This is a genomic window from Pseudomonas frederiksbergensis (genome assembly GCF_003732665.1).
Taxonomy (GTDB): domain Bacteria; phylum Pseudomonadota; class Gammaproteobacteria; order Pseudomonadales; family Pseudomonadaceae; genus Aquipseudomonas; species Aquipseudomonas frederiksbergensis_G.
The window spans coordinates 56,389-112,336 of the sequence record NZ_MOBP01000015.1 but is presented as its reverse complement, the minus strand read 5'-3'; the positions used below and the strand labels follow the sequence as shown (position 1 = coordinate 112,336).

53 protein-coding genes, 3 pseudogenes and 1 riboswitch (2 of these 57 running past the window's edge) are annotated in these 55,948 nt (G+C 59.9%); of the genes and pseudogenes, 40 read left to right on the top strand and 16 right to left on the bottom strand.

Features of this window, described 5'->3' with window-relative positions; translation table 11 throughout:
• On the bottom strand, positions 1–1,026 hold the 5' portion of the coding sequence (gltA, locus tag BK665_RS24190) for a citrate synthase (RefSeq protein WP_003222994.1). Its footprint begins 264 nt before the window's first position; only the first 1,026 of its 1,290 coding nucleotides appear in the window; the start codon lies at positions 1,024–1,026; its stop codon lies off the left edge, out of view.
• Positions 1,027–1,375: 349 nt separating this feature from the next.
• Here gltA and sdhC point away from each other — a divergent pair, with 349 nt between their 5' ends.
• The 12 genes from sdhC (at position 1,376) to BK665_RS24130 (ending at position 15,894) form a co-directional block, all read left to right on the top strand.
• On the top strand, positions 1,376–1,762 hold the full coding sequence (gene sdhC, locus BK665_RS24185) for a succinate dehydrogenase, cytochrome b556 subunit (protein ID WP_178076575.1): 387 nt from the start codon (positions 1,376–1,378) through the stop codon (positions 1,760–1,762).
• Positions 1,756–2,124: a succinate dehydrogenase, hydrophobic membrane anchor protein gene (gene sdhD, locus BK665_RS24180; protein ID WP_123409102.1), complete on the top strand. Its 369-nt coding sequence runs from the start codon at positions 1,756–1,758 to the stop codon at positions 2,122–2,124. The genes sdhC and sdhD overlap by 7 nt, the downstream gene beginning before the upstream one ends.
• Before the next feature lie 3 nt (positions 2,125–2,127).
• Positions 2,128–3,903: a succinate dehydrogenase flavoprotein subunit gene (gene sdhA / locus BK665_RS24175; protein WP_054049455.1), complete on the top strand. Its 1,776-nt coding sequence runs from the start codon at positions 2,128–2,130 to the stop codon at positions 3,901–3,903.
• A gap of 11 nt (positions 3,904–3,914) precedes the next feature.
• Entirely contained in the window at positions 3,915–4,619 is a 705-nt protein-coding gene (locus tag BK665_RS24170; protein WP_123409101.1) for a succinate dehydrogenase iron-sulfur subunit, read from the top strand.
• A gap of 260 nt (positions 4,620–4,879) precedes the next feature.
• Positions 4,880–7,711 (top strand): 2-oxoglutarate dehydrogenase E1 component, encoded by a 2,832-nt coding sequence (locus BK665_RS24165; protein WP_123409100.1) that lies wholly within the window; start codon positions 4,880–4,882, stop codon positions 7,709–7,711.
• Positions 7,712–7,753: 42 nt separating this feature from the next.
• Positions 7,754–8,977 (top strand): 2-oxoglutarate dehydrogenase complex dihydrolipoyllysine-residue succinyltransferase, encoded by a 1,224-nt coding sequence (gene odhB, locus BK665_RS24160; protein ID WP_054049461.1) that lies wholly within the window; start codon positions 7,754–7,756, stop codon positions 8,975–8,977.
• 98 nt (positions 8,978–9,075) lie between these two features.
• Complete coding sequence (gene lpdA / locus BK665_RS24155) at positions 9,076–10,512, top strand: dihydrolipoyl dehydrogenase (protein ID WP_123409099.1); 1,437 nt, start codon at positions 9,076–9,078, stop codon at positions 10,510–10,512.
• A 200-nt stretch (positions 10,513–10,712) separates the two neighbouring features.
• Positions 10,713–11,879, top strand: coding sequence for an ADP-forming succinate--CoA ligase subunit beta (gene sucC / locus BK665_RS24150; protein ID WP_008148602.1), 1,167 nt, complete (start codon positions 10,713–10,715; stop codon positions 11,877–11,879).
• A complete protein-coding gene (sucD, locus tag BK665_RS24145; protein WP_008148605.1) occupies positions 11,879–12,760 on the top strand; it encodes a succinate--CoA ligase subunit alpha in 882 nt (293 codons plus the stop codon). Before sucC ends, sucD begins: the two co-directional genes overlap by 1 nt.
• A 430-nt stretch (positions 12,761–13,190) precedes the next feature.
• On the top strand, positions 13,191–14,504 hold the full coding sequence (gene brnQ, locus BK665_RS24140) for a branched-chain amino acid transport system II carrier protein (RefSeq protein ID WP_123409098.1): 1,314 nt from the start codon (positions 13,191–13,193) through the stop codon (positions 14,502–14,504).
• Between the two features lie 251 nt (positions 14,505–14,755).
• Positions 14,756–15,493: a DUF599 domain-containing protein gene (locus BK665_RS24135; protein ID WP_123409097.1), complete on the top strand. Its 738-nt coding sequence runs from the start codon at positions 14,756–14,758 to the stop codon at positions 15,491–15,493.
• Positions 15,493–15,894 carry an MAPEG family protein gene (locus BK665_RS24130; RefSeq protein ID WP_123409096.1) on the top strand — a complete coding sequence of 134 codons (402 nt, stop codon included), beginning with the start codon at positions 15,493–15,495 and terminating at the stop codon, positions 15,892–15,894. Before BK665_RS24135 ends, BK665_RS24130 begins: the two co-directional genes overlap by 1 nt.
• Positions 15,895–15,961: 67 nt before the next feature.
• On the opposite strand, the gene BK665_RS24125 is transcribed toward BK665_RS24130, so the two are convergent.
• Positions 15,962–16,219, bottom strand: a complete 258-nt coding sequence (locus BK665_RS24125; RefSeq protein WP_123409095.1) for a hypothetical protein — start codon at positions 16,217–16,219, stop codon at positions 15,962–15,964.
• A 158-nt stretch (positions 16,220–16,377) separates the two neighbouring features.
• On the opposite strand from BK665_RS24125, the gene BK665_RS24120 reads away from it, so the two are divergent.
• The 4 genes from BK665_RS24120 to BK665_RS24105 all read left to right on the top strand — a co-directional run bounded on the left by BK665_RS24120 (position 16,378) and on the right by BK665_RS24105 (position 20,079).
• Positions 16,378–16,854 carry a PaaI family thioesterase gene (locus tag BK665_RS24120; protein ID WP_123409094.1) on the top strand — a complete coding sequence of 159 codons (477 nt, stop codon included), beginning with the start codon at positions 16,378–16,380 and terminating at the stop codon, positions 16,852–16,854.
• A complete protein-coding gene (locus BK665_RS24115; RefSeq protein WP_123409093.1) occupies positions 16,851–17,303 on the top strand; it encodes a PaaI family thioesterase in 453 nt (150 codons plus the stop codon). The genes BK665_RS24120 and BK665_RS24115 overlap by 4 nt, the downstream gene beginning before the upstream one ends.
• A gap of 81 nt (positions 17,304–17,384) precedes the next feature.
• Positions 17,385–19,289, top strand: coding sequence for a molecular chaperone HtpG (htpG, locus tag BK665_RS24110; RefSeq protein ID WP_123409242.1), 1,905 nt, complete (start codon positions 17,385–17,387; stop codon positions 19,287–19,289).
• Between the two features lie 61 nt (positions 19,290–19,350).
• Positions 19,351–20,079 (top strand): dienelactone hydrolase family protein, encoded by a 729-nt coding sequence (locus tag BK665_RS24105; RefSeq protein WP_123409092.1) that lies wholly within the window; start codon positions 19,351–19,353, stop codon positions 20,077–20,079.
• A gap of 142 nt (positions 20,080–20,221) precedes the next feature.
• Here BK665_RS24105 and BK665_RS24100 read toward each other — a convergent pair whose 3' ends face one another.
• Together BK665_RS24100 and BK665_RS24095 are read right to left on the bottom strand one after the other, a co-directional pair.
• Positions 20,222–21,082: a pirin family protein gene (locus tag BK665_RS24100; protein WP_123409091.1), complete on the bottom strand. Its 861-nt coding sequence runs from the start codon at positions 21,080–21,082 to the stop codon at positions 20,222–20,224.
• Between the two features lie 61 nt (positions 21,083–21,143).
• Positions 21,144–21,560 carry an OsmC family protein gene (locus BK665_RS24095; RefSeq protein WP_123409090.1) on the bottom strand — a complete coding sequence of 139 codons (417 nt, stop codon included), beginning with the start codon at positions 21,558–21,560 and terminating at the stop codon, positions 21,144–21,146.
• Positions 21,561–21,823: 263 nt separating this feature from the next.
• On the opposite strand from BK665_RS24095, the gene BK665_RS24090 reads away from it, so the two are divergent.
• Positions 21,824–23,449, top strand: coding sequence for a methyl-accepting chemotaxis protein (locus tag BK665_RS24090; protein ID WP_123409089.1), 1,626 nt, complete (start codon positions 21,824–21,826; stop codon positions 23,447–23,449).
• 290 nt (positions 23,450–23,739) lie between these two features.
• Here BK665_RS24090 and BK665_RS24080 read toward each other — a convergent pair whose 3' ends face one another.
• The 3 genes from BK665_RS24080 to purM are packed head-to-tail and all read right to left on the bottom strand — an operon-like array spanning position 23,740 to position 26,170.
• A complete protein-coding gene (locus tag BK665_RS24080; RefSeq protein ID WP_123409088.1) occupies positions 23,740–24,453 on the bottom strand; it encodes a DUF3108 domain-containing protein in 714 nt (237 codons plus the stop codon).
• 8 nt (positions 24,454–24,461) lie between these two features.
• Complete coding sequence (purN, locus tag BK665_RS24075) at positions 24,462–25,112, bottom strand: phosphoribosylglycinamide formyltransferase (RefSeq protein WP_123409087.1); 651 nt, start codon at positions 25,110–25,112, stop codon at positions 24,462–24,464.
• Complete coding sequence (purM, locus tag BK665_RS24070) at positions 25,112–26,170, bottom strand: phosphoribosylformylglycinamidine cyclo-ligase (RefSeq protein ID WP_008148639.1); 1,059 nt, start codon at positions 26,168–26,170, stop codon at positions 25,112–25,114. The genes purN and purM overlap by 1 nt, the downstream gene beginning before the upstream one ends.
• Before the next feature lie 382 nt (positions 26,171–26,552).
• Here purM and BK665_RS24065 point away from each other — a divergent pair, with 382 nt between their 5' ends.
• From BK665_RS24065 to BK665_RS24040, 6 genes are all read left to right on the top strand, one after another.
• Complete coding sequence (locus tag BK665_RS24065; RefSeq protein ID WP_123409086.1) at positions 26,553–27,611, top strand: DUF2066 domain-containing protein; 1,059 nt, start codon at positions 26,553–26,555, stop codon at positions 27,609–27,611.
• Between the two features lie 38 nt (positions 27,612–27,649).
• The gene (locus BK665_RS24060; RefSeq protein ID WP_123409085.1) at positions 27,650–28,723 is read left to right on the top strand and encodes an AI-2E family transporter; all 1,074 of its coding nucleotides are present in this window, start codon (positions 27,650–27,652) and stop codon (positions 28,721–28,723) included.
• Between the two features lie 230 nt (positions 28,724–28,953).
• Positions 28,954–29,658, top strand: coding sequence for a DnaA regulatory inactivator Hda (gene hda, locus BK665_RS24055; RefSeq protein WP_054049492.1), 705 nt, complete (start codon positions 28,954–28,956; stop codon positions 29,656–29,658).
• Between the two features lie 226 nt (positions 29,659–29,884).
• Positions 29,885–30,508: a C40 family peptidase gene (locus BK665_RS24050; protein ID WP_123409084.1), complete on the top strand. Its 624-nt coding sequence runs from the start codon at positions 29,885–29,887 to the stop codon at positions 30,506–30,508.
• A gap of 166 nt (positions 30,509–30,674) precedes the next feature.
• The gene (locus BK665_RS24045; protein ID WP_123409083.1) at positions 30,675–31,214 is read left to right on the top strand and encodes a C40 family peptidase; all 540 of its coding nucleotides are present in this window, start codon (positions 30,675–30,677) and stop codon (positions 31,212–31,214) included.
• Between the two features lie 20 nt (positions 31,215–31,234).
• Entirely contained in the window at positions 31,235–31,882 is a 648-nt protein-coding gene (locus BK665_RS24040) for an O-methyltransferase (RefSeq protein WP_123409082.1), read from the top strand.
• Between the two features lie 7 nt (positions 31,883–31,889).
• On the opposite strand, the gene BK665_RS24035 is transcribed toward BK665_RS24040, so the two are convergent.
• From BK665_RS24035 to BK665_RS34965, 3 genes and pseudogenes are all read right to left on the bottom strand, one after another.
• Positions 31,890–32,030 carry a DUF2256 domain-containing protein gene (locus tag BK665_RS24035; RefSeq protein ID WP_123409081.1) on the bottom strand — a complete coding sequence of 47 codons (141 nt, stop codon included), beginning with the start codon at positions 32,028–32,030 and terminating at the stop codon, positions 31,890–31,892.
• Positions 32,027–33,564, bottom strand: a pseudogene (locus BK665_RS24030) (cryptochrome/photolyase family protein). Before BK665_RS24030 ends, BK665_RS24035 begins: the two are co-directional and overlap by 4 nt.
• Positions 33,565–33,611: 47 nt before the next feature.
• A pseudogene (locus tag BK665_RS34965) lies at positions 33,612–33,755 on the bottom strand (DUF393 domain-containing protein); the annotation flags it as partial.
• A gap of 201 nt (positions 33,756–33,956) precedes the next feature.
• Between BK665_RS34965 and BK665_RS24020 the strand changes: the two are divergent.
• Positions 33,957–34,058, top strand: a pseudogene (locus tag BK665_RS24020) (metallophosphoesterase family protein); the annotation flags it as partial.
• A gap of 54 nt (positions 34,059–34,112) precedes the next feature.
• Here BK665_RS24020 and BK665_RS24015 read toward each other — a convergent pair.
• Positions 34,113–35,426 (bottom strand): PQQ-dependent sugar dehydrogenase, encoded by a 1,314-nt coding sequence (locus BK665_RS24015; RefSeq protein ID WP_123409080.1) that lies wholly within the window; start codon positions 35,424–35,426, stop codon positions 34,113–34,115.
• Between the two features lie 66 nt (positions 35,427–35,492).
• Entirely contained in the window at positions 35,493–36,077 is a 585-nt protein-coding gene (locus tag BK665_RS24010; protein WP_123409079.1) for a hypothetical protein, read from the bottom strand.
• Positions 36,078–36,230: 153 nt separating this feature from the next.
• Positions 36,231–36,463, top strand: a riboswitch (cobalamin riboswitch).
• Between the two features lie 81 nt (positions 36,464–36,544).
• Here BK665_RS24010 and cobO point away from each other — a divergent pair.
• The 14 genes from cobO to BK665_RS23945 all read left to right on the top strand — a co-directional run bounded on the left by cobO (position 36,545) and on the right by BK665_RS23945 (position 48,116).
• A complete protein-coding gene (cobO, locus tag BK665_RS24005) occupies positions 36,545–37,156 on the top strand; it encodes a cob(I)yrinic acid a,c-diamide adenosyltransferase (protein ID WP_054615716.1) in 612 nt (203 codons plus the stop codon).
• Positions 37,157–37,166: 10 nt separating this feature from the next.
• Positions 37,167–38,549, top strand: a complete 1,383-nt coding sequence (locus tag BK665_RS24000; RefSeq protein WP_123409078.1) for a cobyrinic acid a,c-diamide synthase CobB — start codon at positions 37,167–37,169, stop codon at positions 38,547–38,549.
• Positions 38,546–39,196 carry a 5,6-dimethylbenzimidazole synthase gene (gene bluB / locus BK665_RS23995; RefSeq protein WP_123409077.1) on the top strand — a complete coding sequence of 217 codons (651 nt, stop codon included), beginning with the start codon at positions 38,546–38,548 and terminating at the stop codon, positions 39,194–39,196. The genes BK665_RS24000 and bluB overlap by 4 nt, the downstream gene beginning before the upstream one ends.
• Complete coding sequence (cbiB, locus tag BK665_RS23990; RefSeq protein ID WP_123409076.1) at positions 39,193–40,101, top strand: adenosylcobinamide-phosphate synthase CbiB; 909 nt, start codon at positions 39,193–39,195, stop codon at positions 40,099–40,101. The genes bluB and cbiB overlap by 4 nt, the downstream gene beginning before the upstream one ends.
• Entirely contained in the window at positions 40,094–41,086 is a 993-nt protein-coding gene (gene cobD, locus BK665_RS23985) for a threonine-phosphate decarboxylase CobD (protein ID WP_123409075.1), read from the top strand. Before cbiB ends, cobD begins: the two co-directional genes overlap by 8 nt.
• Positions 41,083–42,534, top strand: coding sequence for a cobyric acid synthase (locus BK665_RS23980; protein WP_123409074.1), 1,452 nt, complete (start codon positions 41,083–41,085; stop codon positions 42,532–42,534). The genes cobD and BK665_RS23980 overlap by 4 nt, the downstream gene beginning before the upstream one ends.
• A 130-nt stretch (positions 42,535–42,664) precedes the next feature.
• Positions 42,665–43,186 carry a bifunctional adenosylcobinamide kinase/adenosylcobinamide-phosphate guanylyltransferase gene (cobU, locus tag BK665_RS23975; RefSeq protein ID WP_123409073.1) on the top strand — a complete coding sequence of 174 codons (522 nt, stop codon included), beginning with the start codon at positions 42,665–42,667 and terminating at the stop codon, positions 43,184–43,186.
• Complete coding sequence (cobT, locus tag BK665_RS23970; protein WP_123409072.1) at positions 43,183–44,238, top strand: nicotinate-nucleotide--dimethylbenzimidazole phosphoribosyltransferase; 1,056 nt, start codon at positions 43,183–43,185, stop codon at positions 44,236–44,238. The genes cobU and cobT overlap by 4 nt, the downstream gene beginning before the upstream one ends.
• Positions 44,235–44,810: an alpha-ribazole phosphatase family protein gene (gene cobC / locus BK665_RS23965; RefSeq protein ID WP_123409071.1), complete on the top strand. Its 576-nt coding sequence runs from the start codon at positions 44,235–44,237 to the stop codon at positions 44,808–44,810. Before cobT ends, cobC begins: the two co-directional genes overlap by 4 nt.
• Positions 44,811–44,812: 2 nt before the next feature.
• Positions 44,813–45,547 carry an adenosylcobinamide-GDP ribazoletransferase gene (locus BK665_RS23960; protein WP_123409070.1) on the top strand — a complete coding sequence of 245 codons (735 nt, stop codon included), beginning with the start codon at positions 44,813–44,815 and terminating at the stop codon, positions 45,545–45,547.
• A 176-nt stretch (positions 45,548–45,723) separates the two neighbouring features.
• Positions 45,724–46,128 (top strand): MarR family winged helix-turn-helix transcriptional regulator, encoded by a 405-nt coding sequence (locus BK665_RS23955; RefSeq protein ID WP_123409069.1) that lies wholly within the window; start codon positions 45,724–45,726, stop codon positions 46,126–46,128.
• 52 nt (positions 46,129–46,180) lie between these two features.
• Complete coding sequence (locus BK665_RS23950; protein ID WP_123409068.1) at positions 46,181–47,389, top strand: MFS transporter; 1,209 nt, start codon at positions 46,181–46,183, stop codon at positions 47,387–47,389.
• The gene (locus BK665_RS34960; protein WP_256672180.1) at positions 47,386–47,508 is read left to right on the top strand and encodes a hypothetical protein; all 123 of its coding nucleotides are present in this window, start codon (positions 47,386–47,388) and stop codon (positions 47,506–47,508) included. The genes BK665_RS23950 and BK665_RS34960 overlap by 4 nt, the downstream gene beginning before the upstream one ends.
• 56 nt (positions 47,509–47,564) lie before the next feature.
• Complete coding sequence (locus BK665_RS23945) at positions 47,565–48,116, top strand: glutathione peroxidase (RefSeq protein WP_123409067.1); 552 nt, start codon at positions 47,565–47,567, stop codon at positions 48,114–48,116.
• A 90-nt stretch (positions 48,117–48,206) separates the two neighbouring features.
• On the opposite strand, the gene BK665_RS23940 is transcribed toward BK665_RS23945, so the two are convergent.
• The 3 genes from BK665_RS23940 to BK665_RS23930 all read right to left on the bottom strand — a co-directional run bounded on the left by BK665_RS23940 (position 48,207) and on the right by BK665_RS23930 (position 50,607).
• Positions 48,207–49,478, bottom strand: coding sequence for an OmpP1/FadL family transporter (locus BK665_RS23940; RefSeq protein ID WP_123409066.1), 1,272 nt, complete (start codon positions 49,476–49,478; stop codon positions 48,207–48,209).
• A 146-nt stretch (positions 49,479–49,624) separates the two neighbouring features.
• Positions 49,625–50,107, bottom strand: a complete 483-nt coding sequence (locus tag BK665_RS23935) for a hypothetical protein (RefSeq protein WP_123409065.1) — start codon at positions 50,105–50,107, stop codon at positions 49,625–49,627.
• Positions 50,108–50,382: 275 nt separating this feature from the next.
• Positions 50,383–50,607: a hypothetical protein gene (locus BK665_RS23930; RefSeq protein WP_003214941.1), complete on the bottom strand. Its 225-nt coding sequence runs from the start codon at positions 50,605–50,607 to the stop codon at positions 50,383–50,385.
• A gap of 996 nt (positions 50,608–51,603) precedes the next feature.
• Between BK665_RS23930 and BK665_RS23920 the strand changes: the two genes are divergently transcribed.
• Together BK665_RS23920 and BK665_RS23915 are read left to right on the top strand one after the other, a co-directional pair.
• Positions 51,604–51,927 carry an SEL1-like repeat protein gene (locus BK665_RS23920; protein ID WP_123409064.1) on the top strand — a complete coding sequence of 108 codons (324 nt, stop codon included), beginning with the start codon at positions 51,604–51,606 and terminating at the stop codon, positions 51,925–51,927.
• Positions 51,928–52,102: 175 nt separating this feature from the next.
• Complete coding sequence (locus BK665_RS23915; protein WP_185076627.1) at positions 52,103–53,467, top strand: DNA recombination protein RmuC; 1,365 nt, start codon at positions 52,103–52,105, stop codon at positions 53,465–53,467.
• A gap of 119 nt (positions 53,468–53,586) precedes the next feature.
• Here the strand turns inward: BK665_RS23915 and BK665_RS23905 are convergent, their stop codons facing one another.
• A protein-coding gene (locus BK665_RS23905; RefSeq protein WP_123409062.1) for a hybrid sensor histidine kinase/response regulator crosses the window boundary here: on the bottom strand, positions 53,587–55,948 show its 3' portion. Its footprint extends 1,109 nt past the window's final position; 2,362 of the gene's 3,471 nt are visible here — the last part of the coding sequence; its start codon lies off the right edge, out of view — the gene reads right to left on this strand; it ends in the stop codon at positions 53,587–53,589.

The window sequence follows — 55,948 nt, the reverse complement described above, 5'->3', positions numbered from 1 at the left end:
CATGGCCAGTTCGAGTTGCGGATCGTTATTGATCCCCAGTTCCTTCAGCACTTCGTCGCAGGTCTGTTTCATGACGGTAGCGCGTGGGTCGCGGTTTTTGTAAACCCGGTGACCGAAGCCCATCAATTTGAACGGATCGTTCTTGTCCTTGGCCTTGGCGATGAACTTGTCGATGTTCGACACATCGCCAATTTCGTCCAGCATGGTCAGGACCGCTTCGTTCGCGCCGCCGTGGGCAGGGCCCCAGAGTGCAGCGATACCGGCGGCGATACAGGCGAACGGGTTGGCACCCGAAGAACCGGCCAGGCGTACGGTCGAAGTCGATGCGTTCTGCTCGTGGTCGGCATGGAGGATGAAGATCCGGTCCATGGCCTTGGCGAGTACCGGGCTGATCGGTTTGATCTCGCACGGGGTGTTGAACATCATGTGCAGGAAGTTTTCCGCGTATGTCAGGTCGTTGCGCGGGTACATCATGGGTTGGCCCATGGAGTACTTGTAAACCATCGCGGCCAGGGTCGGCATCTTGGCAACCAGGCGGATCGCGGAGATTTCGCGATGCTGCGGGTTATTGATGTCGAGGGAGTCGTGGTAGAAGGCCGAGAGGGCGCCGACTACACCGCACATGACGGCCATTGGGTGGGCGTCGCGACGGAAGCCGTTGAAGAAGGTCTTCAACTGCTCGTGGACCATGGTGTGGTTCTTCACGGTGCTGACGAACTGGGCCTTCTGTTCTGCGGTCGGCAGTTCGCCGTTGAGCAGCAGATAGCAGGTTTCCAGGTAGTCCGACTTTTCAGCCAGCTGTTCGATCGGGTAGCCGCGGTGCAGCAGAATGCCGTTGTCGCCGTCGATATAGGTGATCTTCGACTCGCAGGAGGCGGTCGACATGAAGCCAGGGTCAAAGGTGAAACGGCCCGTGGCCGTCAGGCCCCGAACATCAATTACATCGGGACCAACGGTGCCGGTTAAAATGGGCAGCTCGACGGGGGCTGCGCCCTCGATGATCAACTGCGCTTTTTTGTCAGCCATGTGGCCTCCTATTTATGCTTGAAATCATCAGACAGACCCCCCACGCAGGGCCCGCACCACTATAGTGAGATAAATTCGAATGTCAATTTGCCTAAAGTCTTGCTCCAGAAGGCTTTAACCCGACTTTTTCCTCGAAATTACCTGCCATTTACGCCTTTTATCCGACTTGTGCAATGAGCTATTAGGGGAAGGTGATTGCGTTGTCATTAGTAGCCTAACTGTCTATACTCGGCCACCGACCGCCAGGGGCTTTTGGGCCTGCTTTGCTGGGGGTCGCATCCCTGGGTGGTGGTTACCTGACCAGTGCACTCCCCAACAACTTTGCCCTGATTGTTAGGGGCTCTTCAGTGTGAAAAAAGCCGTGAAAAGCCAACGACCTGTAAACCTAGACCTAAGGACCATCAAACTCCCCATCACCGGCGTTACGTCGTTTCTTCACCGTGTTTCCGGCATCATCCTCTTCCTGGGCATTGGCTTCATGCTGTACGCATTGAGCAAATCCTTGGGTTCCGAGGAAGGTTTTGCCGACGTGAAGGCAACCTTGACCAGCCCGCTGGCCAAGTTCGTAGCATGGGGCCTCCTGTCCGCTCTGCTGTATCACCTGGTAGCCGGTGTGCGCCACTTGATCATGGACATGGGCATCGGTGAGACGCTGGAAGGCGGCAAGCTGGGCTCGAAAATCATTATCGCCGTGTCTGCGGTGTTGATCGTTCTGGCGGGAGTTTGGATATGGTAACCAGCGTTACGAACCTGTCGCGTTCAGGCCTCTATGACTGGATGGCACAGCGTGTGTCTGCGGTTGTTCTCGCGGCTTATTTCATCTTCCTGATCGGATACCTCGCTACGCACCCTGGCATTGGCTACGTCCAATGGCATGAGCTGTATGCAAGCAACGGAATGCGTATCTTCAGTCTGCTGGCCCTCGTGGCCCTGGGCGCACACGCCTGGGTTGGCATGTGGACCATCGCGACCGACTACCTGACGCCAATGGCGCTGGGCAAGTCCGCGACTGCAGTACGTTTCCTCTTCCAGGCAGTATGCGGCGTTGCGATGTTCGCCTACTTCGTCTGGGGTGTGCAGATTCTTTGGGGTATCTGATTCATGTCTACTACAGTTAATACGCTTTCGTTCGACGCCATCATCGTTGGCGGTGGCGGTGCCGGCATGCGCGCTGCCTTGCAGTTGGCACAGGGCGGTCACAAGACTGCCGTGGTTACCAAGGTTTTCCCTACTCGCTCGCACACCGTATCCGCACAGGGTGGCATCACCTGCGCCATCGCTTCGGCCGATCCGAACGATGACTGGCGCTGGCACATGTACGATACCGTCAAGGGTTCCGACTATATCGGTGACCAGGACGCTATCGAATACATGTGTTCCGTAGGCCCGGAAGCGGTTTTCGAGCTCGAGCACATGGGTTTGCCGTTCTCCCGTACCGAACAGGGCCGCATTTATCAGCGTCCGTTCGGCGGTCAGTCGAAAGACTTCGGTAAAGGTGGCCAGGCTGCCCGTACCTGCGCTGCTGCCGACCGTACCGGTCATGCACTGCTGCACACCCTGTACCAGGCCAACCTGAAGGCCGGCACCGTATTCCTCAACGAATACTATGGCGTCGACCTGGTGAAGAACGAAGATGGTGCCTTTGTCGGCATGATCGTCATCTGCATCGAAACTGGCGAAACCTCCTACGTCCGCGCGAACGCCACCGTATTGGCGACCGGCGGTGCAGGCCGTATCTACTCGTCCACCACCAATGCCCTGATCAACACCGGTGACGGCGTCGGCATGGCGCTGCGTGCAGGCGTGCCGGTACAAGACATCGAAATGTGGCAGTTCCACCCGACCGGCATCGCCGGCGCCGGTGTACTGGTTACAGAAGGCTGCCGCGGTGAAGGCGGTTACCTGATCAACAAGCACGGCGAGCGTTTCATGGAGCGTTATGCTCCGAACGCCAAAGACCTGGCTGGTCGTGACGTGGTTGCTCGCTCGATGGTTAAAGAAATCATCGCCGGCAACGGTTGCGGTCCGGATGGCGACCACGTAATGCTGAAACTCGATCACCTCGGTGAAGAAGTTCTGCACAGCCGTCTGCCAGGCATCATGGAACTGTCCAAGACCTTCGCTCACGTCGATCCAGCCGTGTCGCCGATCCCGGTCGTTCCAACCTGCCACTATATGATGGGTGGCGTGCCGACCAACATTCATGGTCAGGCGATTACTCAGGACGCTGAAGGCGTTGACCAGATCATCCCGGGCCTGTTCGCTGTTGGCGAAGTGGCTTGCGTATCGGTTCACGGTGCCAACCGTCTGGGCGGCAACTCGCTGCTCGACCTGGTGGTATTCGGTCGTGCTGCCGGCCTGTTCCTGGAACAGACCCTGAAAGAAGGCGTCGACTACGCTCGCCCACGCCAGTCCGACATCGACGCTGCCCTGGCACGTCTCGACGGCCTGAACGCGCGGACCGAAGGCGAAGACGTCGCCACCCTGCGTAAAGAACTGCAAAGCTGCATGCAGAACTACTTCGGTGTGTTCCGTACCGGCGAATACATGCAGAAGGGTATCGCTCAGTTGGCTGATCTGCGTGGCCGTATCGCCAACGTCAAGATCAACGACAAGAGCCAGGCGTTCAACACCGCCCGTATCGAAGCGCTGGAACTGCAAAACCTGCTGGAAGTGGCCGAAGCCACCGCCATCGCTGCAGAAATCCGCAAAGAGTCCCGCGGCGCTCACGCCCGTGAAGACTATGAAGATCGCGACGACGAAAACTGGCTGTGCCACACCCTGTACTTCCCGGGTGACAAGCGCGTAACCAAGCGTGCCGTGAACTTCTCGCCGAAGACTGTTCCGACTTTTGAACCTAAGATTCGGACTTATTAAGGGTGGCTGCCATGTTGAAAGTCAGTGTTTATCGCTACAACCCTGATCAGGACGCCGCGCCGTTCATGCAGGAATTCCAGGTCGATACCGGTGGTAAAGACCTGATGGTGCTGGACGTGCTGGCCCTCATCAAAGAGCAGGACGAAGGTTTCTCCTATCGTCGCTCTTGCCGTGAAGGTGTTTGCGGTTCCGACGGCATGAACATCAACGGCAAAAACGGCCTGGCCTGCGTTACGCCGCTGTCTTCTGTCGTAAAAGGTAACAAGCTGGTTGTTCGTCCTCTGCCTGGTTTGCCGGTTATCCGTGACCTGGTCGTCGATATGAGCATCTTCTACAAGCAATACGAGAAGGTGAAGCCATTCCTGCAGAACGACACGCCGGCTCCGGCCATCGAACGTCTGCAGACCCCGGAAGAGCGTGAAAAGCTCGACGGTCTGTACGAGTGCATCCTGTGCGCTTGCTGCTCGACCTCGTGCCCATCCTTCTGGTGGAACCCGGACAAGTTCCTGGGTCCAGCTGCCCTGCTGCAAGCGTACCGCTTCCTGGCAGACAGCCGTGACACCAAGACTGCCGAGCGTCTGTCTTCGCTGGATGACCCGTTCAGCGTATTCCGCTGCCGCGGGATCATGAACTGCGTCAACGTCTGTCCGAAAGGCCTGAACCCGACTAAGGCCATCGGTCACGTACGTAACATGCTGCTGCAAAGCGGCGTGTGATACAGGCTGTAACCGCAGGACCGTTGTACCCGTAGATGCTACGGCGCAGGCTTCAACCGGCGCCGTAGTTTTAACCTGGGCAGCAGCCCATAAAGCTGCGGCTCTTATTTTGAAGAAATGAGACAAGCAGGGGCATCCGGGCTGGTACCCGGACTATCAGCGTGATCCTAAGTGGCTTGTTTTGGTCGCTGCATTCGGACTTCTGCAAGTTTGCTCGGTGTCGACGCCGGTGGTGTTCCCCTAACCGAGGGTGACCAAGCATGCAAGAAAGCGTGATGCAGCGCATGTGGAACAGCGCCTACCTATCCGGTAGTAACGCTGCCTATGTGGAAGAGCTCTACGAGCTCTACCTGCACGACCCTAACGCTGTGCCAGAAGAGTGGCGCACCTACTTCCAGAAGTTGCCCGCTGACGGCAACACTGCCACCGATGTTTCGCACTCCACGATTCGCGATCATTTCGTCTTGCTGGCAAAGAACCAGCGCCGCGCCCAACCGGTTTCCGCCGGCAGCGTGAGCAGTGAGCACGAGAAGAAGCAAGTTGAAGTGCTGCGATTGATCCAGGCCTACCGTATGCGTGGCCACCAGGCAGCCCAGCTTGACCCGCTGGGGCTGTGGCAGCGTCCTGCACCTGCAGACCTGTCGATCAATCATTACGGCTTGACCAATGCCGATCTTGATACGACCTTCCGTGCCGGCGACCTGTTCATCGGCAAAGAGGAAGCGAGCCTACGCGAAATTCACGAAGCGTTGCAGCAGACATATTGCCGCACCATCGGCGCTGAATTTACGCACATCACCGATTCCGAGCAGCGTCACTGGTTCCAGCAGCGTCTGGAAAGCGTGCGCGGCCGTCCGACGTACTCTGCCGACATCAAGAGCCACCTGCTCGAGCGCGTCACGGCCGGTGAAGGCCTGGAAAAATACCTGGGCACCAAATACCCGGGTACTAAGCGTTTCGGCCTGGAAGGCGGCGAGAGCCTGATTCCAATGCTCGATGAGCTGATCCAGCGTTCCGGTTCCTACGGCACCAAGGAAATCGTCATCGGCATGGCCCACCGTGGCCGTCTCAACGTGCTGGTCAACACCTTCGGCAAGAACCCGCGCGAGCTGTTCGACGAGTTCGAAGGCAAGAAGAAGGTCGAGCTGGGTTCCGGTGACGTTAAATATCACCAGGGCTTCTCGTCCAACGTCATGACCGCCGGCGGTGAAGTTCACCTGGCCATGGCCTTCAACCCGTCCCACCTGGAAATCGTATCTCCAGTGGTCGAGGGTTCGGTTCGCGCCCGTCAGGATCGTCGTAACGACCCTACCGGCGAGAAGGTTCTGCCGATCTCCATCCACGGTGATGCTGCATTCGCAGGTCAAGGCGTGGTGATGGAAACCTTCCAGATGTCGCAGACCCGCGGTTTCAAGACCGGCGGCACCGTGCACATCGTGATCAACAACCAGGTCGGTTTCACCATCAGCAACCCGCTGGACTCGCGTTCCACCGAGTACGCCACCGACGTCGCGAAAATGATCCAGGCGCCGATCCTCCATGTGAATGGTGATGATCCGGAAGCCGTATTGTTCGTGACCCAGTTGGCCATCGACTACCGCATGCAGTTCAAGCGTGACGTGGTAATCGACCTGGTCTGCTACCGTCGTCGCGGCCACAACGAAGCTGACGAGCCTAGCGGCACCCAGCCTCTGATGTACCAGCAGATCACCAAGCAGCGCACCACCCGTGAGCTGTACGCCGAACGCCTGACCCAGGCCGGTGTGGTTGATGATGCACGCGTACAGGCCAAGATCGACGAATACCGCAACGCGCTGGACAACGGTCTGCATGTTGTGAAAAGCCTGGTCAAAGAGCCGAACAAAGAGTTGTTCGTGGACTGGCGTCCGTACCTGGGCCACGCCTGGACTGCACGTCACGACACGCGTTTCGACCTGAAAACCTTGCAGGAACTGTCCGCCAAGCTGCTGGAAATTCCGGAAGGCTTCGTGGTTCAGCGCCAGGTCTCGAAAATCTACGAAGACCGTCAGAAAATGCAAGTCGGCGGCCTGCCGATCAACTGGGGTTACGCCGAAACCATGGCGTACGCAACCCTGGCGTTCGAAGGTCACCCGATCCGCATGACGGGTCAGGACATCGGCCGCGGTACGTTCTCGCACCGTCACGCTGTTCTGCACAACCAGAAAGACGCCGGCAGCTACATTCCGCTGCAGAACCTGTACAAAGGTCAGCCACGTTTCGACTTGTACGATTCGTTCCTGTCCGAAGAGGCCGTACTGGCGTTCGAATACGGTTACTCGACCACCACGCCTGAAGCGCTGGTGATCTGGGAAGCCCAGTTCGGCGATTTCGCCAACGGTGCCCAGGTGGTAATCGACCAGTTCATCACCAGTGGCGAGCACAAGTGGGGCCGTCTCTGCGGTCTGACCATGCTGCTGCCGCACGGTTATGAAGGTCAGGGTCCGGAGCACTCTTCGGCACGTCTGGAGCGTTACCTGCAACTGTGCGCCGAGCACAACATTCAGGTAGCAGTACCGACCACGCCGGCTCAGATCTATCACTTGCTGCGTCGTCAGGTTATTCGTCCGCTGCGCAAGCCGTTGATCGTTCTGACTCCGAAGTCGCTGTTGCGTCACAAGCTCGCCATATCGACCCTGGAAGATCTGGCCGAAGGTTCGTTCCAGACCGTTATCCCGGAAATCGATGCCCTGGACCCGAAAAAGGTCGAGCGCATTGTTCTGTGTAGCGGCAAGGTCTACTACGACCTGCTGGAAAAACGCCGTGCCGAAGGTCGTGATGACATCGCCATCGTGCGTATCGAGCAGCTGTACCCATTCCCTGAGGACGACTTGAACGAAGTCCTGGCTCCGTACACCAACCTCAAACATATCGTTTGGTGTCAGGAAGAGCCGATGAACCAGGGTGCCTGGTACTGCAGCCAACACCACATGCGCCGCATCGTGGGCAATCACAACAAGGCGCTCGTTCTCGAGTACGCCGGCCGTGATGCTTCCGCCGCACCGGCTTGTGGTTATGCATCGATGCACGCTGAGCAGCAGGAAAAACTGTTGCAAGACGCCTTTACTGTTTAACGCCTTCGCGCACCTGAAACCGAATTTAAGGACCCACAGATAATGGCTATCGAAATCAAAGCCCCCACTTTCCCGGAATCGGTTGCCGATGGCACCGTTGCCACCTGGCACAAAAAACCAGGCGACGCCGTCAAGCGTGATGACCTGATCGTCGATATCGAAACCGACAAAGTGGTACTGGAAGTGTTGGCCACCGCTGATGGCGTGCTGGGCGCTATCGTCAAGAACGAAGGCGACACCGTTCTGTCCGACGAAGTCCTGGGCTCGATCGAAGAGGGCGGCGCTGCTGCTGCCGCTCCGGCTGCTGCCGCTGCTCCGGCCGCTGCACAAGCTGCTGCTCCGGCTGCCGAAGGCGAAGACGATCCTGTTGCTGCACCGGCTGCTCGCAAGCTGGCTGAAGAAAACGGCATCAACATCGCTTCCGTTGCCGGTACAGGCAAAGGCGGTCGTGTGACCAAGGAAGACGTTGTAGCTGCTGTTGCTGCCAAGAAAGCCGCTCCGGCTGCCGCGCCTGCCAAGGCTGCTGCCCCGGCTGCCGCCGCTCCTGTGTTCGCCGCTGGCGATCGCATCGAGAAGCGCGTACCGATGACCCGCGTGCGGGCCACCGTTGCCAAGCGTCTGGTAGAAGCCCAGTCGAACATGGCGATGCTGACCACGTTCAACGAAGTCGACATGACCGAAGTCATGGCCCTGCGTTCGAAGTACAAGGATCTGTTCGAGAAGTCCCACAATGGCGTACGCCTGGGCTTCATGTCGTTCTTCGTCAAGGCTGCCACCGAAGCGCTGAAACGCTTCCCGGCTGTCAACGCGTCGATCGACGGTGCTGACATCGTTTACCACGGTTATGCCGACGTTGGTGTTGCCGTTTCCAGCGACCGTGGCCTGGTTGTACCGGTCCTGCGTAACGCCGAACTGATGAGCCTGGCTGAAATCGAAGGCGGCATCGCTGCTTTCGGCAAGAAGGCTCGTGACGGCAAGCTGTCGATGGACGAGATGACCGGTGGTACGTTCACCATCACCAACGGTGGTACTTTCGGTTCGATGATGTCGACTCCGATCGTCAACCCGCCGCAAGCGGCCATCCTGGGCATGCACAACATTCTGCAGCGTCCTATGGCGATCAACGGTCAGGTCGTTATCCGTCCGATGATGTACCTGGCTCTGTCCTACGATCACCGTCTGATCGATGGCAAAGAAGCTGTGACCTTCCTGGTTACCATCAAGAACCTGCTGGAAGACCCGGCTCGTTTGCTGCTGGATATCTGATAGAAGCGGCTGCAGGTTTCAGGTTTCAGGTTGCAAGCAATTGCAGCCTGGCTTGAGGCTTGCGGCTTCAAGCTTGTTGCCAAAAGAGGATTTTTTGAATGTCGCAGAAATTTGACGTAGTAGTGATCGGTGCGGGCCCTGGCGGCTACGTGGCTGCCATCAAGGCAGCGCAACTGGGTCTCAGCACTGCCTGCATCGAGAAATACACCGACAAGGAAGGCAAACTGGCTCTGGGCGGTACTTGCCTGAACGTCGGCTGCATTCCTTCCAAGGCGCTGCTGGACAGCTCCTGGAAATACAAGGAAGCCAAAGAAGGCTTCGCGATCCACGGTATCAATCACGCTGGCGTGACCATGGACGTGGCGGCAATGGTTGGCCGTAAAGCCAACATCGTCAAAGGCCTGACCTCTGGCGTTGCCACCCTGTTCAAGGCCAACGGCGTCACTTCCCTGCAAGGCCACGGCAAACTGCTGGCCGGCAAGAAAGTCGAGCTGACCAAGCCAGACGGCACCGTTGAAATCATCGAAGCCGAGAACGTGATCCTGGCATCCGGCTCGCGTCCGATCGACATTCCACCGGCTCCGGTTGACCAGAACGTGATCGTCGATTCGACTGGCGCACTGGAATTCGCGGCCGTACCTAAGCGTCTGGGCGTGATTGGCGCTGGCGTGATCGGTCTGGAACTGGGTTCGGTATGGTCCCGCCTGGGCGCTGAAGTCACCGTTCTGGAAGCCCTGGAGAAGTTCCTGCCAGCGGCTGACGAAGCGGTTTCCAAAGAAGCCTACAAAACCCTGACCAAACAAGGTCTGGATATCAAGCTGGGCGCTCGCGTCACCGGTTCCAAAGTGAATGGCGACGAAGTCGTTGTGAACTACACCGATGCCAATGGCGAACAGAACATCACCTTCGACAAGCTGATCGTTGCCGTTGGTCGCCGTCCAGTGACCACCGAGCTGCTGGCGGCTGACAGCGGTGTGAACATCGACGAACGTGGTTTCGTTTTCGTTGACGACCAGTGCGCTACCAGCGTTCCGGGCGTTTTCGCAATCGGTGACGTGGTTCGCGGCATGATGCTGGCGCACAAGGCGTCCGAAGAAGGCATCATGGTTGTAGAACGCATCAAGGGCCACAAAGCCCAGATCAACTATGACCTGATCCCGTCTGTTATTTATACTCACCCGGAAATCGCGTGGGTCGGTAAAACCGAGCAAACCTTGAAAGCTGAAGGCGTTGAAGTTAACGTCGGCACTTTCCCGTTCGCAGCCAGTGGCCGTGCCATGGCAGCCAACGATACCGGCGGTTTCGTGAAAGTCATTGCTGATGCCAAGACTGACCGCGTACTGGGCGTCCACGTGATTGGCCCGAGCGCTGCAGAACTGGTTCAACAAGGCGCGATCGGTATGGAATTCGGCACCAGTGCCGAAGACCTGGGCATGATGGTTTTCTCCCATCCGACCCTGTCCGAAGCCTTGCACGAAGCTGCTCTGGCAGTGAATGGCGGCGCCATTCACATCGCCAACCGCAAGAAGCGTTAAGACAAGACAATAAGAAACCACGGCGGAAGGCCCGTCGTGAGCCTTGCGTGCAAGACTCACCGCGGAATGTCCGCCGGACGCAGCCTTGCGTAGTCTCACCGGTTATCCGGAACACCTACGCAAGCAGCAGTCACAGGTGGTGCGGCACTTGAACGAGTGCAGCACCGAATGCGCAGTACCTAACGAAGACGGTAATAAGCATGAATCTTCACGAGTATCAGGGTAAGCAGCTGTTCGCTGAGTACGGCCTGCCAGTATCCCAGGGTTTCGCCGTAGACACCCCGGAAGCAGCAGCAGAAGCGTGCGACAAAATCGGCGGGACCGAATGGGTTGTCAAAGCCCAGGTTCACGCAGGTGGTCGCGGTAAAGCGGGCGGCGTCAAGCTGGTTCGCAGCAAAGAAGACGCCAAGGCATTCGCTCAACAGTGGTTGGGCAAGCGTCTGGTGACTTACCAGACTGATGCCAATGGCCAGCCAGTCACCAAGATCCTGGTTGAATCGTGCACTGATATCGCTAAAGAGCTGTACCTGGGCGCTGTCGTTGACCGTTCGAGCCGTCGCATCGTGTTCATGGCTTCCACCGAAGGTGGCGTGGACATCGAGAAAATCGCTCACGACACTCCAGAAAAAATCCTGAAAGCCACTATCGATCCACTGGTTGGCGCTCAGCCATTCCAGGGTCGCGAGCTGGCATTCCAGCTGGGCCTGGAAGGCAAGCAAGTTGCTCAGTTCGCCAAGATCTTCGTAGGTCTGGCCAAGCTGTTCAAGGATCACGACCTGGCTCTGCTGGAAGTGAACCCGCTGGTGATCAAGGCTGACGGCGATCTGCATTGCCTCGATGCCAAGATCAACATCGACGCCAACGCCATGTACCGTCAGCCTAAGCTGAAGACTTTCCACGATCCGTCGCAAGACGATCCGCGCGAAGCGCACGCTGCCAAGTTCGAACTGAACTACGTAGCACTGGAAGGCAACATCGGTTGCATGGTCAACGGTGCTGGCCTGGCCATGGGCACCATGGACATCGTCAACCTGCATGGCGGCAAACCAGCCAACTTCCTCGACGTGGGCGGCGGTGCTACCAAAGAACGCGTTACCGAAGCGTTCAAGATCATCCTGTCCGACACTAACGTCGCTGCAGTACTGGTCAACATCTTCGGCGGCATCGTTCGTTGCGACATGATTGCCGAAGGCATCATCGGTGCAGTGAAAGAAGTCGGCGTGAAAATCCCGGTTGTTGTTCGCCTTGAAGGCAACAACGCTGAGCTGGGCGCTAAAGTACTGGCAGAAAGCGGTTTGAACATCATCGCTGCTACCAGCCTGACCGACGCTGCTCAACAAGTTGTCAAAGCTGCGGAGGGCAAGTAATGAGCGTCCTGATCAATAAAGACACCAAAGTTATCTGCCAGGGTATTACCGGTTCGCAAGGTAGTTTCCACACCCAGCAAGCCATCGAATACGGCACCAAGATGGTTGGCGGCGTAACTCCTGGCAAAGGCGGCACCGAACACCTGGGTCTGCCAGTGTTCAACACCGTGAAAGACGCTGTAGCTGCCACTGGCGCCACCGCCAGCGTGATCTACGTTCCAGCTCCTTTCTGCAAAGACTCCATCCTGGAAGCAGCCTTCGGCGGCATCAAGCTGATCGTTTGCATCACTGAAGGCATTCCTACCCTGGATATGCTGGATGCCAAGGTCAAGTGCGACGAACTGGGCGTAGTCCTGATCGGTCCTAACTGCCCAGGCGTGATCACTCCAGGCGAATGCAAGATCGGCATCATGCCAGGTCACATTCACTTGCCAGGCAAGGTCGGTATCGTTTCCCGTTCCGGCACCCTGACCTACGAAGCTGTGAAGCAGACTACTGACGCCGGTTTCGGTCAGTCGACTTGCGTCGGCATCGGTGGTGACCCGATCCCGGGTTCGAACTTCATCGACATCCTGAAGCTGTTCCAGGAAGACCCGAAGACCGAAGCGATCGTAATGATCGGTGAGATCGGCGGTTCGGCTGAAGAAGAAGCGGCTGCCTACATCAAGGCACACGTGACCAAGCCGGTTGTTTCCTACATCGCTGGTGTGACTGCCCCTGCAGGCAAGCGCATGGGCCATGCTGGCGCAATCATCTCTGGCGGCAAAGGCACTGCAGACGAGAAGTTTGCTGCCCTGGAAGACGCAGGCGTTAAAACCGTGCGTTCGCTGGCAGACATCGGCAAGGCTTTGTCCGAGCTGACCGGTTGGGCGATCAAATAAGCCTCGCGCTTAACTGACGCTTCACCAGACAAAGGCCACCTTCGGGTGGCCTTTGTTGTTTCTGGAAGTTGTAGTGTCTTTGCGGGCCTCTTCGCGAGCAAGCCCGCTCCCACATGGGATCTTCTGCGAACATATTATTTGTGAACACTGCAGATTCCATGTGGGAGCGGGCTTGCTCGCGAAGATGGACTTATAGGCGCCAACCAATTACATGCAAAAACGCGACACGGAAATGTCGCGTATCGGATAGTTCGCCCTCTAACAGTGCGTTTGCCGGGCAAATTCGTTAGGCTAGCCGCCATTTTTGCGTCCGCGTCCCACAAGGAAGCTTCGCGCTAACGGGTCGGTCTTATACGGATCGACAGCATTTCCCTCACCCCTCAGGGAAATCCCTCTCTAAATTCCGATTCAGTAGTGTGGTATTTCCTTCATGAAAGTGTTGAAAGGCCAGGACATCCTGGCACTTGGTTTTATGACGTTTGCCCTGTTTGTAGGGGCTGGCAACATCATCTTTCCGCCGATCGTCGGCTTGCAGTCCGGGCCTCATGTCTGGATGGCGGCGCTGGGCTTCTTGATCACGGCGGTCGGTTTGCCGGTGATCACCGTGGTCGCCCTGGCCAAGGTCGGTGGTGCAATGGATGCGTTGAGCAGCCCGATCGGTAAAGTCGCCGGTGGCATCCTGGCCGCTGCGTGCTACCTCGCGGTCGGCCCCTTGTTCGCGACGCCGCGTACGGCCACCGTATCTTTCGAGGTGGGTTTGGCACCACTGACCGGCGAGAGCCCGTTGGCGCTGTTCCTCTATAGCTCGGTGTACTTCCTGCTGGTGTTCTTCATCTCGCTCTACCCGGGGCGTTTGCTGGATACCGTGGGACGTTTCCTCGCACCGCTGAAGATCATCGCCCTGGCCGTGCTCGGCATTGCTGCATTCGCGTTGCCGGCCGGTGATATCGGCGTGGCCACGCCCGAATACGTGGCAGCACCGTTCTCCCAGGGCTTCATCAATGGTTACCTGACCATGGATACCCTCGGCGCGCTGGTGTTCGGCATCGTTATCGTCAACGCGATCCGCTCCCGTGGCGTCGAGTCGCCCGCGTTGATCACCCGTTACGCGATCATTGCCGGGATGATTGCCGGTGTGGGCCTGGCGCTGGTTTACGTCAGCCTGTTCCGCCTCGGTTCGGGCAGCCATGAAGTGGCCGCCGGTGCTGCAAACGGCGCGGCGGTCCTGCATGCCTACGTGCAGCATACCTTCGGCTCCTTGGGCAGCGGTTTCCTGGCGGTGTTGATCTCGTTGGCCTGCCTGGTAACAGCGGTGGGCCTGACCTGTGCCTGTGCCGAATATTTCAGCCGGGTGTTGCCGCTTTCCTACAAGACCCTGGTCATCATTCTGGCGGTGTTCTCGCTGTTTGTGTCCAACCTGGGCCTCACCAAGCTGATTGCCTTCTCGATCCCGGTGCTGACTGCGATCTATCCGCCGTGCATCGCCTTGGTCGCCCTGAGCTTCTGCAAGGACTTCTGGCGTGACCAGCGCCGCATCGTCGGCCCGGTGATGCTGGTGTCGTTCATCTTCGGCCTGATCGACGCGTTGAAAGGCGCTGGCCTGGCGGACTGGATGCCGACACAACTGTCCCACTTGCCGCTGAGCGAGCAAGGCCTGGCATGGCTGGTGCCGTCGGTCATGACCCTGGTCGTGGCCGCCGTGTGCGACCGCATGCTCGGCAAGCGCGACGAAGCTTTGGCATAAACCCTGCGCGCTCGCCACAAGCGGGCAATGGGTTGAAACACAAATGCCCCGTATCCATCGATACGGGGCATTTTTTATGGGGATGAGGGAGTGTCTTTTCCCGGGAACCAACGTCGAAGACTGCGAGAATTCCATGTGGGAGCGGGCTTGCTCGCGAAGGCGGTGTGTCAGACGACATAAATGTTGAATGATAAGCCGCCTTCGCGAGCAAGCCCGCTCCCACAGTTTTCACCTACATCACAAGGACCTGCATGTCGTTCATCCACGCCAACCTGATCCACTTCCTCGCCGCGCTCTGGTTTGTCATCTGCTGGGGCGGTTACACCCGTTATGCGTCGTGGAAGGCCCGTGATACCGCGTGCCTGGCCAGCGTGTTGCACCTGTACCGCGAAGACTGGATGCGCCGCATGCTGCTGCGGGACAACCGCATCGCCGACGCCAGTGTGATCGGCAACCTGGAGCGCAATGCCTCGTTCTTCGCTTCCAGCACGCTGATTATCCTGGCGGGCATTCTCACCGTGCTCGGCGCGTCCGAACGGGCAGTGTCGTTGCTGGCGGATATTCCCATGGTGCAACAGGCGTCCCAGGGCATGTCGGAGATCAAGTTGCTGTGCCTGGCGCTGGTGTTCGTCTACGCGTTCTTCACCTTCAGTTGGTGCATGCGCCAGTACAACTTTGCGGCGATCCTGGTGGGCTCGGCGCCGATGATCGGCGAGCGCCATGTGTCGGAGCAGGAGCGCAAGGCTTTTGCGGCACGGGCTGCGCGGGTGATTTCGATGGCGGCCAACCAGTTCAACTTCGGCCTGCGTTCTTACTACTTCGGTATGACCATGCTGGCGTGGTTCGTCAGCCCTTGGTTGTTCATGTTGATGAGCGCTGGCGTCGTACTGGTTTTGTATCGCCGGGAATTTCATTCCGATGTTCTCGACGTGATGGTCTATACCCCTACAGAGGCGCCATTGCCTGAAGCCAACAAAGAGGCCGCTTGATGAGTATTCCGTTCTGGTGTGTGTTTATCAGTGCATTGCTGATCTACGTGGCCCGTATGCCCGTGGCCAAAGCCATGAAAGAGCAGGGCGGGTACAACAATCACTTGCCCCGCCAGCAACAGGCTCAACTAACCGGGTTTGGTGCCCGGGCCGTGGCGGCTCATCAGAATTGTTTTGAGGCGTTCATCTTATTTGCGGTGGGGGTGTTGATGGCGCACACCACGCAAACCCAGGGGTGGCTGATTGATTCCCTGGCGATCATCTTTGTGATCACGCGCATCATTTATCTGCTGTGTTATTGGGGCGATCTTGCCTGGCAGCGCAGCCTGGTGTGGATCATCGGCTTAGTCTGCTCGTTACTGCTGATGATTAGTCCGACTTTTAGAACCGTCTTGCTCTAATCGCCAACTAACACGCAAAAGAAAACCCGCACTTGGCGGGTTTTCTTTTATCACGCTAAAAACCGGTTTAGTTTTTAGGTGCTTCGGTTGGAGCGGCCGGAGCGGACTCCTGTGCAGCAGCTTTGTTCGATTCAGCCTGAGCTTTGGCGGCTTCGGCGTTTTCTTTCGCAGCGTCGTTCACTTTATCCTGTGCTTTGCTCATGTCTTGCTGAGCTTGCTCAGCATGTTGGTTAGCATCTTGAGCTTTGTCCTCGGATTTTTTATCGCAAGCAGCGAGACCGAGGGAAGCGGTCAACATCAAGGCAATAGCTAAAGTCTTACGCATGGGGTGTATCTCCTTATGGAAAATATCTACTGGCCTTTCGAGCACAGCCCTCAGCGATAAGTTCCTCATTTCATACAGATATATAAGTTTTTATCGCGATGGAACTTTCGCCTGATAACCAGATGCTTTGACCGGAAACTAAGAAGGGTTCTTATCAAATGGCCGAAAACCCCGTTTTTGAGCGCGCGACACGATTTCTCTCGGCGTTGCGACATTGTCAGGTGTTGGGCTTGCGCGTTCACAGCGCGAGTACCGACGGACTAACGGTCGTCCTGCCTTACAGCCCGCAAATCGTCGGCAACCCGCAAACCGGCGTGATTCACGGTGGTGCCCTGACGTCGTTGATGGACACCGCGTGTGGCATGTCCACATTGTGCGTGCTGCCGGAATTCGAAGTCTGCCCGACCCTGGATTTGCGCATCGACTACATGCACGCCGCCGAACCGCACAAGGATGTCTACGGTTTCGCCCAATGCTACCGGGTGACCACCGACGTGATCTTCGCCCGGGGCTTTGCCTATCAGGACGATCCAGAGCAGCCGATAGCTCATGTAGTCGGCACCTTTATGCGCATGGGCAAGGGCATCAAGGGCACCAAAGGCTTTGGCGGCACAATCGCAGCAGGTGTGAAATGACTGACTCATTCAAGGAACAACTTCAGCAGGCCCACGCCCAAGGGGACTACGCCTCGCTGCTGCACCTGATTCCCTATGCCAAGTTGATCGGCGTCGAGTGTTCGCGGGTTGGTGATGAGCTGCTGTTTCGCTTGCCGGCCAACAAGGACAACATTGGTAACCCTTTATTGCCGGCGATCCATGGCGGCGTGATTGCCGGGTTCATGGAGCTGTCGGCGGCGCTGCACCTGCTGATTTTCACCGGCTCGCCCGGTGTGCCGAAGATCATCGACTTCTCCCTCGATTACCTGCGCGCCGGGCAATTTCGCGATACTTGGGCGCGTTGCCAGGTGTGTCGGCAGGGACGGCGGGTGGCCAACGTGGCGATTACAGCCTGGCAAACCACCGAAGCCGAGCCGATTGCCACGGCCCGGGGCCATTTCAAAATCGAAGAGGCCTTGAAATCCTGAACTCAGCCCCAAACTCTGATGACAACCCGCCGTCGACCCTGAAGGTCGCGGCCACTGCCATCTGATTGGAGTTTGATGACCATGAGTGTGGAAACTCAAAAGGAAACCCTGGGCTTCCAGACCGAGGTGAAGCAACTGCTGCACCTCATGATCCATTCGCTGTATTCCAACAAGGAAATTTTCCTTCGCGAGTTGATCTCGAACGCCTCTGACGCTGTCGACAAATTACGTTTCGAAGCCCTGTCCAAGCCTGAGTTGCTGGAAGGTGGCGCCGAACTGAAAATCCGTGTGAGCTTCGACAAGGACGCGAAAACCGTCACCCTCGAAGACAACGGTATCGGCATGAGCCGCGAAGACGCGATCACCCACTTGGGTACGATCGCCAAGTCCGGCACTGCCGATTTCATGAAACACCTGTCTGGCGATCAGAAGAAAGATTCGCACCTGATCGGTCAGTTCGGTGTGGGTTTCTACTCCGCGTTCATCGTTGCCGATAAAGTTGACGTGTTCAGCCGTCGCGCTGGTGCCGACGCTTCCGAAGGCGTGCATTGGTCGTCCAAGGGCGAGGGTGACTTCGAAGTTGCCACCGTCGAGAAAGCCGAGCGCGGCACCCGTATCGTTCTGCACCTGAAGTCCGGTGAAGACGAGTTTGCCGATGGCTGGCGTCTGCGCAACATCATCAAGAAGTACTCCGACCACATCGCTTTGCCGATCGAGTTGCCGAAAGAAGTGGCAGCCGCCGAAGGCGAGGAGAAGCCGGCGCTTGAGTGGGAAACCGTCAACCGCGCCAGCGCCCTGTGGACCCGTCCTCGCACCGAGATCAAGGACGAGGAATACCAGGAGTTCTACAAGCACATCGCCCACGATTTCGAGAACCCGCTGAGCTGGAGCCACAACAAGGTCGAAGGCAAGCTGGAATACAGCTCGCTGCTTTATGTGCCGACCCGCGCTCCGTTTGACCTGTACCAGCGTGAAGCGCCGAAAGGCCTGAAGCTGTACGTGCAGCGTGTGTTCGTGATGGACCAGGCCGAGTCGTTCCTGCCGCTGTACCTGCGCTTCATCAAAGGCGTGGTCGACTCCAACGACCTGTCGCTGAACGTGTCGCGGGAAATCCTGCAGAAAGACCCGATCATCGATTCCATGAAGTCGGCGCTGACCAAGCGTGTTCTGGACATGCTGGAAAAACTGGCGAAGAACGAGCCTGAGCAATACAAAGGCTTCTGGAAAAACTTCGGCCAGGTCATGAAAGAAGGCCCGGCTGAAGATTTCGCCAACAAAGAGAAAATCGCTGGCCTGCTGCGTTTCGCTTCCACCAATGGCGATGAAGGCGAGCAAGTGGTGGGTCTGGCTGACTACCTGGCTCGCGCGAAGGAAGGTCAGGACAAGATTTACTACCTGACCGGCGAAACCTACGCGCAGGTCAAGAACAGCCCGCACCTGGAAGTCTTCCGCAAGAAAGGCATCGAAGTGCTGCTGCTGACCGACCGTATCGACGAGTGGCTGATGAGCTACCTCAGCGACTTCGACGGCAAGAGCTTTGTCGACGTGGCACGCGGTGACCTGGACCTGGGCAACCTGGACTCGGAAGAGGACAAGAAAGCTGCGGAAGAAGTCGCCAAGTCCAAAGAAGGTTTGGTTGAGCGTCTGAAAACCGCACTGGGCGATTCTGTCGCTGAAGTCCGGGTTTCTCACCGTCTGACCGATTCCCCGGCAATCCTCGCCATCGGCGAGCAGGACCTGGGCCTGCAGATGCGTCAGATCCTCGAAGCCAGCGGGCAGAAGGTTCCGGATTCGAAGCCGATCTTCGAATTCAACCCGGCTCACCCGCTGATCGAGAAACTCGACGCCGAGCAGAGCGACGAGCGCTTCGGCGACCTGTCGCACATCCTGTTCGATCAGGCGGCCCTGGCGGCCGGCGACAGCTTGAAAGACCCGGCAGCCTACGTGCGCCGTCTCAACAAGTTGCTGGTTGAACTGTCGGTTTAACTGAGCTGTACAAAAACCCGCTTCGGCGGGTTTTTTTATTCTTGAGTCTTAGGAGTCTGAAATGAGCCAAGTCACTGTGCGTTCCGTGGTCTATCAGCTTGATGGCCAGTCTTACGAAAGCCGTCTGGCCTTCGATGCCGATCACAAAGGGCCACGCCCGGGCCTGTTGATGGCACCGAACTGGATGGGCATCAGCGCCGGTGCCGAAGAGATCGCCAAATCAGTGGCGGCCAAGGGCTATGTGGTGCTGATTGCCGACCTTTATGGTCAGTCGGTGCGTCCGCAGAACGGCGACGAGGCGGGCGCAGCGATGATGCCGCTGAAGAATGATCGCGGCTTGCTGCGCCAGCGTATGCAGGCGGCATTCGAGCAGTTGCAGGCTCAGGGCGATGCGGCGGTCGATACCTCGAAACTGGCGACTTTCGGTTTTTGCTTTGGCGGTTGCTGCGCGCTGGAACTGGCCCGCAGCGGTGCGCCGGTGAAAGCGGCGGTGTCGTTCCACGGCTCGCTGGATACGCCGAACGTCAGCGATGCGAAAAACATTAAGGGCTCGGTGCTGGTGCTGCACGGCGCGTCCGATCCATTGGTGCCGAAAGAGCAACTGCCGGCGTTCGAAGCTGAAATGAACGCGGCGGGCGTGGATTGGCAACTGCTGAGCTACGGCGGCGCGGTGCACTCGTTTACCGATCCGCACGCCAATGTGCCGGGCAAGATGATGTATGACGCGAAGACCGCAGGGCGGGCGTTTGTGTCGATGCATAACTTGCTGGATGAAGTGTTTAGCGGCTGATGATCGTTGGTGTCAGGGCTGGCCTCTTCGCGAGCAAGCCCGCTCCCACAGGGCAATGCATTCCAAATGTTCCACAGGGGAATGCATTCCAAATGTGGGAGCGGGCTTGCTCGCGAAGGCGGTGTAACTGGCGCTGAGGATCTCAGGGCAACTCGATCCGCTCACTTTCCCCCGGCACCGTCGGCCAATCCCCGGCCGCCCAGCGCCGCCGAGCCTCATCAATGGCCGCTGGATCGCTCGCCACAAAATTCCAGTTGATCCGCCGTGGCCCATCCAGCGGGGCACCGCCGAACAACACGGCGTGACAGTCGCTCTCGGCAAACAACGTCATCTCTTCCCCGGCCGGCAACACCACCAGCGAATGCGGCTCTATCAACTCGCCATCCAGTTGTACCTCGCCGTCCAGCACGTAGAGTGCCCGTTCTTCGTGCTCGGTGGGAATCAGCAAAGTCGTCGCGGTTTGCAGGTTCAGTTCGGCATATAAGGTAGGAGAAAGCACCGGCACCGGCGATTCCAGGCAAAAGCCTGACCCGGCGATCATCCGAATCTTCACCCCCAGGTTTTCGCTGACCGGCAACGTGGCCGCCGGGTGATGGCTGTAGTGCCCCGGACCTTGCTCATGCTCCTTGGGCGAGGCCAGCCAGATCTGCAAGCCATGCATCGTGAAGCCGCTGTCTTTCAGCGCCTCAGGTGTGCGTTCGACATGGGCGATGGCGCTGCCGGCGGTCATCCAGCTGACGTCGCCGGTGCCGACCACCTGATCGGAACCGAGGCTGTCCTTGTGCTGGATCTGCCCCTGGAACAAATAGGTGAGGGTCGACAGACCGATGTGCGGATGTTGTCGGATGTTCATGCCTTTGCCCGCCGGATAACGGGTTTCAAGCATGTGGTCGAAAAACACGAAAGGCCCGACGCTGCGGCATTTGGCCGACGGCAACGGGCGCAGAATCGGCTGGCCTTCGACATCTTCGGCGCGGGGGCGGATCACGAGGGGCGTGTTCATGCGGCATTCCAGGCTGGGCGGGTGATGCGCAGAGCATAACCCGCCGCTGGCATCGGGGTGATTACTGGCTGTCGAAGCCCTGTGGGGCGTGGGTTTCGATGGTGACGTCGGTGGTGGTCATCAGTTTATGGATCGGGCAACGGTCGGCGACGCGCAGCAATTCTTCCCGTTGAGCGTCAGTCAGCACGCCTTTGAGCGTGAGGGTGACGTGCAGGGCATATTTGCCTTTTTGCTCTTCGCTGTTGTCGCGTTTGACCTCGACCCCCACGCCGGTCAGCGGGATGTCTTTCTTCTTCGCATACATCTTCAGGGTCAGGGCCTTGCAGGCGCCGAGGGCGGCATCGAAGTAATCGTGGGGGCCCGGCGCCGAGCCTTCGCCGCCGGCGGAAACCGGTACGTCGGCAAACAATTCGTGGTCATCGATCTGCACAGTGTGACGAAAGCCATCGCTGGAAACGGTATTGACGGTAACAGTCATGGGAAACCTCATCGGCAGTAGGAAAAGTCGTTCGATCAAAAAAGACCCTGAAGGTATAGAGCATTGTGCCCGGAGTGCGTTCCCCTTTCTTGCGCGGGCGTGCTCGACCGGATCGGCAGACTGAATCGTTCCCGCCTGGGGTTCGAAGTATTAAGGCGTTTTGATATCACGTTTTGGTCTTACGCAAATCTCCCCGTGGCCGATACCTTCTAAAGCAACCCGCTGCAGGGATATGCAGTGCATTTTTGGAAGGAACCAGAGCAATGAGTATTCGAAGTCTCAATATTGCGCCGCGCGCGAGCCTGGGTTTTGGCTTGCTGGCGCTGATGGTGTTCGGTTTGGGGGCGTTCGCCCTGCTGCAAATGTCCAACATGCGCGCCCAGTCCGATCAGGTCGACAACAACTGGCTGCCCAGTGTGATGTCGGTCGGGGACATGAGTCAGGACATGCTGCGCCTGCGTGCTTTGACCATGCGTCTGCTGATCAACCGCGACCCCGGGGCGCTGGCGCAGAACGTCAGCAAACTCAACGAACTCAAAGGCGTGCTCGGCGATGCGCAACAGCGCTACAACGCGTTGATTGTGCTGCCCGAGGAGCGCTCGCTGTTTGATCGATTCAAGGCTTCGGAACAGAAATACCTGAATTTTCAGGGGCAGGTGATGAACCTGTCTGCCCAGGGGCGGATCGAGGAAGCGGCGGTCATCGTCAATGGTGAAATGAGTCCGTTGGCCGACGAGATTGCCGTGACCCTCAAATCCCTGGTGGAGCTGAACAAGCACCAGGCCAACCTGGCGACCGAAGCGGCGCGCCTGGTGTTCAGTCATTCGCGGGTCTGGGTCGGCGTGATGGTCGGGTTGGCGGCGTTGATGACCATCGGCCTCGCTTTATTGCTGACCCGCAGCATCGTCTTGCCGTTGTCCCAGTCTCTACGGGTGGCCGAGGTGGTGGCGGCGGGCGACCTGACAGGCGACATCCACATCAGCGGCAGGGACGAACCGGCGCGGCTGCTGCACGCGCTCAAGAGCATGCAGCAGAACCTGCGGGATACGATTCGCCGGATCTCCGACTCGTCCAGCCAATTAGCCTCGGCTTCGGAGGAACTCAGTTGCGTCACCGAAGACGCCACTCGCGGGCTGCATCAGCAGAGCCTGGAAATCGAGCAAGCGGCCACGGCGGTCAACCAGATGACAGCAGCGGTGGAGGAAGTGGCGAGCAATGCGGTGGCCACCTCTGAAGCATCCCGTGAATCCGACCGGATCGCCCAGCATGGCCGGGCGCAGGTGCAGCAGACCGTGCTGTCCATCGAATCCCTGGCCGATGACGTCACGGCCAATGCCTCCCAGGTCGAAGACTTGGCGCAGAAGGTATATGGCATCAGCAAGGTGCTGGATGTGATTCGCTCGATTGCCGAACAGACCAATTTGCTGGCGCTCAATGCTGCCATCGAAGCGGCCCGCGCCGGGGATGCCGGCCGCGGTTTTGCCGTGGTAGCGGATGAAGTGCGGGCGTTGGCCCATCGCACGCAGCAATCGACCCAGGAAATCGAGCAGATGATCAGCGGCATTCAGCAAGGCACCGATTCGGCTGTCAGCTCGATGCAGCAGAGCAACAGCCGGGCGCGCTCGACCCTGGAAGTGGCGAAAGCGGCGGGGGTGGCGCTGGAGGAGATTGCCTCGGCGTTCACCTTGATCAACGAGCGCAACATCGTGATCGCCAGCGCCTCGGAGGAACAGGCGGCGGTGGCGCGGGAGGTGGATCGCAATTTGATGAATATTCGTGATCTGGCATTGCAGACTTCGGCGGGGGCCAATCAGACCAGTGCGGCGAGTCAGGAGTTGTCGCGGTTGGCGGTGGACTTGAACACGATGGTGGCGCGGTTTTCGGTTTAGCCATCAGTCGAGTCAACACAGAACCCTGTGGGAGCGGGCTTGCTCGCGAATGCGGTGTGTCATTCAGCATAGATGTTGACTGACACACCGCTTTCGCGAGCAAGCCCGCTCCCACAGGTTCCTTACTTGGTTCGATGATCGTTCCCACGCTCCGCGTGGGAATGCCTCTTGTGACGCTCTGCGTCAGGCTTTGGAACGCGGAGCGTCCCTGGCTGCATTACCACGCAGAGCGTGGGAACGATCAGCAAAAAAAAGCCCCGCAATCGCGGGGCTTCTTGGGTGGATCCGGATTAGCTGCCTTTGACAGCCTTGCCGTTGACCGTACCGTCCAGGAGCATGATGTTGTACTCCTTGCCGTCGGTTTCAACCTGTTGCAGGCGGACCAGCAGGTAATCCCAGTCCTTGGCGAACCACATCACGGTGATGCGTTTGCTTTGTGTCGGGTCGCGTACGCGCTCGACCTTGATCGCATCGATCTTGCCAGCCTTGGTGTCGACTTTTTCCGTGCCCAGCACGCGGAAGTCGTAGGTATCGACTTCGCCGTCATCGACGACCTGGTAGCTCATGCTTTTCTTGCCGGCGGCCACGTCGTGTTGCAGGGCCAACTGGTAAGTGGATTTGTCGACCATGCCGCGGTTGAGCGGGATCTTGACCGCGTCACCACGATCGGTGCCGGTGACCATTTTGGTGGCCCAGTCGAAGTCCAGGTCAGCCTTCTTGGCTTTGCCCAGGCCGCCACGTTCGAAGTGGTAGGACTGCGGCAGCAAAGTGTCCTTGTCCAGGGTCAGGGTGCTTTGTTCGGACAGGCTGGCGATCATCATCGATGCCTTGAAGCTGAGCGTCCAGACGCCGTTGGCGCCCTTGGTCAGGCTGCGCTCGGCGGTGCCGCTCATGGGCAACTGTTTCCAGTCGGCGGTGTAACTGGCGGAGAAAGGTTGAAGGTCTGCGGCCTGCGCGAAGGGCAGGGCGAGCAGAGCGCAAGCGAAGAGCAAGGCGCGACGCATAAAATCTCCTAGGTTCGAATCAAGTGGCCGCTGGCCGCGAGTAACGTGTCATCGAGTAAAGCACCTTGCTCGCCGAGGGACAGACGACCTTCGGCAAACCAGCGTACAGCCATTGGGTAGATCAGGTGTTCCTGAACGTGGACCCGCTGCGCCAGACTCTGCGGCGAATCGTGCAACTCTACCGGTATTACTGCCTGTACGACCAGTGGTCCGCCATCGAGTTCCTCGGTGACGAAGTGCACGGAGCAGCCGTGCTCGGTGTCGCCGGCCTCCAAAGCGCGCTGATGAGTGTGTAACCCTTTGTATTTGGGCAGCAGCGAGGGATGGATATTGAGCAGGCGACCCTGGTAGTGGCGCACGAAACCAGCGCTGAGAATGCGCATGAAACCGGCGAGTACCACGAGTTTGGGGTTGAAGGCGTCGATCAGTTCGATCAGCGCGGCATCGAAGGCCTCGCGGCCCTCGAAAGCCTTGTGATCCAGGGAGCGGGTGTCGATACCCGCGTCCCTGGCGCGTTGCAGGCCGTAGGCGTCGGCGCGGTTGGAAATCACCGCAGCGATGCGGACCGGGCTGTCGCCGGTCCGCGTGCTGTCGATCAAGGCCTGCAAGTTACTGCCGGTGCCGGACAACAGCACCACGACATCACAGGTGGCGGACATTAGTGCGCCTTAAGGTTCTTCAGTTCGACTTGAGCCGCGCCTTCGGCAGCGGTGGAGATCTGACCGATGACCCAAGGTTGCTCGCCAGCTTCACGCAGCACGTTCAGGGCGGTTTCAACGTGCTCTTGAGCCACGCAGATGACCATGCCCACGCCGCAGTTCAGCACGCGGTGCATTTCGTTTTCGTCGACGTTGCCTTTCTCTTGCAGCCAGTCGAACACCGCCGGGCGGGTCCAGCTCGCGACGTCAACCACCGCTTGCGCGCCTTTTGGCAGTACGCGCGGGATGTTGTCCAGCAGGCCACCACCGGTGATGTGGGCCATGGCTTTGACGGCGCCGGTTTCCTTGATCAGCTTGAGCAGCGGCTTCACGTAGATACGGGTCGGGGCCATCAGCAGGTCGGTCAGCGGTTTGCCGTCGAGCTGGATGTTTTCGATGTCGGCACCGGACACTTCGATGATCTTGCGGATCAGCGAGTAGCCGTTGGAGTGCGGGCCGGAAGACGGCAGGGCGAGCAGGGCATCGCCGGCAGCGACTTTGGAACCGTCGATGATTTCGGATTTTTCCACGACGCCGACGCAGAAGCCGGCCAGGTCGTAGTCTTCGCCTTCGTACATGCCCGGCATTTCAGCGGTTTCGCCGCCGACCAGGGAGCAGCCGGACAGTTCGCAGCCGGCGCCGATGCCGGTCACGACCTGAGTCGCGGTCTCGACGTTGAGTTTGCCGGTGGCGTAGTAGTCGAGGAAGAACAGCGGCTCGGCGCCGCACACCACCAGGTCGTTGACGCACATGGCAACCAGGTCGATGCCGATGCTGTCGTGCTTGTTCAGGTTCAGCGCCAGGCGCAGCTTGGTGCCGACACCGTCAGTACCGGAAACCAGCACGGGCTGCTTGTAGCCGGCCGGGATTTCGCAGAGGGCGCCGAAACCGCCCAGGCCGCCCATGACTTCCGGGCGCGCAGTGCGCTTGGCGACGCTCTTGATGCGTTCGACCAATGCTTCACCGGCGTCGATGTCTACACCGGCGTCCTTGTAGCTCAGGGAGGGTTGCTTGCTCATGATCCAGGCCTTTAGGGGGGATTCAGGGGTAACGACCGAGTCCAGTGGGACCGCCGGAACAGACAAAGGCGAGTGCCTTGCGTGAATTCCAGGGGGCCCGGCTGTTGCCGGTCTGCGAAGGCGCGCGATTTTATCAGGCTTGAGAGGCAGCGGCCATCCTCGCGCCGACGGCAGGGGCATATCCCGTTAAAAAAACCGCAATTGCCCGTGTTGGTGACGCCGCTCATGCCTGTATAAGGTATCGCCATTAACCGTCTATCGTTATGACAGTGCCAAAAACTTATCGAGGCCGGGTGAATGTTTTGCACGGGGCGATGGTCACAGCTTTGCTCTACACGTTCACGCGGCCAGTTCCAGCCGCTCTTGTCGCCAGGAATCCTCCATGCGTTTTTTTTCCAACTATTTATTTGCCGGATGTTTGTCGCTGGTCAGCCTGGCGAGTCATGCCGAGCCGGTGAAAAACCTGTATCAGGTCCGTGAGCCCGTCAGCGGCCAGAGCCCGGAGGTCCGCGATCAAGCGACCCAGGCCGCGCTGGATACCCTGGTGTTGCGCCTGACCGGCGATCCCAAGGCTGCGCAAAACCCGGGACTGGCGGCGATCCGCAAAGACCCGCAGCAAATCATCAGTCAGTACGGCTTTGATGCCGGGCCGCCGGAAGTGTTGAAGGTCGATTTCGACCCGGCCAGCACCGATCAGGCGTTGCGCCGTGCCGGGCTGTCGTTGTGGGGCGCGAATCGGCCGTCGATCCTGGGTTGGTGGTTGAACGACTCCGCCGAAGGTTCGAGCCTGGTCGGCGACGGTCAGGCCAGCGCTGCGCCATTGCGTCGCGCGGCGCAGCATCGGGGCCTGCCATTGCGCTTGCCGCTGGCGGATTTGAGTGAACAACTGGTGGCCACGGCGCCGAATCTGGAAGGTGCGGACGCGACGCCATTGCGCAGCGCCTCGGAACGTTACAACGCCGATGCCTTGCTCGCGGTGCATGCCCATGAAGACGGTGGCCAATGGCAAGCCAAGTGGCACTTGTGGCTCGGCGACCAGAAGGAAGCGGGCAGTGTGCAAGGTGCCGATCAGGCTGCGGTGGCCGATGCGGTCATGCTGGCGGTGACCGAGCGTCTGGCGCCCCGCTTTGTGGTCAAGGCTGGCGCTTCAAGCGAACAATTGCTGGAAGTGCAGGGCATGAACCTGGAGCGCTACGCGGCGCTGGGCCGTTTGCTCGATCCGTTTGGTGGGCGTCTGGTCAGTGTCGACGGTGACCGTATTGTCTATCGGGTCAATGGCAGCGCCGAGCAGTTGCGCTCGCAGTTGTCCCTGGCGAAGTTGCAGGAGGTTCCGGCCGGTGAAGCCCCGGCGCCCGTCGCACCGGTTCAGCCGGCCGAGGGTTCGGCGCCGGTCGTAGCGCCCGCCCCGGCACCGGTGCCGCAACTGCGATTCCGTTGGTAAGGTTTTCTTTCTTTATATAGATGCATAGGGAGTTGTACATGGCCGATACGCGGCGGTGGTTCTGGTTGGGCGGGGTGGTCCTGCTCTGCGCGTTTGTCTGGCTGTTGCATCCGATCCTGACGCCGTTCCTGGTGGCGCTGCTGTTGGCGTATCTGTTCGATCCGCTGGTGGATCGGCTGGAGAAGGCCGGGCTGTCGCGGACCTGGGGCGTGGTGTCGGTGTTTGCGCTGTTCACCTTGATCTTCACCACGTTGTTGCTGGTGTTGGTGCCGATGCTCGCCAAGCAGTTGTTTCGCCTGTACGAACTGGCGCCACAAATGCTCGACTGGTTACAGCACACGGCGTTGCCATGGGCACAGTCGAAGTTCGGCCTCTCGGATAACTTCTGGAAGTTCGACAAGCTCAAGGCTGCGATCAGCGATCACATGGGTCAGACCACCGACATCGTCGGCGTGGTACTGAGCCAGGCGACGGCATCCGGGCTGGCGCTGATCGGCTGGCTGGCCAATCTGGTATTGATCCCGGTGGTGAGTTTCTACCTGCTGCGGGACTGGGACCTGATGATGGCCAAGATCCGCAGCCTGTTGCCCCGCGATCGCGAAGAGCGTGTAGTGACACTGGCCGGTGAATGCCATGAAGTGCTCGGCGCATTTGTGCGCGGGCAATTGCTGGTGATGCTGGCGCTGGGCGTGATCTATGCCGCTGGTTTGATGCTGGTCGGGTTGGAGTTGGGGCTGTTGATCGGCCTGATTGCCGGCCTGGCGGCAATTGTGCCGTACATGGGCTTTGTCATCGGGATCGGCGCGGCGTTGATTGCCGGGCTGTTCCAGTTCCATGGCGACCTGTATCCGATGCTTGGCATCGTCGCGGTATTCATGGTCGGGCAAGCGCTGGAAGGCATGGTACTGACGCCGTTGCTGGTGGGCGACCGGATCGGCCTGCACCCGGTGGCGGTGATTTTCGCGATCCTGGCCGGTGGCGAGCTGTTCGGCTTTACCGGTGTGCTGCTGGCACTGCCGGTGGCGGCGGTGATCATGGTGCTGGTGCGCCATCTGCATGATTTGTATAAAGATTCAGATGTGTACAGCGGGACCGACGAGCCCGAGCTGTAAAGTCGTCTGATCCCGCGTAACGGGCGGCCTGGTTCCTCGCCAGGCTGGCCCGCTTCCCTCCGGTGGCTGTCACATGCGCCGCCAAAGAAACTGTCATAAAACCAGGGCGTTAACGCAAACCTTTGATTTTGCTTGTGGTCTGCCGCATTGTGCGGGCTGCCCCACGGGTATAAACTTCGCAAACTTTACACAGAGGCCACTAACGGTTCCTTTGGAACTGTTCAGTCAGCATGAAACCGATTCAGCTGCCCCTAGGTGTGCGTCTGCGTGATGACGCTACCTTTATCAATTACTACCCAGGCGCCAATGCCGCTGCACTCGGCTATGTCGAGCGGCTATGCGAAGCCGACGCCGGCTGGACCGAAAGCCTGATTTACCTCTGGGGCAAGGACGGGGTAGGGCGCACGCACTTGTTGCAGGCCGCCTGCCTGCGCTTCGAACAGATGGGCGAACCGGCGGTGTACCTGCCGCTGGCCGAGTTGCTGGATCGTGGCATCGAAATCCTCGACAACCTCGAACAGTACGAACTGGTCTGCCTCGACGATCTGCAAGCCGTCGCCGGCCGGGCGGATTGGGAAGAAGCGCTGTTTCACCTGTTCAATCGCCTGCGTGACAGTGGCCGGCGTCTGCTGATTGCAGCTTCGACCTCACCGCGTGAACTGCCGGTGAAGCTGGCGGATCTCAAATCGCGCCTGACCCTGGCGCTGATCTTCCAGATGCGTCCGTTGTCCGACGAAGACAAATTGCGCGCCCTGCAACTGCGCGCATCCCGTCGCGGTTTGCACCTGACCGACGAAGTCGGGCATTTTATTTTGACCCGGGGCACCCGCAGTATGAGCGCGCTGTTCGAGCTGCTTGAACGCCTCGATCAGGCCTCCCTTCAAGCTCAGCGCAAGCTGACAATTCCCTTCTTGAAAGAAACCCTGGGCTGGTAGCTAAACCAGTAAAGCCAACGCCTCCAGCGGGTTCTGGCATATTCCAGGCGCCAGCAAATCCGCTTTCCTGTCGGGTGGCAGGCTGCGCGAAGATTCGAAACGGGTTTAAGCGCTTAGATGTAAACGAGAAACCGAGAAGTCACAAATTGATCGATTGAATTTGCAAATGAGGTTGATAGCGGGCATAGTCTCGGCTTCTTTACAACTATCAGCCACGGTCGTGCCCATGCTAAATCGCTTCGCACCCCTCGTGCCTCTCGCACTCGTCACCCTGTTGTTCGGTTGCGCTGCTCACTCTCCAGTGTCCCAGCAAGAGCCCCAGCAACAGGTTAAAAACTCTGTTACCGCTCAATCTTCTGTTCTTTATCAAGAAGAGATGGCCACCGAAAAAGAACTGGCTGACTTCGCCGATGGCAAGTCGTACCAGCTTCCGGTTCTGGCCGACAGCATCCTCGAACGTGGCATGTCCCTGATCGGTACTCGTTACCGTTTCGGCGGTACTTCTGAAGCCGGTTTCGACTGCAGCGGTTTCATCGGCTACCTGTTCCGTGAAGAAGCCGGCATGAACCTGCCGCGCTCCACTCGCGAAATGATCAACGTAGATGCCCCACTGGTGTCGCGCAACAACCTGAAGCCTGGCGACCTGCTGTTCTTCGCCACCAACGGTCGTCGCGGTCGCGTCAGTCACGCCGGTATCTACCTGGGTGATGACCAGTTCATCCACTCCAGCAGCCGCAAAAGCGGTGGTGTACGGGTCGATAACCTGGGCGACAGCTACTGGAGCAAGACCTTCATCGAAGCCAAGCGCGCACTCGCGATGGCCCCGACCGTGGTCACCGCTCGCAAGTAAGCACACTTTATGTAAGGCGAACTTAAAGTCTTACTTGAAGTTTGGCGCATAGGCGCTAGAATCCTGATCTATTATTGATGGCAAACCGCCTGCGTCCTGCGCAGGCGGTTTTCTTTTCTGTCTTTCGACAGAAAAAAAGCCGCAGCCAGATCAGGATGTTCTGCTTATGACGATGTCGGCCCGCCTCACCCTGATGCTCTTCGCAGCGCTGCTCAGCGCCTGCGCCAGCCGCACACCACCGCCGCCTGCGCCCGTGGTTCGCGCACCGATTGTTTTCAGTACCTCCCAATCATTCTCGCCTGAAGCCGAAGACGTGCTGTTCCGCGCCCTCGGCCTGGTGGGCACGCCGTATCGCTGGGGCGGCAATACGCCGGATTCCGGGTTCGATTGCAGTGGCCTGATCGGTTACGTCTACCGTGATGTCGCTGGCATTTCCCTGCCGCGCACCACGCGGGAGATGATCAGCATGCAAGCGGCCAATGTCGGCAAGGAAGGCCTGCAAACCGGCGACCTGATCTTCTTCGCCACCAATGGCGGCTCCCAGGTCAGCCACGCCGGGATCTACGTCGGCGAGGGCCGCTTCGTCCACGCCCCGGCCACCGGCGGCACGGTGAAGCTCGACAGCCTGTCCAAAGCCTATTGGCAGAAAGCCTACCTGAGCGCCAAACGCGTGTTGCAACCGGAACACCTGGCGCGTAATCAGTAGGTTTTTGCGCGGAGGTTGTGATGACCAATCGCACGCTCAATCTCGACGATTCTCTCTATAGCTACCTGCTCGACGTTTCCCTCAGGGAAACGCCGCTGCTCAAGCGTTTGCGCGACGAAACCCAGACGCTGCCCATGGCACGCTGGCAAGTGGCGCCGGAGCAGGGGCAGTTCCTCGCGTTATTGGTCAAGCTCACCGGCGCCAGGCGTTTGCTGGAAATCGGCACCTTCACCGGTTACAGCGCCTTGTGCATGGCGGCCGCACTGCCGGACGATGGCTCGCTGATGTGTTGCGATATCCCTGGCGACTACAACGCTATGGCCCGGCGTTACTGGCAGGAGGCGGGTTTGGCCGAGCGCATCGAGTTACGTCTGGCGCCGGCGCTGGACACCATCGCTCAACTGTCAGGGCCGTTTGATCTGATCTTCATTGATGCCGACAAGGCTAACTATCCGAATTACCTGGAGCACGCCTTGCGCTTGCTGCGGGTCGGCGGTCTGGCGGTGTTCGACAACACGCTGTGGAGCGGACGGGTGCTGGAAAGCACCCCGGAAAGTGCCGACACCCGTGCCATCCAGGCCCTCAATCGAGCCTTGAAGGATGACACGCGAGTGGATTTGTCGTTGCTGCCGATTGGCGATGGCTTGACCCTTTGCCGTAAACGGTAGCCGCAGCTCAACGTTCAGCCGATTTGTTGCGCCGGCAACGCTCCGAGCAATAGCGCACCTCAGCCCAGCAGCGCGCCCATTTCTTGCGCCAGGCGAAGGGCAATCCGCAGACCGCGCAGGTTTTGACCGGCGGTTCACTCTTGTTCAAAAGGACTCTCCGGCATCCAGTTTGGCGAGCAGCTTCTCGCCGCCTTCCCAGAGCGCTTGCTGCTTGGGTTCGGTCATGCGGTCGAGGTTTTTGTAGACCATGCCCATGCGTTGATTGCCGCGCAACAAGTCGCCGTGACGCATCAAAAAATGCCAGTACAGCGCATTGAAAGGGCAGGCGTCGTCGGTCGTGCTTTCACTGACTTTGTATACGCAGTTACGGCAGTAATCCGACATGCGCTTTATATATTGGCCGCTGGCGCAGTACGGCTTTGAGCCCAGGTAACCGCCATCGGCGTGCATCACCATGCCCAGCGTATTGGGCAGTTCGACCCAATCGAACGCGTCCATGTAGATCGCCAAGTACCAGTCGCAAATCTGGCTCGGCGCGATGCCGGCCAGCAGCGCAAAGTTGCCGGTCACCATCAATCGCTGGATGTGGTGGGCATAGGCGTGTTTCAAACTTTGGCCTATCGCCTGGCCCATGCAGTTCATTTTGGTGTCGCCCGTCCAGTAGAACTCTGGCAGCGGCCGGCTGTTGCCGAACAGATTGCCGCCGGCGTAGTCGGGCATTTTCAGCCAGTAGACGCCCCGCACGTATTCCCGCCAGCCGATGAGTTGGCGGATAAAGCCTTCGGCGGCGTTCAGCGGAATCCGCTGTGTCCAATACGCCGCCTCGACATCGCTGCACACCTGGCGCAGATCCAGCAGGCCGATATTCAGGGCGGCGCTGATCCGCGCGTGAAACAGGAAGGGTTCATCACTGGCCATCGCATCCTGGTAGTCGCCGAACGCGGCCAGGCCCCAGTCTAGAAAGTAATCCCACAAGGCCTGGGCGTCGGCGTGGGTGACCGGGTAATCGAAGGTGTTGAGGGCGCCATAGTGGCCGGAGAAGTTTTTGGCCACCAGCGCCAGCACATCCTGGGTAATTGCATCGGCCAAAAGTGCATGGGCGAGGGCGCTCTCACGCCTTTGGGCAGGGCCTTGCGGTTTTCGGCATCAAAATTCCAGGCGCCGCCTACCGGGCTGCCGTCACCGTTGAGCAACAGGCCACTTTTGCGCCGCATCTCGCGGTAGAAAAACTCCATGCGCAACTGCTTTTTGCCTTCGGCCCAGGCGGAAAATTCGCTGCGCGTGCAGAGAAAACGGCTATCGCCATGCCACTGGATGGCCAGGCCGCAGTCCTTGAGCGACTGCTCCAGGCGCCAGTCACCGCACTCGGTCAAGTGCAATTCCTGCGCTTGCAGATGCGACTGCCAGCGCCGTAACTCGCCCGGTATCGATCCGCTATTGTGCGGATCATCGAGGGTGACGTACTGCACGCTGATGCCACGCTGGCGCAACGCCTCGGCAAAATGGCGCATCGCGCTGAAGATCAGGGCGATTTTTTGCGGGTGATGGGGCACGTGGCTGGCTTCTTCCATCACCTCCGCCAGCAGGACTGTATCGCGCTCGGGGTCCAGCCCCTGCAATGAGGCCAGATCGAAGGACAGTTGGTCGCCCAGCACCAGGCACAGTCGGCGGATCTTGCTCATTGGCAAGTCACCGGCGCACGGTTATTCAAGGTTTACTCCTTGCCTACCAAGGTGCGGGCATCGAACTCATCGTTGCTAATGTCAATAAACAGCAGTCGACTCTCGGTGACGTGTCGGCGCAGGATCTTGATTTCAAGCGGGCATTCACCGTCAAAGTACAGCGTCAGCGGCCAAGGCTATTTATTGTACATTGTAAAGTGTCTTGTATAGGTTTTGTATAAGATAGACCGAAAAAAGCCGTCTGACAATGACGGTGATTTTTTGCCTGAAGGGTTGATTGGTGTTCGCGAGTCTTGATCAAGAACGCCACGCGCAGGAGCTCACCCTCGCAGGCAGTTGCGCTGGAGATTTATATGAAAGTTGGCGTGATTTCAGACACCCATGGTTTGCTGGGGAGCGCAGGGCCGCGACGTTTCAAACTGCCCGTGACACTGGTGTTGCTTGAGGTCAGCGAAACCTCGATTGAGCCTCGCCTGGTGCATTTGCTGGAGTGACCCGACCCGCAACGCCTGTCGCCAAGTGCCAGGCATCGCGGATCGTGAGGCGGTTTATTTAGCCGCCGAAACCCGCCAAACCTTGTTCCCCACGTCATCCGCCACCAGCAAGCCACCCTGCTGATCAATCACCACCCCCACCGGGCGGCCCAGGGCGTTTTCGTCCTTGTCGAGGAATCCGGTCAGGACATCCACCGGAGCCCCGGTCGGTTTGCCCGCCGTAAACGGCACGAAAATCACTTTATAGCCGCTATGGGGTTTGCGATTCCAAGAGCCGTGTTGGCCGACAAAGGCGCCGTTGGTGAACGGTGCCGGCAACTTGCTGCCTTCGGCAAAGGTGAAGCCCAGCGAAGCGGTGTGCGGGCCAACGGCGTAGTCCGGGGCGATGGCCTTGGCCACCAGGTCCGGATTCTGCGGTTCGACGCGTACATCGACGTGCTGCCCGTAGTAACTGAACGGCCAGCCATAGAAAGCGCCGTCCTTGACCGAGGTGATGTAGTCCGGCACCAGGTCGCTGCCAATTTCGTCCCGCTCGTTGACCGAGGTCCAAAGCGCGCCGGTACTCGGTTCCCATCCCATCCCATTGGGGTTGCGCAGGCCCGAGGCGAAGATCCGGTGATGACCGGTGGCGCGATCCACTTCCCAGATTGCTGCGCGTCCTTCCTCCTTATCCAGACCGTTTTCGCCGACGTTACTGTTGGAGCCTACGGTCACGTAAAGCTTGCTCCCGTCCTTGCTGGCGATGACGTTTTTGGTCCAGTGGTGATTCAGCGTCCCGCCCGGTAAATCGACGACTTTGGTCGCGGGCGCGGTGATCGAGGTTTCGCCGTCCTTGTACGGAAAGCGGATCAACTTATCGGAATCGGCCACGTATAAGTCGTTGCCGACCAGCGTCATGCCGAAGGGCGAGTTGAGGTTTTCCAGGAACACGCTGCGGGTTTCGGCCACGCCGTCGTGGTCCTTGTCCCGCAGCAGGGTGATGCGATTGGGGCTGGGCACGCCGGCGCCAGCGCGGCCCATGACTTTCTTCATCACCCAGCCACGGATGCCTGTGCCGTCATCGGGTTTGGGCGGAGCATTGGTTTCCGCCACCAACACATCACCGTTGGGCAACACGTAGAGCCAGCGCGGGTGATCCAGCCCATCGGCGAATGCCGCCACCTGCGTCCCCGCCGCGGCGGTGGGTTTGACGCCGGCCGGCCAGCCGATTGCCGGGGCAATGTTCACCGTCGGGATCAGGGTTTTGTTCGGTTCTGGCAGCTTGGGCGAGGGGCCGGTGCCGTCCGAGACTTGCAGGCTTGAAGTCTCGCCGCAGGCAACAAGCCCTCCGGCGAGCGCGATGACGAAAACGAGCTGGGGCTTGCGCATGCTGATCTTCCCTATGAATGCACTGTTTAATCATAGAGAAGAAACAAACCGCGATGGTTCAACCCATCAACCACGGGCCTCTTTGAACAGCACTGCGATGCCCGGGTGATAATTGCCCGATTCGTTGCGCAACTTGCGGTAGGCGTAGGGGAAATACCAGGCGACGGCGCAGGTGTGTTCCTTTTGCAGGTCGTCGACCATGTCCTGGAGTTCTTCCGGCGTCGCGCTTTGCTGGGCCTTTTGCGGGGCGACGAACAGGCAGCCGAGTTTCAGGTCGCTGGCGTAGCTGATTCGCTTGGCGTCGCTGGTGATATCTGCCAGGGCTTGTGTCAGGTTCAGGCTGTTGACTCGCGGCCAGCGTTGGCTGGTCTGCAACCAGGCGCGTTCTTCACTGCTGGCGATAAACAGATCGGCCCGGGCATTGCGTTCGCCTTCTTCGGTCTGTTTGCGCGTCGGGGTCTGTTGCAGCGTGACCATTTCCGCCATCCAGGCCGCTGCCGAGAGCAGGCCACGGTTGGCGTTTTCGTCGAACCAGTAGGGCGCATCGTTATCGCCGCGCACGGCGTTGTAGCGGTCGATACAGTCAAACCAGCGTTCCAGCAGCGGGCGCAGGAATTCCAGCTTCGGATTGCTGATGATCATGCCTTGCATGGGGCTCACCTTTGTTATTGTGTTGTGAGATGTGGCTCTTTGATATCACTGCTGGGAGTGTGGCACAAGAATGACGTCAGATAATTGATCGACGGCAGTTATTCGCCCAGTGGCATCCCGGCTTTAATTGACGCTCCACCCCCAACCCTCTAACCTTCGCGGCTTGTTTCAGGTGCTCTGTGACTGCGGTCGACAGAGTGAAACAGGGAAGCCGGTGAGTGATTTGCCCCCAGTGCGCAAAATCCCGATCCCGGCGCTGCCCCCGCAACGGTAAATGAGTGAAGACTGTGCCTTGAGCCACTGTGTCGAACATCGATATGGGAAGGCGCGCAGTCCGGTGCAAACCGCTCATGAGCCCGGAGACCGGCCTGATCCATCCAGCGGCATCACGGTGGGCGATGCCAGGCTTCTTGCCGTCTATTCTTGTGCCTGCCCGCCGTTATCCAGCCTCAACGGAGAGCTCCCCCATGACTGATACCCCCGATCGTGACGAACGCCATCTGGCGCGCATGCTGCGCAAAAAAGCCGTGATTGACGAACGCATCGCCAACTCGCCGAACGAATGCGGCCTGCTGCTGGTGTTGACAGGCAACGGCAAAGGCAAAAGCAGCTCGGCCTTCGGCATGCTCGCCCGCTCCATGGGCCACGGCATGCAGTGCGGTGTGGTGCAGTTCATCAAGGGGCGTAACAGCACCGGCGAAGAATTGTTCTTCCGCCGCTTCCCGGAGCAAGTGCGCTTTCATGTGATGGGCGAGGGCTTCACTTGGGAAACCCAGGACCGCCAGCGCGACATCGCCGCCGCCGAAGCCGCGTGGGAAGTGTCCCGCGAGTTGCTGCGCGATCCATCGATCGGTCTGGTGGTGCTGGATGAACTGAACATCGCCCTCAAGCACGGCTACCTCGATCTCGATCAAGTGCTCAGCGACTTGCAGGCGCGTCCGCCGATGCAGCACGTCGTCGTCACCGGTCGCGGCGCCAAGCCGGAAATGATCGAGCTGGCCGACACCGTCACTGAAATGAACGTGATCAAGCACGCCTTCCAGGCCGGGATCAAAGCGCAAAAAGGCGTCGAGTTGTGAGCTGCACTTTATGAATAGCCATCGTCAATGCCCGGCGGTATTGATTGCCGCGCCGGCCTCCGGTCAGGGCAAGACCACCGTCACCGCCGCGCTGGCCCGGTTGCATCGCAATCAGGGGCGCAAGGTGCGTGTGTTCAAATGCGGCCCGGATTTTCTCGACCCGATGATTCTCGAGCGCGCCAGCGGTGCGCCGGTCTATCAATTGGACATGTGGATGGTCGGTGAGCAGGAAAGTCGTCGACTGTTGTGGGAAGCCGCTGGCGAAGCGGACCTGATCCTGATCGAAGGCGTGATGGGTTTGTTCGACGGCACGCCGTCCAGCGCTGACCTGGCGCGTCATTTCGGCGTGCCGGTGCTCGCCGTTATTGACGGCACCGCCATGGCCCAGACCTTCGGCGCCCTGGCGTTGGGGCTGGCGAAGTATCAGCCGGACTTGCCGTTTGCCGGCGTCCTGGCCAACCGCGTCGGCACCTTGCGTCATGCGCAATTGCTTGAAGGCAGCCTGACGGAAGGCCTGCGCTGGTACGGCGCGCTGTCCCGGGAAACCGGAATCGAGTTGCCCAGCCGTCATCTTGGTCTGGTCCAGGCCAGCGAGTTGAACGACCTCGATCTGCGCCTCGATGCCGCTGCCGATGCGTTGGCCAGCAGTTGCGAGGTAGCGCTGCCACCCGCTGTCGAATTCGCCGCTCCTGATGTGATCAGCGCTGAACCGCTACTCAAAGGCGTGCGCATTGCCGTCGCTCGTGACGAAGCGTTTGCCTTCACTTATGGCGCGAGCCTGGATTTGCTGCGGGCCATGGGCGCCGAGCTGGCGTTTTTCTCGCCGATCCGCGATACCCAATTGCCCGAAGCTGACAGCCTGTATCTGCCCGGCGGTTATCCCGAGTTGCATCACCTGGCACTGTCGCAAAACACCTCGATGCTGACCGCGATCCGTGCGCACCATAAAGCAGGTAAGCCGCTGCTGGCCGAGTGTGGCGGCATGCTTTATTTGCTCGATTCGTTGACCGATGTCGAAGGCACTCGCGCTGAGTTGGTTGGGTTACTGGCCGGCGATGCGGTGATGCAAAAGCGTCTGGCGGCGTTGGCGTTGCAAGCGGTGGACATGCCGGAAGGCTTGTTGCGTGGGCACACTTATCATCACTCGTTGACCAGCACAGAGCTGGAGCCGATTGCCCGAGGCCTGAGCCCGAATGGCGGGCGCGGGGCGGAGGCGGTTTATCGTGAGGGGCGGATGACGGCCTCTTATGTGCACTTTTATTTTCCGTCCAATCCAACTGCTATCGCCGCACTGTTTGCGCCTGACCTTGAGGGCGCCTTCGCGAGCAAGCCCGCTCCCACAATGGATCACCTGACCTCTGTGGGAGCGGGCTTGCTCGCGAAGAGGCCATGACCGACAACGCATTCAGCCCGGCCGAACGCGAAGCGGTCTACCGCGCCATCGCCGAACGCCGCGACATGCGTCACTTCAGCGGCGGCACGGTCGAGCCGCAACTGCTGCGACGTCTGCTCGAAGCCGCGCACCAGGCCCCCAGCGTCGGCCTGATGCAGCCGTGGCGGTTTATCCGCATCAGCGATAAAACCCTGCGCGGGCAGATCCAGCAACTGGTGGAAGAAGAACGCATCCGTACCGCTGAAGCCCTCGGCGAGCGTACCGATGAGTTCATGAAGCTCAAGGTCGAAGGCATCAACGACTGCGCCGAAGTCTTGGTCGCGGCGCTGATGGACGACCGCGAGCGCCACATCTTCGGCCGTCGCACCTTGCCGGAAATGGACATGGCCTCGCTGTCCTGCGCAATCCAGAACCTGTGGCTGGCGGCCCGCGCCGAAGGGTTGGGCATGGGCTGGGTCTCGCTGTTCGAACCGCAGGCGTTGGCGGATTTGCTGGGCTTGCCCGCCGGCGCCAAGCCGCTGGCCGTGTTGTGCCTGGGTCCGGTCAAGGAATTCTATCCGGCGCCGATGTTGGTACTCGAAGGCTGGGCGCAGGCGCGTCCGCTCAGTGAACTGCTGTATGAAAATTATTGGGGAGTGAGTCAATGAGTGTGGCGTTGTTGAGTGTCGCCGCGGTGGCGCTGGATGCGCTGCTGGGTGAACCCAAACGCTGGCATCCGCTGGTGGCGTTCGGCCGTTTTGCCGATCGCATCGAGCAACGTTTCAACTCCGGTGGCCGGGGCTGGCGCAGCCATGGCGTCACGGCTTGGGTGATCGCGGTGTTGCCGCTGACCTTGCTCGCCACGGCGTTTTCCTGGGCGCCTTATGTCGGTTGGCTGGTGGACATCCTGGCGCTGTACTGCGCCCTCGGCATGCGCAGCCTCGGCGAACACGTCGAGCCGGTGGCCAAGGCTTTGCGCAGCGATGACTTGGACGAAGCACGCAAACGCGTGGGGTATCTGGTCAGCCGTCAGACCAGCGAACTGGATAAAACCGAAGTTGCCCGCGCCGCCACCGAATCCGTCCTGGAAAACGGTAGCGACGCAGTATTCGCCGCGCTGTTCTGGTTTGCCGTGGCCGGTGCGCCGGGGGTGGTGCTCTATCGACTGAGCAACACCCTCGATGCCATGTGGGGTTATCGCAACGAACGCTTCGAACGCTTCGGCTGGGCGGCGGCCAAGATCGACGACGTGCTCAACTACATCCCTGCGCGCCTGGTGGCGTTGACCTACGCGCTGCTGGGCAACACCCGACTCGCGTTGAAGTGCTGGCGCACCCAAGGCCCGACCTGGGACAGCCCGAACGCCGGCCCCGTGATGGCGGCCGGTGCCGGTGCGCTGGGGGTCGAGTTGGGCGGGGCGGCGATTTATCACGGTGAATTGCATCAGCGTCCGCAACTCGGCGAAGGCCCGGCGGCGGATGCGGACTCCATCGACCGTGGCTGGCAATTGGTCCAGCGCGGCGTATGGTTATGGCTGCTGATTCTCTGCGTGGGAGCTGAATTCTATGCTTGAGCACGGTGGCCGGTTGCGCAAGGCAGCGCTCGAATACGGCATCGCCGAAGCCGATTGGCTCGACCTCTCCAGCGGCCTCGCGCCGTGGCCGTTTCCGATCCCGCAGATTCCATTGCGGGCCTGGGCGCGACTGCCGGAAACCGATGACGGTCTGGAGCAGGCCGCCTGCGATTATTACGACGCCGCCCAAGTGCTGCCGGTGGCCGGTTCGCAGATGGCAATCCAGTTGCTGCCGCGTCTGCGTCGGGCCGGCAAGGTCGGAGTGCTGTCGCCGTGTTATGCCGAACACGCTGAAGCGTGGCGGCGCAACGGCTACATCGTGCGCGAAGTGCTGGAGCAGGAAGTCGACTTCTTTCTCGACAGCCTCGATGTGCTGGTGGTGGTCAACCCGAACAACCCCACCGGCCTGAGCCTGACCCCGAGCCGCTTGCTCGACTGGCATGCGCGGCTGGCCCAGCGCGGTGGCTGGCTGGTGGTGGACGAAGCGTTCATGGACAACACGCCGCAACTGAGCGTGGCGCCGTTTGCCAATCAGGTTGGCTTGATTGTGTTGCGTTCCTTCGGCAAGTTTTTCGGCCTGGCCGGGGTGCGTCTGGGTTTCGTCCTGGCTGAACGCAAGTTGCTTAAATTGCTGGCCGAGCAAGTCGGGCCGTGGGCGGTGAGCGGTCCAACTCGGGTGCTGGGCCAGGCCTGTTTGCAAGACACCGAAGGCCACGCCCGGCAACGGCTGCGCAGCGAGCAAGCCAGTCAGCGACTGGCCGCGTTGCTGGAACGCTACGACCTCAAACCCCAGGGCGGTTGTGCCTTGTTTCAATGGCTGATTACCGAGCGCGCCGAAGAGCTGCATGAGTTCATGGCCCGGCGTGGCATTTTATTGCGACTGTTCACCCACAACAGCAGCCTGCGTTTCGGCTTGCCCGCCGACGCCACCGAAGAAGCGCGACTCGAGCAAGCCCTGCAAGCCTTCGCCAAGGAAAGCCAATGACTACGTTGATGGTGCAGGGCACCACGTCCGACGCCGGTAAAAGCACGCTGGTGACGGCGTTGTGCCGCTGGGTCACGCGCCATGGCGTCAGCGTCGTGCCATTCAAGCCGCAAAACATGGCGCTGAACAGCGCTGTGACCGCCGACGGTGGCGAAATCGGCCGCGCCCAAGCGGTGCAGGCCCAGGCCGCCAACCTTGAGCCGCACACAGACATGAACCCGGTGCTGCTCAAACCCAACAGCGACACCGGCGCCCAAGTCATCATCCATGGCCGCGCCGTCACCACCATGAACGCCGTGGCCTATCACGACTACAAAGCCATCGCCATGCAAGCGGTGCTGGCCTCCCACGGGCGATTGAGCGCGGCGTATCCGGTGGTGATGGTCGAAGGCGCGGGCTCCCCGGCGGAGATCAATCTGCGTGCCGGCGACATCGCCAACATGGGATTTGCCGAAGCCGTGGATTGCCCGGTGGTGCTGATCGCCGACATCAATCGCGGCGGGGTTTTCGCTCATTTGGTGGGCACGCTGGAACTGCTGTCACCCAGCGAGCAGGCGCGGGTCAAAGGTTTCATCATCAACCGTTTTCGCGGCGACATTGCCTTGCTGCAACCGGGCCTCGACTGGCTCGAAGAACGCACCGGCAAACCGGTGATCGGGGTCCTGCCGTATGTGATGGACCTGCACCTGGAAGCCGAAGACGGCATTGATCAGCGTCAGACCGACAAGGCTGATCAAGTGTTGAAAGTGGTGGTGCCGGTGCTGCCGCGCATCAGCAACCACACCGATTTCGATCCGCTGCGTCTGCACCCGCAAGTAGACCTGCAATTCATCGGCCCCGGCCAGGCGATTCCCTCGGCGGACCTGATCATTCTTCCCGGCTCCAAAAGCGTACGCAGCGACCTCGCGTACCTGCGCGCCAACGGTTGGGACACGGCGATCTCCCGCCACTTGCGCTATGGCGGCAAGGTGCTGGGGATTTGCGGTGGCCTGCAAATGCTTGGCGAACAAGTCCATGATCCGCTCGGCCTGGAAGGCGCGCCAGGTTCCAGCGCCGGTCTGGGGTTGCTGGCGTTCGACACTTTGCTCGAAGCAGAGAAGCAACTGCGCAACGTACGCGGGCGGCTGGCGTTGGAGAATGCCGAGGTCAGCGGCTATGAAATCCATGCGGGCGTGACCACCGGCCCGGCGCTGGAGCATGCGGCGGTGCAGTTGGATGACGGTCGCTGCGATGGCGCGCAAAGTGTCGATGGGCAGATTTTTGGTACGTATTTGCATGGCCTGTTTGAGTCACCGGCAGCGAGCGGCGCGTTGCTGCGGTGGGCCGGATTGCAGAACGTGCAGGACGTGGATTATCACGCCTTGCGCGAACGGGATATCGAGCGGTTGGCGGATTTGGTGGAGAAGCATTTGGATACCCGACTGCTCCGAGAGCTTTGTGGGTTTTGAGGGCGCCTTCGCGGGCAAGCCTCGCTCCTACAGGGTTAGCGTCGTATTTGTGAACACCGCTTTACCTGTAGGAGCGAGGCTTGCCCGCGAAGAGGCCCGTCGCCACACCGCACATGTTAAGGAATAAACCATGCTCCAACTAATCCTCGGCGGCGCCCGCTCCGGCAAAAGTCGCCTGGCGGAAAAACTCGCCACCGACAGTCAACTCCAGGTCACCTACATCGCCACCAGCCAACCCCTGGACGGTGAGATGAACGAACGGGTCGCCCATCACCGCGCCCGTCGTCCCGCCGAATGGGCGCTGATCGAAGAACCCCTTGAACTGGCCCGGGTACTGCGCGAAAACGCTGGCGCCGAGCGTTGCCTGCTGGTGGATTGCCTGACCCTGTGGCTGACCAACCTGCTGATGCTCGACAACTCCGAGCGCCTGACCGCCGAACGCGATGCCTTGCTGGACTGCCTGGCCTCGCTGCCGGGTGAAATCATTTTTGTCAGCAACGAGACCGGAATGGGTGTCGTGCCGCTGGGCGAATTGACTCGCCGCTATGTCGATGAAGCCGGTTGGCTGCATCAAGCCCTGGCTGAGCGCTGTCAGCGAGTCGTCCTGACCGTCGCCGGCCTGCCCCTGACTCTGAAAGGAACTGCGTTATGACTCAATCCTGGTGGCTGAACCCGTGCAAGCCGATCAATGCGGCCATCGCCGAACAGGCCGAGGCCCGGCAGCAGCAACTGACCAAACCGGCCGGCTCCCTCGGTCGGCTGGAATCGGTCGCGGTGCAATTGGCCGGGTTGCAGGGGCAGGTCAAGCCGAGCCTCAATCAGGTGTGGATCGCGATTTTTGCCGGTGACCATGGCGTGGTCGCGGAAGGGGTGTCGGCGTTTCCCCAGGAAGTCACCGGGCAGATGTTGCACAACTTTGTTACCGGCGGCGCGGCGATCAGCGTATTGGCGCGGCAGTTGGGCGCTTCCCTTGAAGTGGTCGACCTCGGCACTGTAACGCCGTCGTTGAACCTGCCGGGTGTGCGTCATCTGAACGTTGGCCCCGGCACGGCAAACTTTGTGAAGGGTCCAGCGATGACGGCGGCCCAAGGCGAACTGGCGTTGCAGGCCGGTCGCGACAGCGTGTTGCGCGCCATCGCGGCGGGGGCACAGTTGTTTATCGGCGGCGAAATGGGCATCGGCAACACCACGGCGGCCAGTGCCTTGGCCTGTGCCTTGCTCGACTGCCCGGTGGTGCACCTGACCGGGCCGGGCACCGGGTTGAACGCGGCGGGTGTCAGCCATAAAGCGCAAGTGATCGAGCGTGCGTTGGCCTTGCACGGCGCCCAGCGTGGCGACGCGCTGCAAACCCTGTTCAACCTTGGCGGTTTTGAAATCGCGGCGTTGGTTGGCGCGTACCTGGCCTGCGCCCAGGAAGGCGTGGCGGTGCTGGTGGACGGCTTTATTTGCAGCGTCGCCGCGTTGGTCGCAGTGCGCTTGAATCCCGAATGTCGCCAGTGGCTGCTGTTCGGTCATCGCGGCGCCGAGCCGGGCCATCGTCACGTGCTGGAAACCCTCAACGCCGAGCCATTGCTGGACCTCGGCCTGCGTCTGGGCGAGGGCAGCGGCGCGGCGCTGGCGGTGCCGTTGTTGCGCCTGGCGTGCGATCTTCACGGGCAGATGGCGACCTTCGCTGAAGCAGCCGTGGCGGATCGTCCGGCATGACGTTGCGCCTGGATTTACTGCGTCACGGCGAGACCGAACTCGGCGGCGGCCTGCGTGGCAGTCTCGACGATGCACTGACCGATAAGGGGTGGGCGCAGTTACGTGCAGCGGTGATCGGGCAGGGGCCTTGGGATCGTCTGGTCAGCTCGCCGTTGCAGCGTTGTGCGCGATTCGCGGAGGAACTGGGCGGGCAACTCGGCTTGCCGGTTCAACTGGAAAAAGACCTGCAAGAACTGCATTTCGGCGCGTGGGAAGGGCAGAACACTGCGGATCTGATGAAAACCAGTGCCGAGGCGTTGGGGTTGTTCTGGACCGATCCGTATTCGTTTACGCCCCCCGAAGGTGAACCGGTGGCGGACTTTTCTGCGCGAGTATTGGCGGCGGTCGAGCGGCTGCACGGGACTTTTGCAGGCGAGCGGGTGTTGCTGATCACCCATGGCGGCGTGATGAAATTGCTGCTGGCCCAGGCCCGGGGCTTGCCTCGCGAACAACTGCTCAATGTCGAAGTCGCCCATGCGTCACTGCATTCGCTGTCGGTCGGCTCCGGCGCGGTATTAAAGGAAGTGCTCTGATCATGTTGCCGTTCTGGATCGCCCTGCAATTCTTGAGCAGCCTGCCGATTCGCCTGCCGGGCATGCCGGTGCCTCAGGAATCGGGGCGTTCGCTGCTGTTTTATCCGCTGGTGGGGCTGCTGTTCGGTGGTTTGTTGTGGGGGTTGAACGGACTGTTGGCGGGCACGCCGTTGTTGCTGCACGCTGCGCTGCTGCTGACGGTTTGGGTGTTGCTCAGCGGCGCGCTGCACCTGGATGGTTTGGCCGATAGCGCCGACGCCTGGCTCGGTGGATTTGGCGACCGTGAGCGAACCCTGACCATCATGAAAGACCCGCGCAGCGGACCGATTGCGGTGGTGACGCTGGTGCTGGTGTTGTTGCTCAAATTCGCCGCGTTGCTGGCGCTGATCGAGCAGGGGCAGGGCGTGGTGTTGATCATTGTTCCGCTGATCGGGCGTGCGGCGTTGTTGGGGTTGTTCCTGACCACGCCTTATGTGCGGGCCGGTGGATTGGGGCAGGCGCTGGCGGATCATCTGCCGCGTAAGGCCGGTTGGCGGGTGTTGGCGGTCAGTGCGCTGGGTTGTGTGTTGATCGCTGGAGTTTTCAACGGTCTGGTGGCGCTCGCGATGGCGGCGGTGGGGTTTGTCTGGCTGCGACAAGTGATGGTGCGGCGGTTGGGCGGGACCACGGGCGATACGGCGGGGGCGTTGCTGGAATTGCTGGAGATGGCGGTGCTTGTAGGGTTGGCGTTGGTCTGATGGATATTGGGGTGGATGTGCTTGCCTCTTCCTGTAGGAGCAAAGCTTGCTCGCGATGGCCGCGCCTCGGTCATGCAGGCTAACCGCGTTATCGTTCATCGCGAGCAAGCTTTGCTCCTACAGGTCAGATGTATCAAAAATTTGCTTTCATTTAACCGCGGGTATATACACGCACCATGCTCGACTCCCAATGCTTATGCACCAACCTGCGTCGCGCCGCCCGTGGCGTCAGCAGGCATTACGACGGCGCTCTCGACGGCTTCGGGATCAACGTTGCCCAGTATTCTTTGCTGTGCAATTTACAGCGCCTGGATCAACCGAGCATTTCCACCTTGGCCGAGGCCATGGGCCTGGACCGAAGCACCCTGGGGCGCAATTTGCGCGTGCTGGAGGGCGAAGGGCTGGTCACGCTGGTCGAGGGCGCGGACATGCGCAATCGCATCGTTCTGCTCACCGAGGCCGGTGCTGAGCGCCTGGCGGCGGCATTGCCGGCCTGGGAGGCAGCGCAACAGCGGTTGATCGACCGTCTGGGCGCGGAAAAACGTGAAACCTTGATCAGATTGCTGGACGAACTGGCTTGAGGCCGGTTTGTTCAAACTCAAGCGGGTATATACCCGCGACCGGAGAATAAGAATGACCTCGATGTGGCGTACTTGCGGTTGGGTGTTGGTGGGGAGTGCGTTGATCCTGGCGTTGTCTCTGGGTGTGCGACATGGCTTCGGGCTATTCCTGGCGCCCATGAGCGCCGAGTTCGGCTGGGGCCGCGAGACGTTTGCCTTTGCCATCGCCCTGCAAAACCTGATCTGGGGCCTGGCGCAACCGTTCACCGGCGCCCTGGCGGATCGCTTCGGTGCGGCAAAAGTGGTGTTGGTCGGTGGCGTGCTGTACGCGGCGGGGCTGATGTGCATGGGCTTTGCCGACTCGGGGGTGACCTTATCCCTGAGCGCCGGACTGCTGATCGGCATCGGCCTGTCCGGCACGTCGTTCTCGGTGATCCTCGGCGTGGTCGGGCGCGCAGTGCCGCCGGAGAAACGCAGCATGGGCATGGGCATCGCCAGCGCCGCCGGTTCCTTTGGCCAGTTCGCCATGCTGCCCGGCACATTGGGGCTGATCGGCTGGCTCGGTTGGTCTGCGGCGCTGTTGGTCCTGGGCCTGCTGGTGGCGCTGATCGTGCCGCTGGTGAGCATGCTCAAGGACAAACCGCTGCCGACCTTCGGCCATGAGCAAACCCTGTCCGAAGCGTTGCGCGAAGCCTGTTCCCACACCGGGTTCTGGCTGCTGGCGTTCGGTTTTTTTGTCTGCGGTTTCCAGGTGGTGTTCATCGGCGTGCACCTGCCGGCCTATCTGGTGGACCAACACCTGCCGGCCAGCGTCGGCACCACGGTGCTGGCATTGATCGGGTTGTTCAATATCTTCGGCACCTACACCGCCGGTTGGCTCGGCGGGCGAATGTCCAAGCCGCGTTTGCTCACCGGTCTGTACCTGCTGCGGGCGGTGGTGATCGGCTTGTTCCTGTGGGCACCGGTCACCACGACCACGGCGTACCTGTTCGGCATGGCGATGGGCTTCCTGTGGCTGTCCACGGTGCCATTGACCAACGGCACGGTGGCGACCTTGTTTGGTGTGCGAAACCTGTCCATGCTCGGTGGGATTGTTTTCCTGTTTCACCAGCTCGGCTCGTTCCTCGGCGGCTGGCTGGGCGGGGTGGTGTATGACCGAATGGGGAGCTACGACTTGATCTGGCAAGTGGCGATTCTCTTGAGCCTGTTGGCAGCCGCCCTGAACTGGCCGGTGCGCGAGCGGCCGGTGGCGCGGTTGCAGACCCAAATGAGTGCGATATGAACAGTCTCTGGCCACGGATCATTGTCGCCGCTGGCGGTGCTTTGCTGCTGGCCCTGGCGTGGTGGGGCTGGCATCAGGGCGGGTTGGCGTTGATGCAGTTGGGCATGGGTGCTTGCTAGGGCGCTGCGAGGGCGAGTAAGTTCGTTTTCTGACGACTTTTCAAGGATGCACCGACATGCCGATGCGCTGGCTTGCAGTCCCCGCGTTGCTGATGGCGTTCACCGGGTTGGCCCAGGCGGCCGACTGTCCGGAGCTGTTGCAGGGCTCGCTGCCCAAGTTGCGGGCCAAGGAATCCATCGATCTGTGCCAGCGCTTCGCCGGCAAACCGCTGGTGGTGGTCAACACCGCCAGCTTCTGCGGTTTCGCCCCGCAGTTCAAAGGCCTTGAGGCGCTGTATCAGCGTTACAAGGACCAAGGGCTGGAGGTGATCGGCGTTCCGTCCAATGACTTCAAACAGGAGTCCAAGGACGGCGCAGAAACCGCCAAGGTCTGCTACGTCAACTACGGCGTGACCTTCACCATGACCGAGCCGCAAACAGTCCGCGGCGACGATGCCACCCACTTGTTCAAAGTCCTCGCCGAGCAGAACAGCGCGCCGAAGTGGAATTTCTACAAGTACGTGGTTGATCGCCAGGGCAAGGTGATCGCCAATTTCTCCAGCCTGACCAAGCCCGACAACCCGGAATTCATTGAGGCTGTCGAGAAGGCCCTGGCTTCGAAACCCTGATCGCCGCCCACTAAAAAGCCCCGCCTCTGTACAAGAGAGCGGGGCTTTTTTTGATTCAGGTGGCGAGTGGTTCAGGCTCGCCTTGAATCATCAGAAGCGGTAGGTCGCGCCTACACCAAAACCGTTCGCATAGTTTTGGTATTTGGCGTCGTAGCTCTGGCCACGGTCGTTGCTGTTGGCGACCTTGACCGACTCTTCACGCAGGTACGAGTACGCCACGTCGATGGTCAGGTCGTCGGTCGGGCTCCAGCCGGCGCCCAGGCTGAAAATCTTGCGATCGCCAGTCGGGATGCGTGGGGAACGGTCGACGTTGTTGGTCGGTGCCTGGTCGAAGGACAGGCCGGTACGCAGTACCCATTCCTTGTTCAGCTGGTAGGACGCGCCGATGGCGTGAGCCCAGGTGTCGTGCCAGTTCTGTTCTTCGGTGATCGAACCGAACTGACCGTTCAGGACAGCAGGAACACCTTTGTTTTCTACGGTGATTTCTTTCAGGCGGCTCCAGCGAGTCCAGGTGCTGCCTGCGTAGAGAGTCCACTTGTCGTCGAGCTGGTGAGTGACCGAGAAATCCACCGATTCAGGCGTGGTCAGGTCCAGCGAGGCGTCGTACTTCTGGCTTGGGTTCTGACCGATCAGGCCCAGTACGCCGTAGTTGACCTTGGTATTGCCTTCGAGCTTGTACTTCACTTTCGAGTGATAGGTCAGGCCGACGCGGGTGCTGTCGGTCAGCTGAGCCAGGATCCCGATGTTGTAGCCCAGTGCGGTGTCGTCGCCTTTGATCTTGACCTGACCATCGGGAGCCGCCTGGGTAATCGACAGGTTCGATTCCAGCTTGCCGTCAATACGGTTGATGGTCGGACCGAAACCGATCGAGACTTTGTCGTTGAAGGCGTAGCTCACGGTCGGTTGCAGGGTCACGACTTTTACGTCGCTGGTGCTGCCGAAGTAACGGCCGGCAAAGCCGTGCTCGTAGTCGGTCACCAAACCGAACGGTGCGTAAACGCCTACACCGACTGCCCATTTGTCATCGATAGGCTTGACGTAGTAGCCCATCGGCACGGCGATGAACGGCACCATGTCGCCGTCGTTGCTACCAGTGTTCGGGCTGGAGCTGGCCTTGCTGATATTGGTGTGTGCGTCGAGCATTGCAGCGCCGCCGGTGACTTGTTCGCGCTTGATGCGCGCCATGCCGGCAGGGTTGCCATAAATTGTGCTTGCGTCATCGGCAGAGGAAGATCGCCCGGCAAAACCTGTACCCATACCGCTGATGCTTTGTTCGTTGATGGCGAAGCCACTTGCGAAGAGCTGGGTGGATGCCAAGGTAACGGCGAGGCTAAGGGTGGTTTTGAGCATTACTTTTTTCATTATTAGAACTCCTGGTGATCACCGGGGCGAAAATTACCAATATTTTCGTCCCAGCGCTATAGCCTGTATGGCTTGAGTTAGAGCGGTTTTGTAGGACAATCAGACCAGATTCGCGTCTTGTTGCGCGATCTTGTGAAACGCGGGGGTCAGCAAGCGACTTGATTCAGCGATGAAACACAGGTTTGCCAGGCAAAAGTGAAGTCGCGCAGGCGTCCCTGGGGCTGGAAGGTCTGGCGCCAGATACGGGCCATGCCCAGCACATCATCGGGATCGGGGAGGGGCGTGTTTTGCTCTTCTACCAACAGCCAGGCGATGGCGGTGGCGTAACGCAGGTTGACGGTCAATTCCAGGTGCGGGCTGCTTAGAAAGGCGTGCTGACTGGCCAGGCCGCGCACCAGGCTGGCGCGTTCCGGGTCGAGGGCCAGGTAATGATCCCATAACGCCCGGTGACGGGGCTCGGCGATCCGGTACAGGCCGTGCCCACGGCGGTCATGCAGGGCAGAACCAAGGGCTGACTGACTGGCGGCGATGCCCAGCAGCAGGGATTCGGCAGTTGCGCTGTGGCGCCCGAGGTAGATCAAGGTCGGGCGGATCACATAACGGCACAGTTCGCTGGCAGCGATACCCATAAAGCCCTCGAAACATGAAATGGGCGGCGATACCTGAAGGGGGGCTTGGCAGCAGTGAATCGACTCAGGCTCGCCGGAAGCGGATCAAGCCGCTTGAGTTGAAGTGTAGTGTCATATTCGCGACGTAAAGGCCTGTTTTTAAAATATTTCCGGCAGCCAGTTATAACCGTTATATCGGTTAGTGCTTAGGCCGCAGGCGAGAAAAGAGAAATATCAGGCAATAAAAAGCCCTGCTTTTTGAGCAGGGCTTTTGGGTTTTCAGTCTTTCTGGCGTCTCAGGCAACCAGTGCCTGGCGAGTACGATCGATCACGGCCTGCAGCGGTTCAGCGCTGGAGTATTGATCGGGGTACAGGCGTTCGCTGTGACGGGCGATGCCGTGTTCGTTGACCAGAGTGAAGCTGAAGCAGCCTTTGCGAGCGGCCATGATCAGGCAGTTCATTGGTGCAAAAGCGTTAGTTAGGGTGCGAATGGCATCCTGAGTGTGGATTTGAGTAGACATTATTAGGTGTTCCTACAAGCGACACGGAGTAAGAGCCGTGCAAAATTAAAACGTTCCAGTGACGACGACCACCATTGGTCGAACGAAGAACCCGACTGGAACAAAGCAGCCAGTTTGAAGCGCTGATAATTGGCGCGCTTGGGCTGGCAGGTAGGTACTTAGGAGGGCAGGCGACACATCAAGGGCAAAGGTTCTGGGCCCGGGGTGAAGATCCTGATCAATTTGCAGGCTGGTTCGGTCAGAGTAAGTGAGCTTCGCAACACCCTTTGCATTCATTTCAAAGGCAGTGTTGACACAAGGTTTACCTGGAAACCATCGAGGTGGTCGATCCCGCTTTGTCGGTGGAGGCTTCTCAAGGGAAGGCTGACCGGGGGGATTTGTTCGACCAGAATTGACTTTCAGCTTGGTACTAACGCCGCGGATACTAACGGATTGAATTTGAGAAAGGAAGTGTGTTAGCAAAAAAGATTGTTGGCGGCGGCGATTCGAGTCATCGCGAGGGCCGTGATTATAGTCGGTAAACCGGGGGTTCGCCCCGTAATAGCGCCGGATTTGACCGTTGGTCGCTGCGCCTGTTTGGTCTGGAATCCGTTCGAATGGCGGTTTGCGCACGGCTTATCCCCAGGCTTGCAGCAAAAACGCGCCGAAAACGCGCATCGATATAACCGCCTCGATGGTACTTGTGCACATTAGTTGCGCAGGGTGTCACGTCACTGTCACATCCCCTTCAAGCGCAGTGGGTGCCTGTAATGAAAATTTAAGTCAATGAAAAACATCGCTTTTTTTTACTGGTGAAAAAATCGTCAGTTTGACTGCGAGCCCCATTCCACAGGGCTTTGCGAGAGTTCAAGGTGGGTTGTCCACTGAGTTATCCACAGCTTCTGTGGATTGTCCCAAGCGCTTGCTCTAGGACGGGCGTGCCGGGTTTTTTTCGACTTTACCTGTAAGAAAAAAAGAGTAGAGTGGCGCGCCTTCCGATCTGCCCCACAGTGCTTTATGAAGTTTCGCTCAGTATCAACCTCTGTTACCGATACACCGCCCAGTGTTACCCCACCCAAGCGCTTTTCCATGCGCGTGGCCGAGTGGCTGCTGGACAGCCCGCGCCTGGGCGATAACCAGAACATCAAGCACTTCGCCGGACGTCTGCTCAAGCAGCCGGCCCGTGAAGGCGTAGTCGCCGCGCAAAGCCGCCTGGGCCAGTTGATGTGCCGCGAATGTGGCAACGCCCGGGATCGGCGCATCGGCCACGACCTGTTGCGTCAGGCCGCCCGCGCCGGCGACTTGCGCGCCCGCCAGGAACTGGGGCTCAGCGAAGACTGAGCTGTCCAAGACCTGACGCCTTGGTTAACCTTCAGGCTTTATCTCATCGGCAGGAATCGCTATGGCTATGGACTTGACCAGCCTATTGCTCGGTCTGGCGGGCGCAGCAGTGCCTTTGCTGGCGCTGGCCTGGCAACTCCAGCGCCGGGCCAGCTCGACACAGGCCGATCAGGCGCTGCTGGAAGAGCGGCTGGCGATGGCCCAATTGGCCCAGGACGGCTTGAACGCCCAGCTCGATGCGTGCCGCGACGAAATCGGCGATCTGAGTCAAGCCAACTCCACCAAGCAAGCGGATCTTGCCGCGCTGCGCCGTGAGGTCGAGTTGCTGCAAATCGAGCGCGACGACGCCCGGGATGCGGCCCATGCCTGGAATATCGAGCGCGCCGGCAAAGAGGCTGAGTTGCGGCGCCTGGACGCGCAGACCGCGTCCCTCAACGCCGAGCTGCGCGAACAGCAGGAAAGCCACCAGCAACGTCTGAACGATCTCCAAGGCTCACGGGATGAACTGCGAGCGCAGTTCGCCGAGCTGGCCGGCAAAATTTTTGACGAACGCGAGCAGCGTTTCGCCGAAACCAGTCAGCAGCGCCTGGGGCAGTTGCTCGATCCGTTGAAGGAACGCATCCAGTCTTTCGAAAAACGTGTCGAAGAAAGCTATCAAACCGAGGCTCGCGAGCGTTTTTCCCTGGCCAAGGAGCTGGAGCGCCTGCAACAGCTGAACCTGCGCTTGAGCGACGAAGCCACCAACCTGACCCGTGCCCTGAAAGGGCAGAAAACCCAAGGCAACTGGGGTGAGCTGATACTCGAACGAGTGCTGGAACACGCCGGCCTGGAGAAGGGCCGCGAGTACCAGACCCAGGTCAACCTCAAAGGCCCGGACGGCGAGCGCTTCCAGCCGGATGTGATCATTTACCTGCCTGGCGACAAGCAAGTGGTGGTCGATTCCAAGGTCAGCCTTACGGCCTATCAGCAGTACGTTTCGGCTGAGGACGATGCGATTGGCCAGATTGCGATCAAGCAGCACGTGCTGTCCTTGCGTAATCACGTCAAAGGCCTGTCCGGCAAGGATTACAAGCGGCTCGACGGCTTGCACAGCCTGGATTTCGTGCTGCTTTTCGTGCCGATCGAAGCGGCATTTTCTGCGGCGTTGCAGGCCGAACCCACGCTGTTTCAGGAAGCCTTCGATCGCAACATCGTGATCGTTAGCCCGACCACCTTGCTCGCCACGCTGCGGGTGATCGACAGCCTGTGGAAGCAGGAGCGCCAGAGCCAGAATGCGCGTGAGATTGCCGAGCGGGCGGGGTGGCTGTACGACAAGTTTGTGCTGTTTATCCAGGACCTGGATGAAGTCGGCAATCGCTTGCAGCAACTGGACAAAGCCTACAGCTCGGCGCGCAACAAGCTGACAGAAGGACGCGGCAACCTGGTCAGCCGCAGCGAACAACTGAAATTGCTGGGCGCCCGGGCGAGCAAGAGCTTACCGGCGGATTTGCTGGAGCGGGCGATGACCGATGTGGATGGGTTGGCTGAGTTGCCTGAGTAACTGATCGTTCCCACGCTCCGCGTGGGAATGCATCCCGTGACGCTCTGCGTCACAGCTGCAGAAGCGGACGCGGAGCGTCCATGGCGGCATTCCCACGCGGAGCGTGGGAACGATCGGTGCTATAACGGCAAATGCCGACTCAATAACGCCCGCAGCGCCGCCGGTTTCACCGGTTTGGCCAAATAATCCAACCCCGCCGCATGCACCCGGGCCACTGTCTCCGGCCGCCCATCGGCGCTGATCACCACCCCCGGCACCGGCTCGCCCAATCGCGTGCGCAGCCACGCCATCAGATCAGTGCCGGTTTCGCCTTCGTCCAGGTGGTAGTCCACCAGCGCCAATTGCGGCCGCATCCCATCAGCGAGTAGCGCCGCACACTCTTCACGATTACGCGCGGTCAAGACTTGGCAGCCCCAGCGGGTCAACAAGCTGTTCATGCCAATCAAAATGCTGTCTTCGTTGTCGACGCACAGCACCTGCGCGCCAGTCGGCAATTTGCCATTGAGTTCGACCACGGTGTTCGGCACCACGGTCTGCGCCCGGGCAAGCGGCACGCTGACGCTGAATACGCTGCCGCGACCCGGCCAGGAGCGCACGCGCAACGTGTGACCGAGCACCTGGCACAAACCATCGGCAATCGCCAGGCCCAGCCCCAGGCCTTTCTCGGCGCGGGTCTGGTGGCTGTCGAGGCGTTTGAACTCTTCAAAAATCACCTGCTGCTTGTCTTCGGGAATCCCCGGCCCACGGTCCCAGACTTCCAGGCACAACTCGCCCCCGCGCCGCCGAACCCCGAGCAGCACCGGGCCTTTGGCGTAACGGAAGGCGTTGGTCAGGAAGTTTTGCAGGATCCGTCGCAGCAACTTGATGTCGCTGTTGACCCGCAACGTGCTGCCCCGCAGGCGGAATTTCAGCCCTTGTTCCTGGGCCAGGGCCTTGAACTCGGCACCGAGGATATCGAACAACTCATTGAGCACGAACGGCTTGGGATCGGGGTTGATCTTGCCGTTTTCCAGGCGGGAAATGTCCAGCAAATCGCTGATCAAGTCCTCGGCTGAACGCAACGAAGTGTCGAGGTGATGAATCAGCTTTTGCGCTTCGCTGGACAAGCCATCGTCCTGATGGGTAAGGGCGGCGGAGAACAGCCGCGCGGCGTTCAGCGGCTGCATCAAGTCATGGCTGACCGCCGCCAGGAACCGGGTTTTCGACTGGTTGGCCGACTCGGCGGTGCCTTTGGCTTCGGTCAGGGCGACGTTGAGTTGCGAGAGTTCGTGTGTCCGTGCGGTGACCCGTTGCTCCAGGCCTTCGTTAGCCTCGGTCAACGCCTGCTCGGCTTCGCGGAACGCGGTGATGTCGGTGAAGCTCATGACGAAGCCGCCGCCGGGCATCGGATTGCCGATCAACTCGATCACACGACCATTGGGGAACAGTCGTTCAGAGGTGTGGGCACGGCCCTGACGCATCCAGTGCAGGCGTCGGGCGACGTGGACTTCCGCTTCGCCGGGGCCGCACAGCCCGCGTTCGGCGTTGTAGCGAATGATGTCGGCAATCGGCCGGCCGACGCTGATCAAGCCGTCCGGGTAGTTGAACAGTTCCAGGTATCGGCGGTTCCAGGCCACCAGTTTCAACGACTGGTCGACCACGCTGATGCCCTGGGTGATGTTCTCGATCGCTCCTTGCAACAGGGCGCGGTTGAACTGCAACACTTCCGACGCTTCGTCGGCGATGCGAACGACGTCCTCCAGCTGCATTTCCCGCCCTTCGATGGCGGCTTTTACCACGGCCCGGGTCGAAGAAGCGCCGAGGACACCGGCCAGCAAGCGTTCGGTGTGGGCGATCCATTCACCGTCGGCGTTCTGGTTCGGGTTGAAGCCTTTGCCCTGGCGGTAGGCGAAACGGATAAAACTTTGCCGGGCGCGCTCTTCACCGACAAACCGTGCGGCCAGTTGCAGCAAATCGTCGATTTGTACCGCGAGCATCGAGCGGGCGCTGGGCCGGGCGCTGATTTCCTGACCAATGAAACGTCCTGCCTGCCAGTGCTCGGACACCCGCGTGCGCGACAGCACTGAGACCCAGGCAAACAGCGTGAAGTTGGCCGCCAGGGACAACACCACCCCTTGGGTCAGCGGCGTGAGCGGCAGGTTCAGCGGGTTGCTGTGCAACCAGGCCAGCCCCGGAAAACTGCTCAGGGACAGGCCGAGGCTGTGGGCGGCAATCGGCAGGATCAAGGTGTAGAACCACAGGAACGTCCCGGCGGCGAGACCGGCGAATACGCCGCGACGGTTGGCCTGTTTCCAATACAGCGCGCCGAGCATGGCCGGGGCCAGTTGGGTGACGGCGGCGAAGGCGATCTGGCCGATGGTCGCCAGGCTCGCGGTGGAGCCGAGCAGGCGGTAACTGACGTAGGCCAGCAGCAAAATCACCACGATGCTGACCCGTCGCACCGACAACATCCACTGGCGGAACACTTCGAACGGGCGCTCG

Excerpts from the sequence above, each read along its gene's own strand:
- sdhD (WP_123409102.1), top strand. The coding sequence starts at position 1,756 with ATGGTAACCAGCGTTACGAACCTGTCGCGTTCAGGCCTCTATGACTGG.
- sdhA (WP_054049455.1), top strand. The coding sequence starts at position 2,128 with ATGTCTACTACAGTTAATACGCTTTCGTTCGACGCCATCATCGTTGGC.
- BK665_RS24170 (WP_123409101.1), top strand. The coding sequence starts at position 3,915 with ATGTTGAAAGTCAGTGTTTATCGCTACAACCCTGATCAGGACGCCGCG.
- BK665_RS24165 (WP_123409100.1), top strand. The coding sequence starts at position 4,880 with ATGCAAGAAAGCGTGATGCAGCGCATGTGGAACAGCGCCTACCTATCC.
- odhB (WP_054049461.1), top strand. The coding sequence starts at position 7,754 with ATGGCTATCGAAATCAAAGCCCCCACTTTCCCGGAATCGGTTGCCGAT.
- lpdA (WP_123409099.1), top strand. The coding sequence starts at position 9,076 with ATGTCGCAGAAATTTGACGTAGTAGTGATCGGTGCGGGCCCTGGCGGC.
- sucC (WP_008148602.1), top strand. The coding sequence starts at position 10,713 with ATGAATCTTCACGAGTATCAGGGTAAGCAGCTGTTCGCTGAGTACGGC.
- sucD (WP_008148605.1), top strand. The coding sequence starts at position 11,879 with ATGAGCGTCCTGATCAATAAAGACACCAAAGTTATCTGCCAGGGTATT.
- brnQ (WP_123409098.1), top strand. The coding sequence starts at position 13,191 with ATGAAAGTGTTGAAAGGCCAGGACATCCTGGCACTTGGTTTTATGACG.
- BK665_RS24135 (WP_123409097.1), top strand. The coding sequence starts at position 14,756 with ATGTCGTTCATCCACGCCAACCTGATCCACTTCCTCGCCGCGCTCTGG.
- BK665_RS24130 (WP_123409096.1), top strand. The coding sequence starts at position 15,493 with ATGAGTATTCCGTTCTGGTGTGTGTTTATCAGTGCATTGCTGATCTAC.
- BK665_RS24125 (WP_123409095.1), bottom strand. The coding sequence starts at position 16,219 with ATGCGTAAGACTTTAGCTATTGCCTTGATGTTGACCGCTTCCCTCGGT.
- BK665_RS24120 (WP_123409094.1), top strand. The coding sequence starts at position 16,378 with ATGGCCGAAAACCCCGTTTTTGAGCGCGCGACACGATTTCTCTCGGCG.
- BK665_RS24115 (WP_123409093.1), top strand. The coding sequence starts at position 16,851 with ATGACTGACTCATTCAAGGAACAACTTCAGCAGGCCCACGCCCAAGGG.
- htpG (WP_123409242.1), top strand. The coding sequence starts at position 17,385 with ATGAGTGTGGAAACTCAAAAGGAAACCCTGGGCTTCCAGACCGAGGTG.
- BK665_RS24105 (WP_123409092.1), top strand. The coding sequence starts at position 19,351 with ATGAGCCAAGTCACTGTGCGTTCCGTGGTCTATCAGCTTGATGGCCAG.
- BK665_RS24100 (WP_123409091.1), bottom strand. The coding sequence starts at position 21,082 with ATGAACACGCCCCTCGTGATCCGCCCCCGCGCCGAAGATGTCGAAGGC.
- BK665_RS24095 (WP_123409090.1), bottom strand. The coding sequence starts at position 21,560 with ATGACTGTTACCGTCAATACCGTTTCCAGCGATGGCTTTCGTCACACT.
- BK665_RS24090 (WP_123409089.1), top strand. The coding sequence starts at position 21,824 with ATGAGTATTCGAAGTCTCAATATTGCGCCGCGCGCGAGCCTGGGTTTT.
- BK665_RS24080 (WP_123409088.1), bottom strand. The coding sequence starts at position 24,453 with ATGCGTCGCGCCTTGCTCTTCGCTTGCGCTCTGCTCGCCCTGCCCTTC.
- purN (WP_123409087.1), bottom strand. The coding sequence starts at position 25,112 with ATGTCCGCCACCTGTGATGTCGTGGTGCTGTTGTCCGGCACCGGCAGT.
- purM (WP_008148639.1), bottom strand. The coding sequence starts at position 26,170 with ATGAGCAAGCAACCCTCCCTGAGCTACAAGGACGCCGGTGTAGACATC.
- BK665_RS24065 (WP_123409086.1), top strand. The coding sequence starts at position 26,553 with ATGCGTTTTTTTTCCAACTATTTATTTGCCGGATGTTTGTCGCTGGTC.
- BK665_RS24060 (WP_123409085.1), top strand. The coding sequence starts at position 27,650 with ATGGCCGATACGCGGCGGTGGTTCTGGTTGGGCGGGGTGGTCCTGCTC.
- hda (WP_054049492.1), top strand. The coding sequence starts at position 28,954 with ATGAAACCGATTCAGCTGCCCCTAGGTGTGCGTCTGCGTGATGACGCT.
- BK665_RS24050 (WP_123409084.1), top strand. The coding sequence starts at position 29,885 with ATGCTAAATCGCTTCGCACCCCTCGTGCCTCTCGCACTCGTCACCCTG.
- BK665_RS24045 (WP_123409083.1), top strand. The coding sequence starts at position 30,675 with ATGACGATGTCGGCCCGCCTCACCCTGATGCTCTTCGCAGCGCTGCTC.
- BK665_RS24040 (WP_123409082.1), top strand. The coding sequence starts at position 31,235 with ATGACCAATCGCACGCTCAATCTCGACGATTCTCTCTATAGCTACCTG.
- BK665_RS24015 (WP_123409080.1), bottom strand. The coding sequence starts at position 35,426 with ATGCGCAAGCCCCAGCTCGTTTTCGTCATCGCGCTCGCCGGAGGGCTT.
- BK665_RS24010 (WP_123409079.1), bottom strand. The coding sequence starts at position 36,077 with ATGCAAGGCATGATCATCAGCAATCCGAAGCTGGAATTCCTGCGCCCG.
- cobO (WP_054615716.1), top strand. The coding sequence starts at position 36,545 with ATGACTGATACCCCCGATCGTGACGAACGCCATCTGGCGCGCATGCTG.
- BK665_RS24000 (WP_123409078.1), top strand. The coding sequence starts at position 37,167 with ATGAATAGCCATCGTCAATGCCCGGCGGTATTGATTGCCGCGCCGGCC.
- bluB (WP_123409077.1), top strand. The coding sequence starts at position 38,546 with ATGACCGACAACGCATTCAGCCCGGCCGAACGCGAAGCGGTCTACCGC.
- cbiB (WP_123409076.1), top strand. The coding sequence starts at position 39,193 with ATGAGTGTGGCGTTGTTGAGTGTCGCCGCGGTGGCGCTGGATGCGCTG.
- cobD (WP_123409075.1), top strand. The coding sequence starts at position 40,094 with ATGCTTGAGCACGGTGGCCGGTTGCGCAAGGCAGCGCTCGAATACGGC.
- BK665_RS23980 (WP_123409074.1), top strand. The coding sequence starts at position 41,083 with ATGACTACGTTGATGGTGCAGGGCACCACGTCCGACGCCGGTAAAAGC.
- cobU (WP_123409073.1), top strand. The coding sequence starts at position 42,665 with ATGCTCCAACTAATCCTCGGCGGCGCCCGCTCCGGCAAAAGTCGCCTG.
- cobT (WP_123409072.1), top strand. The coding sequence starts at position 43,183 with ATGACTCAATCCTGGTGGCTGAACCCGTGCAAGCCGATCAATGCGGCC.
- cobC (WP_123409071.1), top strand. The coding sequence starts at position 44,235 with ATGACGTTGCGCCTGGATTTACTGCGTCACGGCGAGACCGAACTCGGC.
- BK665_RS23960 (WP_123409070.1), top strand. The coding sequence starts at position 44,813 with ATGTTGCCGTTCTGGATCGCCCTGCAATTCTTGAGCAGCCTGCCGATT.
- BK665_RS23955 (WP_123409069.1), top strand. The coding sequence starts at position 45,724 with ATGCTCGACTCCCAATGCTTATGCACCAACCTGCGTCGCGCCGCCCGT.
- BK665_RS23950 (WP_123409068.1), top strand. The coding sequence starts at position 46,181 with ATGACCTCGATGTGGCGTACTTGCGGTTGGGTGTTGGTGGGGAGTGCG.
- BK665_RS34960 (WP_256672180.1), top strand. The coding sequence starts at position 47,386 with ATGAACAGTCTCTGGCCACGGATCATTGTCGCCGCTGGCGGTGCTTTG.
- BK665_RS23945 (WP_123409067.1), top strand. The coding sequence starts at position 47,565 with ATGCCGATGCGCTGGCTTGCAGTCCCCGCGTTGCTGATGGCGTTCACC.
- BK665_RS23940 (WP_123409066.1), bottom strand. The coding sequence starts at position 49,478 with ATGAAAAAAGTAATGCTCAAAACCACCCTTAGCCTCGCCGTTACCTTG.
- BK665_RS23935 (WP_123409065.1), bottom strand. The coding sequence starts at position 50,107 with ATGGGTATCGCTGCCAGCGAACTGTGCCGTTATGTGATCCGCCCGACC.
- BK665_RS23930 (WP_003214941.1), bottom strand. The coding sequence starts at position 50,607 with ATGTCTACTCAAATCCACACTCAGGATGCCATTCGCACCCTAACTAAC.
- BK665_RS23920 (WP_123409064.1), top strand. The coding sequence starts at position 51,604 with ATGAAGTTTCGCTCAGTATCAACCTCTGTTACCGATACACCGCCCAGT.